The sequence below is a fragment of the Saccharibacillus sp. WB 17 genome (genome assembly GCF_008634075.2).
Lineage (GTDB): Bacteria > Bacillota > Bacilli > Paenibacillales > Paenibacillaceae > Saccharibacillus > Saccharibacillus brassicae.
The window spans coordinates 1-51,884 of the sequence record NZ_VPFK02000021.1; the positions used below are offsets into that span (position 1 = coordinate 1).

Annotated in this window: 38 protein-coding genes, 1 tRNA gene and 1 pseudogene; 33 read left to right on the plus strand and 7 right to left on the minus strand. The window is 60.2% G+C overall.

Annotated elements, in window-relative coordinates:
• From FTE24_RS11085 to FTE24_RS23235, 5 genes and pseudogenes are all read left to right on the plus strand, one after another.
• On the plus strand, positions 1–2,041 hold a 2,041-nt coding region (locus FTE24_RS11085), incomplete at its 5' end, for a dynamin family protein (protein WP_202111834.1).
• A 224-nt stretch (positions 2,042–2,265) separates the two neighbouring features.
• Positions 2,266–4,683, plus strand: coding sequence for a putative bifunctional diguanylate cyclase/phosphodiesterase (locus FTE24_RS11090; RefSeq protein WP_150229615.1), 2,418 nt, complete (start codon positions 2,266–2,268; stop codon positions 4,681–4,683).
• A 635-nt stretch (positions 4,684–5,318) separates the two neighbouring features.
• Positions 5,319–6,167, plus strand: a complete 849-nt coding sequence (locus tag FTE24_RS11095) for a S66 peptidase family protein (RefSeq protein WP_150229613.1) — start codon at positions 5,319–5,321, stop codon at positions 6,165–6,167.
• Between the two features lie 47 nt (positions 6,168–6,214).
• Positions 6,215–7,270, plus strand: a pseudogene (gene msrA / locus FTE24_RS11100) (peptide-methionine (S)-S-oxide reductase MsrA); the annotation flags it as partial.
• 55 nt (positions 7,271–7,325) lie between these two features.
• Positions 7,326–9,572, plus strand: a complete 2,247-nt coding sequence (locus FTE24_RS23235; RefSeq protein WP_150229611.1) for a helix-turn-helix domain-containing protein — start codon at positions 7,326–7,328, stop codon at positions 9,570–9,572.
• A gap of 106 nt (positions 9,573–9,678) precedes the next feature.
• On the opposite strand, the gene FTE24_RS11110 is transcribed toward FTE24_RS23235, so the two are convergent.
• Entirely contained in the window at positions 9,679–10,566 is an 888-nt protein-coding gene (locus FTE24_RS11110; RefSeq protein WP_141445840.1) for a carbohydrate ABC transporter permease, read from the minus strand.
• Between the two features lie 371 nt (positions 10,567–10,937).
• On the opposite strand from FTE24_RS11110, the gene FTE24_RS11115 reads away from it, so the two are divergent.
• The 12 genes from FTE24_RS11115 to FTE24_RS23570 all read left to right on the plus strand — a co-directional run bounded on the left by FTE24_RS11115 (position 10,938) and on the right by FTE24_RS23570 (position 26,501).
• Positions 10,938–11,810 carry an ABC transporter permease gene (locus tag FTE24_RS11115; protein ID WP_150230689.1) on the plus strand — a complete coding sequence of 291 codons (873 nt, stop codon included), beginning with the start codon at positions 10,938–10,940 and terminating at the stop codon, positions 11,808–11,810.
• 69 nt (positions 11,811–11,879) lie between these two features.
• Positions 11,880–13,400, plus strand: a complete 1,521-nt coding sequence (locus tag FTE24_RS11120) for an extracellular solute-binding protein (protein WP_150229609.1) — start codon at positions 11,880–11,882, stop codon at positions 13,398–13,400.
• 15 nt (positions 13,401–13,415) lie between these two features.
• Positions 13,416–14,657 (plus strand): glycoside hydrolase family 88/105 protein, encoded by a 1,242-nt coding sequence (locus FTE24_RS11125; protein ID WP_150229606.1) that lies wholly within the window; start codon positions 13,416–13,418, stop codon positions 14,655–14,657.
• Positions 14,644–15,996, plus strand: a complete 1,353-nt coding sequence (locus tag FTE24_RS11130) for a glycoside hydrolase family 28 protein (RefSeq protein WP_150229604.1) — start codon at positions 14,644–14,646, stop codon at positions 15,994–15,996. Before FTE24_RS11125 ends, FTE24_RS11130 begins: the two co-directional genes overlap by 14 nt.
• A gap of 83 nt (positions 15,997–16,079) precedes the next feature.
• Positions 16,080–16,970: a dienelactone hydrolase family protein gene (locus tag FTE24_RS11135; protein ID WP_150229602.1), complete on the plus strand. Its 891-nt coding sequence runs from the start codon at positions 16,080–16,082 to the stop codon at positions 16,968–16,970.
• Positions 16,971–16,993: 23 nt separating this feature from the next.
• The gene (locus FTE24_RS11140; RefSeq protein ID WP_150230687.1) at positions 16,994–18,091 is read left to right on the plus strand and encodes a pectinesterase family protein; all 1,098 of its coding nucleotides are present in this window, start codon (positions 16,994–16,996) and stop codon (positions 18,089–18,091) included.
• A gap of 191 nt (positions 18,092–18,282) precedes the next feature.
• Positions 18,283–19,938 (plus strand): family 43 glycosylhydrolase, encoded by a 1,656-nt coding sequence (locus FTE24_RS11145; protein ID WP_150230685.1) that lies wholly within the window; start codon positions 18,283–18,285, stop codon positions 19,936–19,938.
• 472 nt (positions 19,939–20,410) lie between these two features.
• On the plus strand, positions 20,411–22,183 hold the full coding sequence (locus FTE24_RS11150) for an ABC transporter ATP-binding protein (protein WP_150229600.1): 1,773 nt from the start codon (positions 20,411–20,413) through the stop codon (positions 22,181–22,183).
• Positions 22,180–24,024, plus strand: coding sequence for an ABC transporter ATP-binding protein (locus FTE24_RS11155; RefSeq protein ID WP_150229598.1), 1,845 nt, complete (start codon positions 22,180–22,182; stop codon positions 24,022–24,024). The genes FTE24_RS11150 and FTE24_RS11155 overlap by 4 nt, the downstream gene beginning before the upstream one ends.
• Positions 24,025–24,203: 179 nt before the next feature.
• Positions 24,204–25,394 carry a formate-dependent phosphoribosylglycinamide formyltransferase gene (gene purT, locus FTE24_RS11160; protein WP_150229596.1) on the plus strand — a complete coding sequence of 397 codons (1,191 nt, stop codon included), beginning with the start codon at positions 24,204–24,206 and terminating at the stop codon, positions 25,392–25,394.
• Positions 25,384–25,860, plus strand: a complete 477-nt coding sequence (locus FTE24_RS11165; protein WP_150229594.1) for a GNAT family N-acetyltransferase — start codon at positions 25,384–25,386, stop codon at positions 25,858–25,860. Before purT ends, FTE24_RS11165 begins: the two co-directional genes overlap by 11 nt.
• A 65-nt stretch (positions 25,861–25,925) precedes the next feature.
• Positions 25,926–26,501, plus strand: coding sequence for a CAP domain-containing protein (locus FTE24_RS23570; protein WP_150229592.1), 576 nt, complete (start codon positions 25,926–25,928; stop codon positions 26,499–26,501).
• A 74-nt stretch (positions 26,502–26,575) separates the two neighbouring features.
• Here the strand turns inward: FTE24_RS23570 and FTE24_RS11175 are convergent.
• Positions 26,576–26,648 (minus strand) — tRNA-Lys (locus FTE24_RS11175).
• Positions 26,649–26,863: 215 nt separating this feature from the next.
• Between FTE24_RS11175 and FTE24_RS11180 the strand changes: the two genes are divergently transcribed.
• The 5 genes from FTE24_RS11180 (at position 26,864) to gyrA (ending at position 34,266) form a co-directional block, all read left to right on the plus strand.
• A complete protein-coding gene (locus FTE24_RS11180) occupies positions 26,864–27,685 on the plus strand; it encodes a GDSL-type esterase/lipase family protein (protein ID WP_150229590.1) in 822 nt (273 codons plus the stop codon).
• A gap of 87 nt (positions 27,686–27,772) precedes the next feature.
• On the plus strand, positions 27,773–28,744 hold the full coding sequence (locus FTE24_RS11185) for an ABC transporter ATP-binding protein (protein WP_150229588.1): 972 nt from the start codon (positions 27,773–27,775) through the stop codon (positions 28,742–28,744).
• A gap of 14 nt (positions 28,745–28,758) precedes the next feature.
• Complete coding sequence (locus FTE24_RS11190; RefSeq protein ID WP_150230682.1) at positions 28,759–29,730, plus strand: ABC transporter permease; 972 nt, start codon at positions 28,759–28,761, stop codon at positions 29,728–29,730.
• Positions 29,731–29,823: 93 nt separating this feature from the next.
• On the plus strand, positions 29,824–31,794 hold the full coding sequence (parE, locus tag FTE24_RS11195; protein ID WP_150229586.1) for a DNA topoisomerase IV subunit B: 1,971 nt from the start codon (positions 29,824–29,826) through the stop codon (positions 31,792–31,794).
• A 24-nt stretch (positions 31,795–31,818) separates the two neighbouring features.
• On the plus strand, positions 31,819–34,266 hold the full coding sequence (gene gyrA, locus FTE24_RS11200) for a DNA gyrase subunit A (RefSeq protein ID WP_150229584.1): 2,448 nt from the start codon (positions 31,819–31,821) through the stop codon (positions 34,264–34,266).
• Positions 34,267–34,831: 565 nt separating this feature from the next.
• Here gyrA and FTE24_RS11205 read toward each other — a convergent pair.
• A complete protein-coding gene (locus FTE24_RS11205; RefSeq protein ID WP_150229581.1) occupies positions 34,832–35,572 on the minus strand; it encodes an RluA family pseudouridine synthase in 741 nt (246 codons plus the stop codon).
• Positions 35,572–36,441 (minus strand): class I SAM-dependent methyltransferase, encoded by an 870-nt coding sequence (locus FTE24_RS11210; RefSeq protein ID WP_150229579.1) that lies wholly within the window; start codon positions 36,439–36,441, stop codon positions 35,572–35,574. Before FTE24_RS11210 ends, FTE24_RS11205 begins: the two co-directional genes overlap by 1 nt.
• 226 nt (positions 36,442–36,667) lie before the next feature.
• On the opposite strand from FTE24_RS11210, the gene FTE24_RS11215 reads away from it, so the two are divergent.
• Both FTE24_RS11215 and FTE24_RS11220 read left to right on the plus strand, forming a co-directional pair.
• A complete protein-coding gene (locus tag FTE24_RS11215; protein ID WP_141445819.1) occupies positions 36,668–37,117 on the plus strand; it encodes a flavodoxin in 450 nt (149 codons plus the stop codon).
• On the plus strand, positions 37,114–37,884 hold the full coding sequence (locus FTE24_RS11220) for a hypothetical protein (RefSeq protein ID WP_150229577.1): 771 nt from the start codon (positions 37,114–37,116) through the stop codon (positions 37,882–37,884). Before FTE24_RS11215 ends, FTE24_RS11220 begins: the two co-directional genes overlap by 4 nt.
• Positions 37,885–38,072: 188 nt before the next feature.
• Here the strand turns inward: FTE24_RS11220 and FTE24_RS11225 are convergent, their stop codons facing one another.
• Both FTE24_RS11225 and FTE24_RS11230 read right to left on the minus strand, forming a co-directional pair.
• Positions 38,073–38,846 (minus strand): GNAT family N-acetyltransferase, encoded by a 774-nt coding sequence (locus FTE24_RS11225; RefSeq protein ID WP_150229575.1) that lies wholly within the window; start codon positions 38,844–38,846, stop codon positions 38,073–38,075.
• Between the two features lie 231 nt (positions 38,847–39,077).
• A complete protein-coding gene (locus FTE24_RS11230; protein WP_141445816.1) occupies positions 39,078–39,254 on the minus strand; it encodes a YjfB family protein in 177 nt (58 codons plus the stop codon).
• A gap of 710 nt (positions 39,255–39,964) precedes the next feature.
• Here FTE24_RS11230 and FTE24_RS11235 point away from each other — a divergent pair.
• The 3 genes from FTE24_RS11235 to FTE24_RS11245 all read left to right on the plus strand — a co-directional run bounded on the left by FTE24_RS11235 (position 39,965) and on the right by FTE24_RS11245 (position 42,779).
• Positions 39,965–40,360, plus strand: coding sequence for a Fur family transcriptional regulator (locus tag FTE24_RS11235; protein WP_150229573.1), 396 nt, complete (start codon positions 39,965–39,967; stop codon positions 40,358–40,360).
• Positions 40,336–41,109, plus strand: coding sequence for a response regulator transcription factor (locus FTE24_RS11240; RefSeq protein WP_150229571.1), 774 nt, complete (start codon positions 40,336–40,338; stop codon positions 41,107–41,109). Before FTE24_RS11235 ends, FTE24_RS11240 begins: the two co-directional genes overlap by 25 nt.
• Positions 41,110–41,321: 212 nt before the next feature.
• Positions 41,322–42,779, plus strand: a complete 1,458-nt coding sequence (locus FTE24_RS11245; protein WP_150229569.1) for a catalase — start codon at positions 41,322–41,324, stop codon at positions 42,777–42,779.
• Positions 42,780–42,946: 167 nt separating this feature from the next.
• Here the strand turns inward: FTE24_RS11245 and FTE24_RS11250 are convergent, their stop codons facing one another.
• Entirely contained in the window at positions 42,947–43,297 is a 351-nt protein-coding gene (locus FTE24_RS11250) for a hypothetical protein (RefSeq protein WP_150229568.1), read from the minus strand.
• Positions 43,298–43,456: 159 nt separating this feature from the next.
• Here FTE24_RS11250 and FTE24_RS11255 point away from each other — a divergent pair, with 159 nt between their 5' ends.
• The 6 genes from FTE24_RS11255 to FTE24_RS11280 all read left to right on the plus strand — a co-directional run.
• Entirely contained in the window at positions 43,457–45,301 is a 1,845-nt protein-coding gene (locus tag FTE24_RS11255; protein ID WP_150229566.1) for a UbiD family decarboxylase, read from the plus strand.
• Between the two features lie 351 nt (positions 45,302–45,652).
• Complete coding sequence (locus FTE24_RS11260) at positions 45,653–47,020, plus strand: LLM class flavin-dependent oxidoreductase (RefSeq protein ID WP_150229564.1); 1,368 nt, start codon at positions 45,653–45,655, stop codon at positions 47,018–47,020.
• A 119-nt stretch (positions 47,021–47,139) separates the two neighbouring features.
• Complete coding sequence (locus FTE24_RS11265) at positions 47,140–48,843, plus strand: ABC transporter substrate-binding protein (protein WP_150229562.1); 1,704 nt, start codon at positions 47,140–47,142, stop codon at positions 48,841–48,843.
• Positions 48,844–48,898: 55 nt separating this feature from the next.
• Entirely contained in the window at positions 48,899–49,834 is a 936-nt protein-coding gene (locus tag FTE24_RS11270) for an ABC transporter permease (protein WP_150229560.1), read from the plus strand.
• The gene (locus tag FTE24_RS11275; protein ID WP_150229558.1) at positions 49,831–50,766 is read left to right on the plus strand and encodes an ABC transporter permease; all 936 of its coding nucleotides are present in this window, start codon (positions 49,831–49,833) and stop codon (positions 50,764–50,766) included. Before FTE24_RS11270 ends, FTE24_RS11275 begins: the two co-directional genes overlap by 4 nt.
• 100 nt (positions 50,767–50,866) lie before the next feature.
• Positions 50,867–51,884 (plus strand): ABC transporter ATP-binding protein (locus tag FTE24_RS11280; protein WP_160441728.1); only part of this gene is annotated, 1,018 nt, incomplete at its 3' end.

The following is a 51,884-nucleotide window of genomic DNA, read 5'->3' on the forward strand; positions in this document are numbered from 1 at the left end:
GCCGCATGCAGCGCCCGCAGGCCGGGAGACTGCCGGCCTGCACGCGGCGTCTTCGGCCGAAGACGCCGGCGCCGGCGGCCGGCTGGACATCCTGCACGCGGCGGCGGACCGGCTGCGCGAAGCGGCCGAAGTGCTCGCGCCGCTGCCCGCGTTCGCTTCGGCGCTGCGCGCCATGCGCGAACGCGAAGCTTCGCTGCGCGGCGGGCGCTTCACGCTGGCGCTGTTCGGAGCGTTCAGCGCCGGCAAGTCTTCGTTTGCTAATGCGCTGCTCGGAGACGGATTCCTGCCGGTGTCCCCGCATCCGACGACCGCGGCAATCAGCCGGATCATGGCCCCGGAACGGGCCGAAGACCACGGCCGCGCGCTGATCGTCATGAAGACGCGCGAAGAACTGATGGGCGACCTCGCCGACGCCTGCGAACTGCTCGGTCTGGGCGATCCGGCGGCGGGCCACTGGCGCGCCGAAGTGCGCGCGCTGACGCCGGACCGTATCCATCCGTCCGGCCGCGCCCATTACAGCTTCCTGCGCGCCGCGGACGCCGGCTTCGATCTGGCCGAGCCGATGCTCGGCACGGAAAGCCTGGCGGAGCCGGACCAATTCCGCCTGTACGCGGCGGAAGAGAGCCGCGCCTGCTTCGTGAAGCGAATCGATCTGTATATCGATTCGGAATGGACGCGGCAGGGGATCGTGCTGGTCGATACGCCGGGAGCCGATTCGGTGCACGCCCGCCATACGGGCGTCACGTTCGACTATATGAAAAATGCCGACGCGCTCGTCTTCGTCACGTATTACAACCATGCGTTCTCCCGGGCGGACCGCCAGTTTCTGGCGCAGCTCGGCCGCGTCAAAGGCAGCGACAGCGTCGACAAGACGTTCTTTATCGTCAACGCCGCCGACCTGGCCGATTCGGAAGAAGAATGCGGCGGGGTGACGGCGCATCTGGAAGAACGGCTGCGCGGCGAAGGCATCTTGAATCCGCGCATCTATCCGGTGTCGAGCCTGCGCGCGCTGGAGCGCAAGCGCTCCGGCCGGGCGCACTCCGGCGCCGGATCATCCGCCGGCTCGGCCGCCGCTTCGGCGGTCGAAGAGTTCGGCGGAGCGGCATTCGACCGGTTCGAAGCGTTCGAGCGGGAACTGCTGCATTTTGCGGCCGAAGAATTGGCCGGGCTTGCCGCGGCGTCGGCCGATCGCGAGATCGAAGCGTCGCGCGAACGGCTGAACAGCTGGATCGCGGAAGCGGACCTCGGCGCGCAGGAACGGCAGCTGCGGCTTGAGCGGCTGGCGAAAGCGGCGGTCGAAGCACGCGAGATCGCGGGCTTCGCCGGAGCGGCGGACAAAACGCCGGAACTGGTGCGCGAGATCCGCGAGCTGCTGTTCCACGTGCGGCAGCGGATCGAGTTCCGGTTCGGCGACTGGTTCGCCGAAAGCTTCAATCCGGCGCTGCTGCACGCCGGAATCGGCGACCTCAAAGCGTCGTTCCTGGCCTGCGGCCGCGAATTGTCGCGTATGGTCGCCCGCGAAGCGGAGAACGAACTGCTGGCGACCGGCCTGCGGATCGAACGGGCCGGCCAGCGCATGCTGGCGGCGGGACTGAACGATACGCGGGACCGGCTGGCCGGGCTCGGAGCGCCGTTCGACCGGCTTGAACCGGGAGACGGCGGCGCGTGGGAGACGCCTTACGTGTCGGAAGTGCAGCTCAGCGGCGCGCTGGACTGGGCTTCGCTCTGGCCGATGTTCAAAAGCCCCAAAGCGTTTTTCGAGCAGCGGGGCCGGGATGCCGTGCGCGAAGCGGCGTTGGCCACGTTCCGCGAAGCGCTGCAGCACGTCACGGAGAGCCGGCTGCCTGAGTTTGAAGACTTCTACGGCCGGCAGCTGTCGCACAAGCTGGGGACGGAAGCCGAAGCGCTGCTGCGTCAGGCGGAAGAAGCGGCGGACGGCATGCGTCTCTCGCTGTCCGACCAGCCGGATACCGAACGGTGGAAAGCGATGGAGAATCGCTTGAAATACGTATTGGCAGCGCAGCAAAAAGTGAAAGCATGACGTTAGCCGCACAAAAAAGTCTTTTCTTGACCCTCAATTTCCAGTAAGATGTCAGGCATACAAGTACAGGAATATCCTGCGGCTTGTCTGCCTTTTTTTATCAAGAAACTGAGTTTCGAGACTCATATTGGTGGGTAACTTATATGAGAAAAGACTCATTTTTATGGGGATATGGGCGTGGTTGTGCAATATAGTCCTAAGCTATTCAGGCGGGAGAGAAAATCATGAATGACATCTTAGCAATCCTATCGTTGAATTGGGTCTATTTGACAATTTCGCTGCTGGGTTCGATCGCGGCATGCGCCTTGATCGTATACGGCTCGGCATGGAAACAATCGGAACTTCGGACCGTTCGCGTGCGCAAACGCCAGCAAATGGTCATTTTGCTCGGCGCGGCCGCTTTCAGCATTGATCATATCGTGGCGCCGCTGTCGCTTGAACTCGTGGTGAACCGCGACTATTATGCGATCCATTTGATTTTCACCGTGCTCGGCTGCGTGGCCGCGACTTCGCTCGCGATTCGTTACGCGGTGAAGCCGGCCAGCGGCTCGGCCCGTTTTTTCTGGACCGGACTGATCGTTTCGTTCACGATTCTGCTGTTCGATTACGCCAACGTCATGCTGCTGTTCCGCCATTTGGCCGTATGGAATCCGGATCTTGTGGCGATGAACGTGATCCTTACGTTTTGTATCGGCTTTGCCGTCATGCGCCTCGTCACGTTGTCGAGCCGCAATCGGGAGCACGGGCTGAACTCGCGCTGGAACATCCCCGGCATTATTCTGTGCGGGTTTGCGCTGTTCGGCGTTCCGATCCTGTGCGTCCTGTCCGTGCTGCCGCTCGACGTCTACGACCGGGCAGGGGAGATCGGCGAGAACCGCGCGTTCCTCGTGCCTTATCTGTTCATGCTGGCTATCGTCTGCCTGCTGATGGCGTTTCCGGACGATTTCGTGCGCGTGCGCGAAAAGCTGCAAAGCCGCAAGCTGCGCGAGCGCGAGCAGCACTACATTTCCCTGTATGAACACAATCCCGACGGGGTGCTGGAATTCGACGCCCGCGGCGTCGTGACCGGCATGAACGCCCGCGCCGAAGCCATCTCCAAAAAGCTCGGCAAAAAAATGCTCGATACCCGCTTCATCGACCTGTTCGCCGGCGAGCAGAGACGGATCGTCGCCGATCATCTGAAGCTCGTGCTCGGCGGTCGTCCCGGCACGTCCGAGATCGATATGCAGGGCGTGGACGGGCATGTGCAGTCGTATGCGCTGACCTCGCTGCCGATCGTCGTCGACCGGCACGTCGTGGGTGCGTACAGCATCGTCAAAAATATTACGAAACGCAAAAGGGACCAGGAAACGATCCGCCATCTCGCCTACCACGACGAGCTGACCGGATTGTCGAATCGCCGTTCGTTCGAAGTGACGCTTGAGCGGTACACGAATTACGGCGATCAGAGACCGGAACCGTTTACGCTGCTGTTTATCGACCTCGACCGCTTCAAGCGCGTCAACGACTTTTTCGGGCATGCGTTCGGCGATCTCGTTATCAAGCATGCCAGCAAATTGATCAAAGGCTGCATTCCGTCCGACGCTTTTCTCGCCCGGATGGGCGGCGACGAATTCACGGTCATCTTGCCGTCCGTGTACCGCCGTTCGGAAGCGGAGAAATGGGCGGGGCAGATCGTCGAGCGGTTCAACGATCCGTTCGAGATCGGCAAGCACACCGTCAAGCTGTCCGCTTCGGTCGGCATTTCCCGCTATCCGGACGACGGGCTGTCGAGCGAGCTGCTGACCAAATACGCCGATTCCGCCATGTACGACGCGAAGCAGAACGGCAGCGCCCAATACCGGTTTTACGACGCGGCAAGCGACCGGACGAGCCTCGAAGAGATGCGGCTGGAACAGGAACTCGAACTTGCGCTTGAAAAAGACCAGCTTCGGCTGATGTATCAACCGAAATTCGATATCCGCAGCGGGCAGGCGATCGGTTATGAAGCGCTGATCCGCTGGGATCATCCTGTCCACGGCGAAATTTCGCCGCTCCGCTTCATTCCGATGGCGGAGAAAAGCGGCATGATCGTGCCGATCGAGCAATGGGTGCTGCGCACCGCGTGCCTGCAAGCCAAAAGCTGGGAGCGCGAAGGGCTGGGCAAGCTGCCGATTGCGATCAATGTGTCCCAGGTTCACCTGATGAAGCCCGACATTTACGAGAGCATCCTGCGGACGCTGGAAGAGACCGAATTCGATCCGCGGCTGCTGGAACTGGAAATTACCGAAAGCGCGATGATGCACAACGAAGAGCATGTGATCGAGATTCTCGACCAGCTCAAAGCGGCGGGCATCTCCGTCTCGATGGACGATTTCGGCACCGGCTACAGCTCCCTGAGCTATTTGCACAGCCTGCCGATCAGCTGCCTGAAGATCGACCGTTCGTTTATCCGCAAAATCACGACCGACCCGGACAGCAAAGCGATCGCCGAGATGATCATTTCGATGGCCAAGCAGCTCGGTCTGAAGATTATCGCCGAAGGCGTGGAGACGAGCGAGCAGGTCGCGCTGCTGCAGGAGCTGCAATGCTACAACGTGCAGGGCTTCTACTACAGCCGCCCACTGCCGCCCGAACAGGTAGGCCGCACGATCGTGTCCTGATGGACGGTTCCGAGAGGCCGTTTTCGCGTTGTGATCCGCAGTGCCTGAGTGGTTGAGTGGTTGAACGTTTGAATGCTCGAATACCGGAATGCTCCAATGTTCCAATAGACGTATGCCCGAAACCCCGATTCCGCAGACGCGGAGCCGGGGTTTTTTCGTTCCGCATATCGAGTTCGGTACGCAGCCTGTATCGTTTCGTCCGTTTTGTTGAAATAGCTGCGTGAGGACAGTTATTTCGTGATTAATCTCCGCATTTGGCAAAATAACTGCGTGACGACAGTTATTTGTCGGCTGATGTGCGAAATCACCCTTTTTCACGCGAAATAAGTGGATCTACGACGTTATTTGCGATTCCGGCATTGTTTGGACCCGAATAAGTGCGGTAATGTCGTTAATACGTCTTTATCTTGGAGTTTGCCGGATCGGAAAGCAGGTTGGATCTGAAATGGGGTTGTTAGAGTGGATAGGGAGCTGCGGTAGAGATTTTTCAAAAAAATAAAATAAGGTAATGAAAAATTCACAATAAAGAACTATAAAATCAAAAAAAGACCCCAAAAAGGTCCAAGAAGAACCTTCCGACAAAATGGTGTAAAATAAAAGCAGTCACCCTATTCGGACCCAAAGGAGAATGGAACATGTCCTCATTTACGTTCAAGCCCGGCGATACCGTCGCTTTGATGTCCTGCTCGGACGGACTGCCGCCGGAAGATCGCCCGCGGATCGAAGCGCTGACCGGCTGCCTGCAAGCGTTCGGCCTGCAAGTCGAAGAAGCGCGTACGCTTATGCGCACGTCTTCGTTGTTCAGCGGAACGCCGCAGGAGCGGGCGGACGAATTGAACCGGCTGTTTGCCGACGCCCACATCGCGGCGGTCTTCGACGTGTCGGGCGGCGATTCGGCGAACCAGATTTTGCCGCTGCTCGATTACGAACGGATACGCGCCGGAAGCAAGCCGTTGTTTGGGCTGAGCGATTTGTCGTCCGTATTGAACGCGATCGCTGCGCGCAGCGGCATCCGCACGTACCATTACCGGACGATGAATCTGGTCGGCGCTTACGCGGAGCGGCAGCGCGAAGAGTTTTACCGGACTTTTTTCGAAGGGCTGCCGGATTTGTACAATTTCGATTTCGAGTTTTTGCGGGGCGAAGATTTGGACGGCGACGTGGTCGGCGGCAATCTGCGCTGCCTGCTCAAGCTTGCCGGGACGCCGTATTGGCCGGACTTTTCGGGCAAAGTGCTGCTGCTGGAATCGCTCGGCGGCGGCGCGAACCGGATCGTCTCGCTGCTGGCGCAGCTGTCGCAGACCGGCGCGTTCGAGCGCTGCTCGGGTCTGCTGCTCGGTACGTTTACGGAGCTTGAGCGCCGGGGCGAATTCGGCCTCGTCCGCGATTACCTGCTGGAGTTGACGCAGGGAAGCGGCATTCCGATCGTCAGATCGAGCCGGATCGGCCACGGAGAAGACGCCAAATGTATCGTGATCGGCTAAAATAATCGGTTAACCGGGCCGGTCGGCCAACGAGAGGAGGAGCATCCATGAAAAAGGGCGCACGACTGTTTGATTTCGATTTCAAGTTCGGATTCGGCAAAAGAAAATCCGAACCTCCGTTTTCCAAGGAAACTTCGCTTTCCGGTGAAGCCTCGCCTCCGCCGTCATCCGGCCCGGCCTCAGCACCGCCCATCTCCGCCACAGCCGCCCCGCGTCCGCCCGCCTCAGCGGCTCCCGCATCCGGCGATACGGACGCCGCCCCGAATCACTCCGCGCTGGAACTCGCGACGTTTGCCGGGGGCTGCTTCTGGTGCATGGTGTCGCCGTTCGACGAGCTGCCGGGCATCGTGTCGATCGTATCGGGTTATACGGGCGGGCATACCGACAATCCGACGTACGAAGAAGTCGGCCGGGAAACGACCGGCCATGCGGAAGCGGTGCAGATCACGTTCGACCCGCATATTTTCCCGTATACGCGCCTGCTGGAGCTGTTCTGGCAGCAGATCGATCCGACCGATGCCGAAGGCCAATTCCAGGATCGCGGACGTTCGTACCGGGCGGCGATCTTCACGCACAACGAACGCCAGCGGCGCGAAGCGGAAGCTTCCAGGCGGGCGCTGGGGCGAAGCGGGCGGTTCAAAAGCAAAATCGTGACCGAGATCGCCGACGCTGGCCGCTTCTATCCGGCCGAAGCGGAACATCAGGATTATTACAAGCATCGGTTCGGCCATTACCGGCTGTACCGGCAGCATTCCGGGCGCGACGCTTTTCTGCGCGAACATTGGGATACGGAACGCGACCGCGAGAAGCTGCGCGGCAAGCTGAGCGCCGTCCAGTACGAAGTGATCGTCCGTGGAGGAATGGAGTCGCCTTACGACAACGCGTACTGGAACGAGACGCGGCCGGGCCTCTACGTCGATATGCTCAGCGGCGATCTCCTGTTCGATTCGGCGGACCGGTACGACGCCGGCGACGGCTGGCCCGCGTTCTCCCAAGCAGCCGACAGCCATCTGGTGCGCCGCGAAGCGGATCTGGGCGGCGGGGAAGTGCGGACCGCGCTGGTCAGCCGCCTCACGGGCGCGCGCCTCGGCTATTTGCTCTACGACGGACCGGGCGAAGGCAAGCTGCATTACCGCGTCAATTCCGCGGCGCTGCGNTATGAAAAAGGGAAAAATGTTCTACAAAACGTTTATTCCGATTCTTCTGCTGGGCGTCGCCCTGGCCGTCAGCTTCGGCATCTACACCTATGTCCAGCTCGTGCGTTCCGTGATCGACAGCGTAGCCGAAGAAAAGCAAAATTCCATTACCCAGACCAAAAACAACCTGGAACAAAAAATCCGCACTATTGAATACGCTTTCAATACATACAGTACGACCAGTTCGTTCGGCGAAGTCGTCGACAAGCCGATTACGGAGCGCGATTTTCTCGCTTACCGCGAAGTGAATACGCAGTTGAACTATATCGCCACGATGGGACTCGAAGGCGCAGAGTATACGCTGATCAGCCTCAACCGGGACTGGCGCATCTCGAACGGAAAGCTGTCGCATCTCGGCGCCGAAGAGAAACAGAAGCTGTACACCGATTATATCGATAATCGGGAGAAAGGGCTGTTCTGGATCAAGACGGAATCGGGCATCCGGTTCGTCAATACGCTGCCCGCTTTTTCCCGGAACAAGGAAGCGATCGCGCTGTCGGACCTCTCGCTCGGCACGCTCGACCGGACGATCCGGACCGAGGACGGCGCCCGCATCTTTATTTTGAACAAGCAGGGCGATCTGATGTACGATACGCAGTCCGGCGAACCGGATATGGGCCAAGGCGAACAGGCGCGGCTCGCGGAAGCGGCGGCAGGCGGTCAGCACGCTGCGGGCATGCTGGACTGGAAGCCGGGCGGCGCGGCGAAGTCCCAGCTGATCTACTCGCGTTCCGCCTACAACAACTGGACCTATTTTACCGTGCTGGATCAACAAGAAATCGCCGGCGCACTGCAGACGACGCGGTTCGGCCTGATCGCCATGGAACTTGCGCTGATCCTGCTTATTACGGTCGTCGCCTACGTCATCGCGGGCCGCTTCACGAAGCCGATTCTGCAAATTACCGGCAGCCTGCCCGCCCACGGTTCGCTTTCGGGCAAAAACGAGATCGACTGGATCTTGTCTTCGATCAACCGGCTGCTGAGCGAAAAGCAGAGTCTGGAGACGCTGATCGAAGCCGAGCAGCCGCAGCTGGAGACGCAGTTCGTGCTCAATCTGTTCCGCAGCCGTATCTCCGCCGGGGAACTTGACCATCAGCTCAAGCGGCTCGGTTACGAAGGAGGCATCGATCGGCAGTACGTGACGATGCTCGTCCAGCTCGACAACGTGGGCAAGCGCGAGACGCCCGACCGGGACGTGCTGCTGCTGGCCGTCAACAAGATCGCCGAAGAGCTGATTCCGGCGCGCAGCCGGATGCTGCCGGTCATTTTGAACGACGATACGCAGGCGACGATCCTCATGTTCGACGGCGCCGACGAGGGAGAGATTCGCCGCGGCGTGCTGGAGTACGCCAAGCAGGTCGTGCGCGCGGTCAAAGAGTATCTCAAGCTGTCCGTCAGCGTCGGAATCAGCAGTCCGTATCCCAAGCTGCTCAAGAGCCGCGAAGCGTGCGAGATGGGCAAGCAGGCGCTGCATCAGCGGTTGAACCTCGGCAAGGAATCGATTATTTTCTACGCGGATATCGCGAGCGTCGTGCCGGGTCCGGTGCTGCTGCATTATCCGGCGGAGCTGGAATCGAAGCTGTTCGACGCGATCCGGCTCGGCGACGAAGAGAAAATGTCGGCGGCGCTCTACCCGCTGTTGGCCGAATTCATGAAGAAAAGCCGCAATTCGATGAATCTGGAAGTGATGCTGATCCGCCTGGTGAACAATCTGATCCAGCTGGAACAGCTGCTCGGGATCGAAGTGCTGCTGACGGCGGACAACCACGCGCTGTACCATCGCCTGCTGAGTATTCGCAACCCGGAAGAAGTGGAGCGGATTTTGGTGGAGCAGGTCATTTTCCCGATGGTGCGCAGCATGGAGAAGAAGACGAACGAGCAGTTCCGCTGCCTGTCGGAGACGATCGCCGGCATCGTGCGCGACGAATACGACCGGGAGCTGTCGCTGGACCAGATCGGGGAGCGCCTGCATTACAACCCGAATTACCTCAGCAGCATTTTCAAAAAAGAATTCGGTACGACGTTCAGCGACTATCTCATGAGCTATCGGCTCGATATGGCGAAGAAATGGCTGACCGAGACCGACCAGACGGTCAAAGAGATCGCCGAACGGCTCCAATACCAGAATCCGCAAAACTTTATCCGCTCGTTCCGCAAAAAAGAACAGGTCACGCCGGGCGTCTACCGCAAGCTGAGGCAGAATATGTGACGGCGCGGCGGCCTTTTTTACCCGTATCCGTACCCCGAACACAAACGCAAAAAGGCCCCGTGCTCTGTGTGTCCACAGCGGCACGGGGCCTGCGTTTGCGTCGGAATCAGCCTTTGACCGCTCCGAGCAGCGCGCCTTTGGTAAAATGCTTCTGCACGAACGGGTAGGCGATCAGCATCGGGACGGTGGCGACGACGATGACGGCCATTTTGATCGTCTGCGCGGGCGGGATGACGTCGACCGACGTGCCTTCCGCCTGCATGCCGCTCGACACGATAACGATCTGGCGCAGCAGCACCTGGATCGGCCATTTGTTGGAGTCGGTCAGGTACAAGATGGCGGTCATGTACGTATTCCAGTAGGTGACGGCGTAGAACAGCGAGATCGTCGCGATCGAAGGCAGGGCGAGCGGGAGCATGATTTTGAAAAAGATGCCGAGGTCGTTGCTGCCGTCGATCTTCGCGGATTCTTCCAGTTCGTCGGGCAGCGCCTGAAAAAAGTTGCGCATGATGATCAGGTTGAACGCGTTGACGGCGACCGGGAGAATGAGGGACCAGTAGGAATCGATCAGGCCGACGCCTTTGACGACGAGGAAAGTCGGAATCATGCCGCCGCTGAACAGCATCGAGAACACGACGACGAAGTTGATCACGTTGCGTCCTCTCAAGTAGCGGCGCGACAGCCCGTACGCCATCAGCGCGGTCAGCGCCATGCTGACGACCGTGCCGACGACCGTCACGCCGATCGAGACGCCGAGTCCTTTGAAAATGGTCGGGGTGGACAGGATGTAGCGGTAAGCGTCGAGCGAGAACGTCGTCGGGAACAAAATGAAGCGGTTGGACACGACTTCCTGGGTGGAAGCGAACGAACTGGCGATCACGTTAATGAAGGGCAGCAGACAGATCAGCGCGATCAGCGTCAGCACCGTATAGTTCGCGATATTGAACAACCGGCTGCCGAGCGTTTGCTTGCGTTTCGAAGAAGTATGCTCCATCTTGTGAACCTCCTTGAGTGGACTGGAATGCCTATTTCCACCCTAACAGCGGCTCCGCATTCCGTATATAATCCGCGGATCAGGAGATCGGGGGTATGGCCGGAATCCGGCGGATAATCATCAGCCCCGCACATAATCATCAGCTGAGTTCCGAACAGCGGAAAAGGCGCAGCCACGCGGTTTTGCAAGCGCTACCACGAGATGATTATATACGGAATGCCGACCGCGGCTTACGCTTGGGAAGCAATCGGAATTCAAAGCGAAAGCGAGGTTGGCAAACGATGACCAAGCCGGTGAACGTGTCCGATACGTCCCTGCTGAAGCTGGACGGTCGGACGGTGCGCAAAAGCCGTTTCGGGCTGCGCAAGCACATGCTGCTGTATTTGATGATCCTGCCCGGTTTTATGTATTTTGTCGTATTCAAGTATTTTCCGATGGGAGGTCTGGTGATCGCTTTCCAGGATTACCAGCCGTATCAAGGCATTCTCGGCAGTCCCTGGGTCGGCTTCAAGCATTTTACCCGGCTGTTTACCGAAACGACCTTTTTCATGCTGCTGCGCAATACGCTCGTCTTGTTCGCGCTCAATATCGTTTTCTTTTTCCCGCTGCCGATTCTGCTCGCGCTTATGCTGAACGAAGTGCGGCACAAATTTTTCAAAGGCGCGATCCAGACGATCATCTATATCCCGCATTTTATGTCGTGGGTCATCATCGTCTCTATTACTTACGTGTTCATGACGGTGGACGGCGGCGTGCTCAACGAGCTGCTGTCTTCGGTCGGGCTGCCCAAGATCAGCTTCCTGACGTCGCCCGAATGGCTGCGCACCGTGTACATCGGACAGATTATCTGGAAAGAACTCGGCTGGTCGACGATCATCTATCTGGCCGCGATTACCGTCGTCGATACCCAACTGTACGAAGCGGCGGAGATGGACGGAGCCGGACGGCTGCGCAAAACGTGGCATGTAACGCTGCCCGCTATCCGTCCGGTCATCATCACGCTGCTCATTCTCAAGATCGGCAGCACGCTTGACCTCGGGTTCGAGCATATGTACCTGCTGCTCAATTCCCTCAACCGCGAAGTGGCGGAAATTTTCGATACGTACATCTACACCGCGGGACTCAAAAACGGCCAGCTCAGCTACAGCACGACGGTCGGCCTGTTCAAAGGGTTGGTCGGTCTGGTGCTGGTCATGCTGTCCAACCGCCTCGCCAAAAAGATGGGGGAAGACGGCGTCTATTGACCCGCTTGCCTGTCCGCCGCGTTCAAGATCCGGCACGACCCAATTTATCCGAAGAAAAGAGGTAACGACATGAGAAAATCCGCCCAACAAGCCCGCAAGACCGGAGCGATTCTGCTGGGAACGACGATGCTTGCGCTGACCGCCTGCGGAGGAGGAAGCAGTCAGGGAGCCGCCGGGCAGCCGTACGACGAAAATTCGAAAGCGACGATCAGCTGGCTCAATATTTTGCATACCGCTTCGCCGCCGACCGACACCATTTTGACCAAAATCGAAGAAAAAACGAACGCCGATATCCAGTTCTCCTGGATTCCGGACGCTTCCAAAGAAGAACGGATCAATACGTCGCTCGCTTCGGATTCGCTGGCCGACATCGTCACGCTGACGCTGCTCGACAACTCCTCGGTGCGCAACTCGCTCAAGTCCGGCCTGTTCTGGGAAGTCGAACCGTACCTGAACGATTATCCGAATCTGGCGAACATCTCGGAAGACACGCGCCGCTCCGCTTCGATCGGAGGCAAACTGTACGGCGTGCCGTTCCAGAAAGACCTGGCGCGCAACGGCGTCACGATCCGCAAAGACTGGCTGGACAAGCTGGGACTGGAGACGCCGCGCACGACGGACGAACTGATGGAAGTCGCGCGGGCGTTTACCGAAGACGACCCGGACGGCAACGGCAAAGCCGACACGACGGGCTTCGTGGACCGCAGCGATCTGGTGTACGGCGCGTTCAAGACGCTGAGCTCCTACTTCGGCACGCCGAATATGTGGCAGGTGGGCGAAGACGGGAAGATGACGCCGGAATTTATGACCGAACCGTATTTCGAGACGATGGACTACATGAAGGCGCTGTATGAAAAAGGGTACATCAATCAGGATTTTGCCGTCACCGCCAAAACCGACCAGCAGCAGAAGTTCGCGCAGGGCCGGGCCGGCATCTACGTCGGGGCCATTTTTGACAGCAAAAACCTGCTCAACATGGCCAAAGGCATTCAAGACGATATGGAATTGGTACTCGTCAACGACATCACCTCGACCGGCAATGAAGCGGATCGCGCGATCTGGGCGGCCAACAACGGGATCGGCGGCCTGCTGGCGTTCCCGAGGTCGGAAGTGAAAGACGAAGCCGAACTCAAGCGGGTGCTCAAGTTCGTGAACGACCTGATGGACGAAGACAGCTACGCGCTGATGACGTACGGTATCGAAGGCACGCATTACACGGCCGACGATCAGGATGCGGTCACGATTACCGATACCGATCTGTGGCAGCAGGAAGTGCAGCCGTTCGCTTCAAGCCGTCCCAAAGAAAGCGGATACAAGATTCACGACGCCGATCCGCTCAAAAAGCAGTCCGACAAGCTGATCGCCGACAACGCCAACTACGCGGTGCTCAACCCGGCGTATTCGCTCGAATCGGAAACGTACAACACGCAGGGCTCCGAGCTGCAAAAAACGATCATGGACGCGACGTACAAATACATTCTCGGCGAGCTGGACCGGGCAGGCTTCGAAGCGGCAGTCGAGAGTTGGAAAAAGTCGGGCGGAGCCAGCGTGATCACCGAATATGAAGCCGCTTACAAAGAACAGAAATAAGGAGGGTGCGATTCAATGGAACATTCATCGTCAGCCAAGTCAACGTGGAGCGTACGAACGGCGGAATCGATCATGGCGCGCAGTCCCAAGCTGTATCTGTGCAACGGGCATAACGGCAAATGGTCGTACGATTACGGTGTCGTGCTCAAAGGCTTCGAGGCGCTGTGGTGCCGTACCGGCGACAGCCGGTACTTCCGCTATATCCGGGCACAAATGGATCATTTTATCGGGGAAGACGGGCAGATTCGCGGCTATGCGCAGGGCGAGTACAATATCGACCATATCAACAACGGCAAGCTGCTGTTCGCGCTGCATCAAGAGACGGGCGAGCGCAAATACCGTCTGGCCGCCGATCAGCTGCGCGCCCAGTTGGAGCATCATCCGCGCACGTCCGAAGGCGCATTCTGGCACAAACAGATCTATCCGTACCAGATCTGGCTCGACGGCCTGTATATGGGAGCGCCGTTCTATCTCCAGTACCAGCTGGAGTACGGGGGCGGCGCCGGAGTGGACGACGTGACCCGGCAGTTCATCCTGTGCGAGCAGCATACGCGCGACGAACAGACGGGGCTGCTGCACCATGCGTGGGACGAACGCAAGATCCAGCCGTGGTGCGATCCGAATACGGGCCGTTCGCCGCATTTCTGGGGCCGTTCGCTCGGCTGGTTCGTCATGGCGCTCGTCGACGTGCTGGAGCTGCTGCCGTCCGGCCATGCCGATACGCCGAAGCTGCGCCGCATCCTCGTCGATACGCTGACGGCGCTGCGCCGGTATCAGAACGCGGATTCCGGCGTCTGGTACCAGATCGTCGACTGCGGGCAGCGCAAAGGCAATTATCTCGAAGCTTCCGCTTCGAGCATGATCGTCTACGCCATGGCCAAAGGCATACGGCTCGGCGTGCTTGACGAGACGTGGCAGGAGCCGCTCGATCGCGCTTTTCGCGGCGTGCTGGACGAATTCGTGCTGGAGACGAAGGAAGGCTGGATCAACCTGAACAAAAACTGCCAGGTCGCCGGTCTCGGCGGAGCGGACCAACGCGACGGCACGTTCGCGTATTATATCAGCGAACCGATCGTGACGAACGATCAAAAAGGGCTCGGCGCGTTCCTCAAAGCATGCTCGGAATACGAACTTACGCGGCTTGAAGCGCAGGGCGGAGCGGGTACGCGGACGGAGCAAGGCGAGAAGCCGCGCGAAGAAACGGGTGCTCCGCTCGCAGCCGGCAGGGAAGGAGCCGATTCCTATGGCCCTCTATAACGTGCTGGATTACGGAGCGATGCCCGGCGGCGAAGCTTCGTCGACCGCGGGTATCCAGGCGGCGATCGACGCCGCCGCCCTGGCCGGAGGCGGCACCGTATTCGTGCCCGCGGGCCGCTACCATACCGGCTCGATCGCGCTGCGCAGCCGGGTCGAGCTGCGGCTTAGCCCCGGCGCCGTGCTGCACTTCGGCGCGGACCCGGCGGAGTATCCGATCGTCGATTCCCGCTGGGAAGGCGTCAGGCGCCGGGTCCATGCTTCGTGCCTGTACGGAGCCGATCTCGAAGACGTGTCCGTGACCGGCGGCGGCACGCTCGACGGCGGCGGAGCGCCGTGGTGGGACCGGCACCGCGGCGGTCCGGAACAGCTCCCTTACCCGCGGCCCAAGCTGATCGGGCTGGACCGCTGCCGCCGCGTCACGCTGCGCGACCTGAACCTGCGCAATTCGCCGAGCTGGACCGTCAATCCCGTCTTGTGTACCGACGTCACGATCGACAATCTGTCGATTCTCAATCCGGCCGATTCGCCGAACACGGACGGCATCGATCCGGAATCGTGCAGCGGCGTTCGCATCTCGAACTGCCATATCGACGTGGGCGACGACTGTATCGCGATCAAGTCCGGCACGGAAGAGACGCCGGAGAGAGTGCCGTGCGAGAACATTGCGATCTCCAACTGCACGATGCTGCACGGACACGGCGCGGTCGTGCTCGGCAGCGAGATGAGCGGCGATATTCGCAATGTCGTGATCCAGAACTGCGTGTTCAAGCAGACGGACCGCGGTCTGCGCTTCAAGTCGCGGCGCGGCCGCGGCGGCACGGTCGAAGATGTCCGGGTCAGCAATATCGTCATGGAAGACGTCATCTGCCCGTTCATTCTCAACCTGTATTATTTCTGCGGCCCGCGGGGCAAAGACCGTTACGTCTGGGACAAAAATCCGTATCCGGTCACGGAAGAGACGCCGCGGTTCCGGCGAATCCATTTTGCCCATATTACGGCGCGCCGGGTGCATGCGGCGGCCGGATTCCTATACGGGCTGGCAGAGATGCGGGTGTCGGAGATCACGTTCGACGACGTGGACATTTCGATGGCCGAAGACGCCGTCGCGGGCCTGCCGGCGATGATGGCCGATCTTCAGCCGATGCGCGCCCAGGGGTTCTTCCTCGGCAATGTGCAAGACGTGAGCTTTCACCGGGTTCGCCTGACCGGCCATGAAGGACCGGCTTTCCGGATCGAAAACGGCGAAGGCGTCGAGATCGAAGATTGCCGCTCGCGGGGCGCGGACGGATCGCCGCAGCAGCTCGTGGTCGAAGAACGGCCGGCCGGGGCGAATCGCTGAGCGCTGCCCATGACGAAGGGGGCACAAGAGAACGGCAGCGACACACCGGGAGCAGTAAGCCCGAAACAGAGGAGGGATAAACGATGCGGAACGATCCGCTGTGGGACTGTCTCGGCGACCTGCCGGAAGACCGCCCGGTCCGCGCCCGGCTGGTCCGGCGCGGCGAAAGCGACGGCTATAGACTGGAGTCGTGGATGCTCGAACTGAACGGCTTCGAAGAAGTGCCGGCTTACGTCGCGCTGCCGGCAGCAGGGCAGGGGCCGTACCCGCTCGTGCTGTTCAACCATTCGCACGGCGGGTTGTACGAACAGGGCAAGCGCGAACTTGTGCGCAGCAGCGCCTACCTGCAGCCGCAATCGGTCGCGCAGGCGCTGACTGGCCTCGGCTATGCCGTCGGCTGTATCGATATGTGGAATTTCGGGGAGCGCAGCGGCCGATCGGAGAGCGAGACGTTCAAGGAGATGCTCTGGAACGGACAAGTGCTGTGGGGCATGATGCTGCATGACAATCTCAAATTTCTCGATTATTTGTGCGGGCGGCCGGATATCGACGCCGCGCGGACCGCGACGGCGGGCTTGTCGATGGGCGGGCTGATGGCCTGGTGGTCGGCCGCGCTCGACAAGCGGATCGGCGTCACCGTCGACCTGTGCGGACAGGTCGAAGCCCGAGCGCTGATCGAGCGGCGCGGTCTGGACCATCACGGTCTCTATTCGTATGTCCCCGGGCTGCTCAAATCGTTCGAGACGCTCGACATCCAGCGGCGGATCGCGCCGCGTCCGCGGATCAGCCTGACCGGCCGGCACGATCGGCTCTGCCCGCCCGAAGGCGTGCGGCGGCTGGACCAAGGGCTGCGCGCGGTCTATGCCGAAGCCGGACGTCCCGCAGCTTGGCGCTCCGTCGCCGCAAGCGGCGGACACGCGGAGACGGCGGACATGCGCGAGACGTGGCTGGACTTTTTGCGGGAGCATCTGTGAAGAGGAAGGAGAAGCCAATGGAGCTGTGGGTCGGGCGCGAGCCTCTGTGCGAATACGCGACGATTCAGGATGCGGTCGATGCGTCGGAGCGGGACCATTCCGGAGCACCGGCCGCGATTTACGTGCTGCCGGGCGTCTACCGGGAGCAGGTCGTCGTCTATCGCTCGGAGCTGTCGATCGTCGGGATCGGGCACGTCGAAATTGTCATGGATCGGCATGCCCGCGAGCGGGGTGACGATGGGGAAGAGATCGGCACGTTCGCGACGCCGACGCTGTTTCTCGGCGGAAGCGGGCTGCGGCTGGAGAATATGACCGTGTCCAATACGGCCGGCCCGGGCGAACAGGTCGGGCAGGCAATCGCGCTGACGGCGCACTGCGACCGGGCGGTCTTCCGCTGCTGCACGTTCAGGGGGCATCAGGATACGCTGTTCACCGGCCCGCTCCCGCCTGCGCCCCAGGAGCGGAAGTCGTTCGGAGGCGTTCCGATCCGCGAGCGTCATGCGCGGTATCGGCAGCTGTACGTGAACTGCCGGATCGAAGGCACGGTCGATTATATTTTCGGCGGCGCCGAAGCCTGTTTCGAACGCTGCGAACTGCGCAGCCTTGCGCGGGCGGGCGGCGTATCCGGCGGCCCGTCCGGCAGCGCGTCTGACGGCGCGTTCGGCGGCGAACGCGGCGGATACGTGACGGCGGCTTCGACGCCGGAAAGCCGGAGCGCCGGCTATCTGTTCGCGGACTGCGTCCTGACCGCCGAACCCGGCGTGCCGGCCGGTTCGGTCTATCTCGGCCGGCCGTGGCGCGAACATGCGCGAACGGTGTTCGCGGGCTGCCGGATGGGCACGCATATCCATCCGGCGGGCTGGCACGACTGGGGCCGGCCGGAGCGCAGGCGGACGGCGGATTACCGGGAATACGGGACGCAGCCGCCGCCGGCTGCCGGGGAGCGGGCTTCGTGGACGGTGAGCGGAGCGGACGGCGCGTACGAAGCAGCGGATTGGAGCAAAGAGACGATGTTCGCGGACGACCGATTCTGGGAAGCGGATCGCGGGCCGGCGGCATATCCGAACATTCGGGGTGATCGGCCGACCGCGTTCAAAACGGAAAGGAGAGATCAGTTATGAGCGCACACGAACCACAAACTCCGCCTGCGCGGAGGCAGGACGCCGGGAGCGCCGGGAGCAGTCCGCTCGGGATCGTCGACGGCAGCTCCGATCAGGCGGCTGCCGATAACACGCGTGGGATCATCGACGCCGATTCCGACAAGGCGGCCGCCGATAATTCGACCGGCAGCCCCGGCGACAACTCCGATCAGGTGTTCATCGATAACCCGGTCCTTCAAGGGTTCAATCCCGATCCCTGCATGATCCGCGTGGGCGGGACGTATTACGCGGCCGTGTCTTCGTTCGAGTGGCTGCCGGGCATCCGCATTTATGCGTCGGACGATCTGGCGCATTGGGTCCACCGGACCGACGTGCTGACGGACCGGCAGGTGGACCTTGCCGGCAATCCGCATAACTGCGGCATCTGGGCGCCGCAGCTCAGCTACGCCGACGGTCTGTTCTACCTGATCTACACCGATGTCAAAAGCACGCGCCGCCCGTTCAAGGACGTCCGCAATTACGTCATCACGTCGCCTTCGATCGACGGGCCGTGGTCCGAGCCGGCCTATCTGAACGGGATCGGCTTCGATCCGTCGCTGTTCCATGACGAAGACGGAACCAAATGGCTGCTGAACGTGCTGTGGGATCACCGGATCGCGGAGAGCAACAAATCGGTCGGCATCACGATCCAGCCGTACGATCCCGGGCTTCGCCGGGCGGTCGGGCGTCCCGTCCGCATCTTCGCCGGCACGGAACTGCGCAAGACCGAAGCGCCGCATCTGTACCGGCGCGGCGACTGGTATTACCTCGTCACGGCCGAAGGCGGCACCGGCACGGGCCATTCGGTGACCGTGGCCCGGTCGCGGCAGCTGTACGGCCCGTACGAAGTCGATCCCCGCAATCCGATGCTGACTTCGAGCGATCGGCAGGATTGGCCGCTTCAATGCGCCGGCCATGCCAGCCTCGTGAGCACGCCCGGCGGAGACTGGGTCATCGCCCATCTGTGCACCCGGCCGATCGAAGGAGGCTACGCGATTTTGGGACGCGAGACGGCGCTGCAGCGCGTCGTCTGGGACGCGGACGGCTGGCTGCGGCTCAAGGACGGCGGACATACGCCGCAGCTGCGCTTCGAACTGCCGGCGGAATACGCGGCGCAGCTGCGCGGCGCGGCCGCTCCGGCCGGAAACGGACCGTCTCGCGGCTCAGCGTCCGACACGGCCGCAAGCACTCCGCCGATGCTGCCGCCGACGCGTGCGCGCGCCGCGCATGTGTTCGCGGACGAATTCGACGGCCCGGCGCTGCAATCGAACTGGAACAGTCCGCGCCTGATGCCGGGCGGCGCCTGGTGTTCGCTGGACGCCCGGCCGGGTCATCTGCGCCTGACGGCGGGCGAATCGCCGCAAAGTTTGTTCCGGCATCATCTGCTCGCCGTCCGGCAGACCGATATTGCTTTTCGCGCCGAGACGGAGCTTGAGTACCGGCCGGAATCTTTTTTGCAGATGGCGGGGCTGATGATGTATTTGTGCGAGTCGCGCTATCTGTACGCTTTTGTCAGCCATGACGAGGAGCAGGGACGCGTCTTGTCGATCATGCGCGCCGAAGAAGATCACTTCGAGCTGGAACCCCCGATTCCGATCGCGGCGGACGGTGCAATCGGGCTCGCGGTCGAAGTCGACGGCGTACGGGCCGCGTTCCGGTACCGGACCGATCCGGACGGCGAATGGCGCAATATTGGAGGTTCGTATTCCATCGGATTTCTGTCCGGCGGATTCACCGGCAGCTTCGTCGGCATCGGCGTACACGATATGGAAAGGCTGCACGGAAGTTATGCGGACTTCGCCTATTTCCGTTACGTCGGCAGGAATTGAGTCAGAGCAGCGTACGGAAAAAGCCGCGGGATGTTCCCGCGGCTTTTCGTTTGCGGCGAAAAAGGGGCGGCCGACAGCGTTTTTTTGATCCCGTGCATAAAAATAAAGCTTTGGCCTGCCGCGTTCGGCGTCCCGTTCGGCCTCGAACAGGACGCGACCGGGGGCTTTTTGGCTATCGGAAAACAGGTTTTCGCGGAAATACTTAAAGCGTTTTCGAATTTTTTTCGGCTTAATCGCCGAAATTCGCCAAAGAAGCCGAATAATCGAGAATGCGAGACTATTTGAATTAAATGAATACGCTGACAACGCCAGCCGAATGCTGAGCCGTTTCATTGGCAAAATATGCTTTTTTACTCGCTTTGCCGGGATAAAAGCAGGGTGATAAACTGCATTATGCCAAACATATGTATCTTTATACGGAATGGGGTCCCGGCCGCTTCAATCGGAACCCCGACAAACGAGGAGGAAAGACATGAACGTTCTCAGGCGACTGCAGGACTATTACTGGGAGAAGAAGGCGTATATGTTCGTCTCGATTCTTTTTCTGGCAATCGCCACTGCTCTGGGGTTGGTCTACCCCAAACTGCTTCAAATCCTGATTGATGACGTGATTACGCCCCGCAATTTCGAAGGGGTTCCCCAGCTTGCGCTGGCCGTGGTCGGCGTCGTGACGCTCAAAGCGATCATGCAGTTCATGCATGGCTTCTTCGGCGCGCGACTTGGTAACTTTCTGGCTTACCGGCTGCGCGACGCGTGCTACGAGAAGCTGCAGTTTCTGTCGTTCCGCTACTACGACACGGCGCGCACAGGCGATCTGATGTCCCGCCTCACCGGCGATCTCGAAGCGATTCGCCTCTTTATCGGCTTCGGCTTCGCCCAAATCCTCAACCTGTTCCTGATGGTCGGCTTCGGCGCGGCCATGATGCTCTCGATCAACTGGCAGCTGACGCTGTGGACGCTGATCACCATCCCGCCGCTCGTCTTCGTCGCGCTGCGCTTCGAATCGCGGATCCATCCGGCTTTTCAGGAAATGCGCCTTGCGCTCGGCTCCTTGACGACGGCGGTGCAGGAGAACGTGACCGGCGTGCGCACGGTCAAAGCGTTCGCGCGCGAACCGCACGAAGTGAACAAGTTCGCGGTGCGCAACGACCGCTACAAAGACAACCAGCTGCACGCTTCCGGGCTGTGGAGCCGCTACTTCCCGGTCATGGAACTGCTCGCTTCCGGCTGCGCGGTGCTGCTGCTCGGTGTGGGCGGCACGATGGTCGTGCGCGGCACGCTGACGGTCGGCGAACTGGTCGCCTTCTTCAGCCTGATCTGGTATATCATCGGACCGATGTGGGGGCTCGGCTTCCATATTAACAACTACACGCAGTCCGAAGCTTCCGGCGAACGCGTGCTGGAAATTCTGGATCGGCCGTTCGACGTGCGCGATAAGGAAGACGCCGTTTCGCTCGATAGCGACGCCGTTCGCGGGCATGTCACGTTCGAAAAGGTCGGCTTCGCCTACGGCAACAAGCTGCACGCCGTGCACGATATCAATCTCGACGCGCCTCCGGGCAAAGTGATCGGCCTGCTCGGCGGAACGGGCGCCGGCAAATCGACGATCATTCAACTGCTGATGCGCGCTTACGACGTGACGGAAGGTTCCGTCAAGCTGGACGGCATCGACGTCCGCGACCTGCGGATCGAAGACCTGCGGGGGCAGATCTCGACCGTGTTCCAGGAGACGTTCCTGTTCTCCTCGACGATCAAGGGCAATATCGGTTACGGGATCGGCGACGTGCCGATGGAAGACATCGTTCGCGCGGCCAAGCTGGCCAAAGCGCACGACTTCATTATGGAAATGAAGGAAGGCTACGATACGGTCGTCGGCGAACGGGGCATGGGCTTGTCCGGCGGCCAGAAGCAGCGGATCGCCATCGCGCGCGCCCTGCTCAAAAATCCGAAGATTCTGATTCTCGACGACGCGACGAGCGCCGTCGACATGGAGACCGAGCACGAGATCCAGGCCGGCTTCAAGGAAGTCATGAAAGGGCGCACCACGTTCATCATCGCGCACCGGATCTCTTCGCTGCGCCATGCGGACGAGATTCTCGTCCTCAGCGAAGGGCGCATCGTGCAAAGAGGCCGGCATGAGCAGCTGATCGACCAGCCCGGCCCTTACCAGGAAGTGTACACGATTCAATACGCGGACCATATCGCCCAGACGACGGCGCCGGCGGAAGGGGAGGCCAACCTGTGAGCACGCATAGCGAGAAATTCAATCCCAAATTGGGCAAAAAAGCGCAGGAAGATCCGAACCGCAGCCGCTTCGTGTACAAGGACGACGACGATATCGACAAAGCGTTCAACTGGAAACAGTTTGCCCGCCTCTTTTCGTATATGCGCCCCTACGCCAGGCAGATGCTGCCGCTTATTCTCCTCATGACGATTCTCGGCACCGTCACCAAGCTGGCGGTTCCTTACCTGACCGGCGTGCTCGCGATCGACGGAGCGATCAAGAACAGCGACCTGACGCTGCTCTACATCGTGACGGGCACCGTACTCGCCCTGTATATCGTGCAGTGGATCGCCAACGTGTTCCGGATCAAGTACACGAATATCATCGGGCAGCGCGTCATCTACGATATCCGTTCGTCGCTGTTCACGCATATCCAGAAGCTGTCGTTCAACTTCTTCGATAAACGTCCGGCCGGTTCCGTGCTGGTCCGGGTGACGAACGACGTCAACTCGCTGCAGGACCTGTTCACGAACGGCGCGGTCAACGCGATGATCGACTGCGTGCAGCTGGCCGGCATCATGGTCATCCTGCTGCTGATCAACTGGAAACTCGGCCTCGCGGTCATGATTACCGTGCCGATCATGTTCTTCATCTCCACCAAGCTGCGCCAGAAGATCCGTATGGCCTGGCAGGACGTGCGGCTCAAAAACTCCCGGATCAATTCGCACTTGAACGAAGCGATCCAGGGCATTCGGGTCACCCAGGCGTATACGCAGGAAAAAGAAAACATGAAATTTTTCAGCGGCATGAACGCGGACAGCCGCAAATCGTGGAACCGCGCTTCGACGATGAACCAGGCGTTCGGCCCGATGATCGAAATTACGGGCGGCGTCGGTTCGATGATCCTGTTCGGGTACGGCACGTACCTGATCCAGCAGGGCGAAGTGACGGTCGGCCTGCTCGTGACGTTCGCCAACTACGTCGGCAACTTCTGGGACCCGATCAACCGGCTCGGCCAGATGTACAACCAGCTGCTCGTCGCCATGGCTTCGTCCGAACGGATCTTCGAGTTCCTCGACGAGAAGCCGAGTGTCGACGACAAGCCGGGCGCGCAGGCGCTGCCCAAGATCAACGGCAGCGTCAAGCTGGAAAAAGTCATTTTCGAATACGAACCGGGCCGCCAGGCGCTCAAGGGGATCGATATCGAGGCGCAAGCGGGGCAGTCGATCGCGCTCGTCGGCCATACCGGGTCCGGCAAGTCGACGATCATCAACCTGCTCAGCCGCTTCTACGACGTCACCGAAGGCACGGTCAAGATCGACGGGATCGACGTGCGCGACGTCAAGCTGGAGAGCCTGCGCGCGCAGATCGGCATCGTGCTGCAGGACACATTCATTTTCTCCGGCACGATCCGCGAAAATATCCGGTTCGGCCGGCTCGACGCGACCGACGAAGAGATCGAGGAAGTGACCCGGGCCGTCAAGGCGCACGATTTCATTATGGCGCTGCCGGGCGGATATGATACCGAAGTCGAAGAACGCGGCAGCGCGCTCTCGATGGGGCAGCGGCAGCTGCTCTCGTTCGCCCGGGCGCTGCTGGCGGACCCGCGCATTCTGATTCTGGACGAAGCGACGGCGAGTATCGACACCGAGACCGAGCTGAAGATCCAGGAAGCGCTCAAAGTGCTGCTGCAGGGACGGACTTCGTTTATCGTGGCGCACCGCCTCTCGACGATCCGCCATGCCGACAAGATCATCGTGCTCGACCACGGCGAGATCAAGGAGCAGGGCACGCACGCGGAACTGGTCAAGCACGGCGGCATTTACGGCGGTCTCGTCGAAGCCCAATTCCGCTTTTTGTAACCGGACGACCGATCCAGAACATTTCCAGTAACTCCATTCGAAAAAAAGAAAACCTGCGACAATTTTCGCAGGTTTTCGCCTTTTTTTCATAAAAATTTGAGTGGTCGGGGTTGCAATTCAGACGCCCAGCACACAAAATAGAAAAGGACAACACAAAAAGGCGTAGGAGTTGGTCAACGATGTGGGGGGCTCCATTATCCGCGGACGCGAAGAAAATGATGCTTCTCGGCAGCGGTGAACTGGGCAAAGAAGTCGTGATTGAAGCGCAGCGGCTCGGCGTGGAATGTATAGCGGTCGACCGCTACGCGGGCGCGCCGGCCATGCAGGTCGCGCATCGCAGCCACGTGATCGATATGCTGGACGCGCAGGCGCTGCGGGAGCTGATCCTGCGCGAGCGTCCGGATCTGATCGTGCCGGAGATCGAAGCGATCGCGACGACCATGCTGCAGCAGTTGGAAAGCGAAGGATTTCGGGTCATCCCGACGGCTACGGCCGCGAGGCTGACGATGGACCGCGAAGGCATTCGCCGGCTGGCCGCGGAGACGCTTGGTCTGCCGACGGCGGCGTACCGTTTCGCGGACACGCTCGAAGAGCTGAAGCGGGCCGTGTCGGAACTCGGCGCGCCGTGCGTCATCAAGCCGCTGATGAGTTCGTCGGGCAAAGGGCAGAGCGTGCTCCGCACGCCCGAAGACGCGGAGACGTGCTGGCAGTTCGCGCTGGAAGGCGCGCGCGCCAAGAACAGCACCCGCGTCATCGTGGAAGCGTTCGTGCCGTTCGAGAGCGAGATTACGCTGCTGACGGTGCGAAGCGTGTCCGGAACGACGTTTTGTCCGCCGATCGGGCATATCCAGCAGGACGGCGACTACGTGGAATCGTGGCAGCCGCATCCGATGGACGCCGCCAGGCTTGAAGAAGCGAAGCGTATCGCCACGGTCATTACGGACGAGCTGGGCGGATACGGGCTGTTCGGCGTCGAGCTGTTCCTGACGAAGGACGGCGTCGTATTCAGCGAAGTGTCGCCCCGTCCGCACGATACGGGCATGGTTACGATGGCCACGCAGGATTTGTCGGAATTCGCGCTGCACGTCCGGGCGATTCTCGGGCTTCCGGTCACGGAAGTCCGGCTGCTCACGCCCGGCGCCTCGGCCACGCTCAAAGCGAGCCGGGCAAGCGAACGTTTCAAAGTCGGAGGTCTGACGGAAGCATTGAGCGTTCCGCGTACCCAGGTTCGGGTATTCGGCAAGCCGGATTCAAAACCGGGACGCAGAATGGCCGTCGCGCTCAGCGCGGCGGAAGATGTGGAGACTGCGCGGAACCGCGCTCGCGAAGCGGCCGGTCTGCTAAAAGAGGAGTATTCGGATGACAACTAACGTACTTGAAAAAACAGCGGATCTTCGCACGGCTTCATGCGGCGACGCTGCCGTTCTGACGGAGCTTATGCGCAAACTGTCCTACCCTACGACGCCGAGCGTCATGCGGGAGCAGTTGGAGAGCCGCGAGAACAATCCGAATTACCGAACTTATCTGGCGGAACGCCACGGCAAAACGGTCGGCATGATCGCGCTGCGCCTCATTCCCGCCCGCGGGAAAGAACCTCAAATGGCGCAAATCGCCGGTCTTGTCGTCGACGAAGACTGCCGCGGCTGCGGCATCGGGCGTCAGCTCGTCGAACAGGCGGAAGCGTGGGCGGTCGAAAGCGGCAGCAAGCTGCTGTTCCTGACGGGCATCAACCGGGAAGAACGCCTCGGCGCGCACGAATTCTACGCGCGTGCCGGCTTCGAGAAATACGGCTGCAAGTTTATCAAGTCGCTCCAGACAAACACAAACATCCAATAAAGCCATCCCCTTCGGTTCCGGCTCTTTCGAGCGGAGCCTTTTATTCGATAGGAGGAACAACTTTAGTGCATACACAAGCAAAAAACGAACGTCCGTACGAAGCGGGTGCCAAGCCGCATCCGAAGCAGGGTTCGAAGCGTCAAGCCAAACGGTGGAAAACGCTCGCCCTGAGCGCCGTGCTGGCCTGCGGCGGATGGTTCGCCGCCGTGCCGGCCGAGCAGGCCCATGCCCAAAGCTTTTACCAGTCGGCCTATGCCAAGACGACGACCGACAAGTCGCAGTTTACGACCAAAGTCGTCTATCTGGTCAATCTGGAACGTCGCAAAGCGGGACTCAAACCGCTCGTCGTCGATGCCAGAACGGCAGGCGCTTCGCGCGTGAAAGCGGCGGACATGTCGAACAGGGGCTATTTCGACCATACGTCGCCGACGTACGGCTCGCCGTTCAACCTGCTGAAGTTGAAGCAGGTCTCGTACCGGGCGGCGGGGGAGAACATCGCGCTGGGACAGCGTTCGCCGGAAGCGGTCATGCAGAGCTGGATGAAAAGCGCCGGCCACCGCAGCAACATTTTGAATCCGAACTTTACGTCGATCGGGGTCGGCTACTATAACGGACACTGGGTTCAGCTGTTTATCGGCTGAGCCTTTCCGGGGGAAACCATGCAAAAAGAGACCCAACCTCTGCAGAGGTCGGGTCTCTTCGTTATATGAGAGAATGGGACATGTAGGACTTGAACCTACAACCTGTCGATTAAGAGTCGAATGCTCTACCAATTGAGCTAATGTCCCATATTTACGGTAACGGCCGCCCCGTTAAGTGACTGCATCTCTTGCTGGCGACAAGAAATATCTTATCACAGGCTGAATAGATCTGGCAAGCTTTTTTTGAAAAAAAGTTAAATCGGCGTCGAACTTCGTTTGCAAAGCGCGAAGCAAACCCGTATGTTAAAATTAAAGAAGATCCGGCGAAGCCTTGATTCGCCGATCAGGCAGGGAGGAACGGCATGAATTCGTGGAAATGGATCTGGCGGACGACGGCCACGCTGTCGGCCGCGGCTACGCTGCTGCTGGTGTTCGGCTTCGGCTACGGGGCGCGGGAACTTATCTTCCCGCAGGCGAATCCCGCCTCGGCGCAGGCGGAGGCCAACGCCGAGGCGCCGCTTGCGCAGCGCGAGCCGGCGGAAGAAGACGGCGCTTACCGTATCGCCGCGATCGGCGATTCGCTCGCGAAAGGGACGGGAGATGCGACCGGGCAAGGATTCGCGCGCCGTACGGCGGCGCTGCTCGATAACGAAAGCGACCGGGAAGTCCGGTTCTTGAACAATCTGGGTATCAACGGCATGACGACCGGCGAACTGCTGGAGGAACTGGACAAGCCGGGTGTCCGGTACGTATTGAAGGAAGCGAACGTGATCCTGCTCTCGATCGGGGCGAACGACCTGTTCCAGGGCGGAGCCGCGCTGCAGACCGGTACCGGCTCTCCGAGCGCCGCGGCGCTGGAGCAGGCGCTGCCGGGCACCGAGAAGCGGCTGGGCGAAGCGCTCGGCAAGCTGCGCGAGATCAATCCTTCCGCACGCATCGTGTATATGGGGCTGTACAATCCGTTCGGCGATATTCCGTCGCTGCGCGAAGCCGGAGACGCCGGCGTGACGAAATGGAACGCGGCGGTGTCCGAGCGGATGCTGGAGGGAGACAATATGCTGCTGACGCCGACGTTCGACTTGTTCCAACGCAATCCGGCGGCTTATTTGTCGTTCGACCATTTTCATCCGAATGCGTTCGGATACGAGCGGATCGCCGAGCGCGTCGTGCAGGGACTGCAATAAAACGGGGAATAAATCGGGAATCGGGTGTGCAAACAGTCATGCCGCGCGAATCCGGGCCGATATGAAGTAGGGAGAGGACGATGACGAATGCAACAGTCACCAGGCGGTTCCGTGCTGCATGTCCGCGATCTGAACAAGCGCATCGGACGCAGGACGATTATCCACAGCATCAGCTTCGACGTGCGGGCAGGCGAAATCTTCGGGTTTCTCGGTCCGAACGGCGCGGGCAAGACGACAACGATCCGCATGCTGGTCGGACTGATCAAGCCGACTTCCGGCAGCGTGGAAATATGCGGCTTCGATATGCGCAGGCAGCCCGAAGAAGCGCTGAAATACGTAGGTTCGATCGTGGAAAATCCGGAGATGTACCCGTTTTTGACCGGCTGGGAGAACCTGATGCATTTCGCGCGCATGCAGGACGGCGTCGGCGAAGACCGCATTCGCGAAGTGACGGAACTCGTTCATCTGGGCGGCCGAATCCATGAGAAAGTGCGCACGTACTCGCTCGGCATGCGGCAGCGCCTCGGCATCGCGCAGGCGCTGCTCGCCCGGCCGAAGCTGCTCATTCTGGACGAGCCGACCAACGGCCTCGATCCGAAAGGCATCAAGGAAATGCGCGCCTTCATCCGCGAACTCGCGGCCGGCGGACTGGCGGTGTTCGTATCGAGCCACCTGCTCAGCGAGATTCAACTGCTGTGCGACCGGGTCGCCATTATCGGCGGCGGCCGCGAGCTTGCGGTCGGCTCGGTCGAAGAACTGATCGGCACGGGCCGCGGATTGATTATCTGGGACGCGGAGCCGAGAAGCCGGGCGCTTGAGCTGCTCGGCGAATATGCCGATATCGCGGTCCTTGACGACGCCGCGGCGGCCGGGCTCGACGACACGGCCGCCGCGCTGCTGAACGAACGCAGCATCGTAACGGAGACGCCGGAAGAACGCGTGACCGGGGTGCTCGAACGCATGGTGCGCGAAGGAATCGCCGTAAGAGGCGTTCACCGCGTCGCTCCGACGCTGGAACGCTTTTTCCTGCAAACGACGGAGGGGGAAGGCATCGAGTGAAACGGTTTTGGGCCATGGTACAGAACGAAGTCGTCAAAATAGTCAAAAAGAAGCGTTTCTACATTGTTCTGCTGATCCTTGCCGTGATGGTGCCGATTTTCAGCTACGCGCAGATGCGGCAGTCGCTCGAACGGCAGGAGAGCTACGGCAGCGACTGGCGCCTCGAAGTGCAGCAGGCCATTATCGACAACCAGAATTCCCTGAGCAGCGACCGGGTGCCGCAGGAATGGAAAGTGTACCGGCAGATCTATATTCAGCAGATGCAGTATTACCTCGACAACGACGTCAATCCGAACGAACCGGGCGGCGTTACGTTCACGCGCGAATTCATTAACAATTCCGCTTCGCTGTTTCTTCCGCTCATGATTATGACGATCGCGTCGGACCTCGTCTCGTCCGAGCGGACCGGCGGCACGATCAAGATGCTGCTGACGCGTCCGATCCGAAGATGGAAAGTGCTGCTGAGCAAACTTACCGCGCTGCTCATGTTCGTCTCGCTGATCGTCGTGAGCGCCTACGTGATCTGTTACGCGATCGCGGGGTTATTTTTCGGCTACTCGGGCTGGACCATTCCGATCTTCACCGGGTTCGTGCTGAACGGCTCCGACGTCGATCTCAGCTACGTGCAGGCGACGCCCCAGTGGCAGTACCTGCTTATGCAGGCCGGGCTCGTCTGGTTCGTCGGCACCGTCGTGGCGCTGCTGGCGTTCATGGTGTCCGTCCTTGTGCGCAGCACGGCCGCGAGCATCGTCGTCATGATGGCCGCGCTTATCTCGGGTTCGATTCTGGTCAACATGGCGTCTTCCTGGACAAGCGCCAAATATTTGTTTATGGTCAATCTCGGGCTGACGGAGTACCTGGCCGGCAATCCGGCGCCGATCGAAGGCATGACGCTGGGCTTTTCGTTGGCCGTGTTGGCGGTCTGGGCAGCCGTTTCCGTCATTATTTCTTTTATCGTCTTTACGAAAAGGGACGTTTTGACTTAGAATGGGAAGAGCAAAATGAAAACACTTGTTTGCATTTCGGGATCTTGAGGTTCCGAAGGCAAAGGGCGAGCAAGAGAGAAAGAGGGAGAAATCATGGCCGAACAGATCGATACGGTGGAACAGACAGAGGCACGGATCGTCGAAGGATACGGCGCGGACGATATTCAGGTGCTCGAAGGCCTGGTTGCCGTCCGGAAGCGGCCCGGGATGTACATCGGAAGCACGAGCGCGTCGGGCCTGCACCATCTGGTATGGGAAATTATCGACAATTCCGTCGACGAACACCTGGCAAAACATTGCGACCGCATCGACGTGTCGCTCAACAAAGACGGTTCCGTCACGGTGCGCGACAACGGCCGCGGCATTCCGACCGGCATGCACAAGAGCGGCGTGCCGACTCCGCAGGTCGTCTACACGGTCCTGCACGCCGGGGGCAAGTTCGGCGGCGGCGGATACAAGAAGTCGGGCGGCCTGCACGGCGTCGGGGCTTCCGTAACCAACGCGCTGTCCGAATGGCTGGAAGTTGAAATTTATCGCGACGGCAAGATCCATCGCCAGCGCTTCGAATATCGCGTGGACAAAAAAGGAATCGAGCACGTCGGAGAGCCGGCAACGGGACTCGAAGTGCTCGGCAATACGAGACAGACCGGAACCAAAGTCACGTTCAAGCCGGATATTCGCGTCTTCAAGAGCGGCATCTCGCTCAATTACACGACGCTTGCCGAACGGCTGCAGGAGATCGCGTTCCTGAACTCCGGGCTGCGCATCGTGCTGACCGACCACCGGACAGACAAGACGGACGAGTTCTACTACGAAGGCGGCGCCAAGCAGTTCGTCGAATTTTTGAACGAAGGCAAGGAAGTGCTGCACGAAGTCGTGCGGTTCTACGCCGAGAAGGACGAGATCGAAGTCGAAGTGGCGTTCCAATACAACGCGGGGTATACCGAGACGATCGCTTCGTTCGTCAACTCGATTCCGACACGCGGCGGCGGTACGCACGAAACGGGCTTCAAAACGGCTTATACGCGCGTGCTGAACGAGTATGCGCGCAAGACCGGCGTCCTGAAAGAAAAAGACAAAAACCTCGAAGGCGGCGACCTGCGCGAAGGCATGATGGCCGTCATCAGCGTCAAGATGGGCGACGTGGAATTCGTCGGCCAGACCAAAGACCAGCTCGGCAGCGCCTCGGCGCGGAGCGCGGCCGACTCGATCGTCTCCGACAAGACGGCTCAGTTCCTCGAAGAAAATCCGCAGGTCGCGCAGATTCTGATCCGCAAATCGGTGCAGGCGGCTCGGGCCCGGGAAGCGGCGCGCAAAGCGCGCGACGAGATGCGCACGGGCAAGAAGCGCAGCGAAAGCTCCAACCTGAACGGCAAGCTGACGCCGGCGCAGTCCAAAGACTTCACGAAGACCGAACTGTTTATCGTCGAAGGCGATTCCGCGGGCGGTTCGGCCAAGCAAGGACGAGATTCCAAGATCCAGGCCATTTTGCCGCTCAAAGGCAAGCCGCTCAACCCGGAAAAAGCCAAATTGGCCGAAATTCTCAAAAACGAGGAGTATCGGGCGATCGTCTCGGCGATCGGCGCGGGCATCGGCCCGGAATTCGCCGTCGAAGACAGCAATTTTTCCAAGATCGTTATTATGACCGACGCGGATACGGACGGCGCGCATATCCAGGTGCTGCTGCTGACGTTCTTCTACCGCTACATGAAGCCGATGATCGACCAGGGCAAAGTGTATATCGCCCAGCCTCCGCTGTTCAAAATTACGCGCAAAGGCTCCCGCAAAAACGAAGTGTCCTACGCCTGGAGCGACGAGGAGCTGGAGAAGCTGACGAAGAACGCCAAAAACTTCGAACTGCAGCGCTACAAAGGCCTCGGCGAGATGAACCCGGACCAGCTCTGGGAGACGACGATGGACCCGACGAGCCGTACGCTGCTTCAGGTGCAGATCGAAGACGCGGCCAAAGCCGAGCGGCGCGTATCCACGCTGATGGGCGACAAAGTCGATCCGCGCAAGCGCTGGATCGTCGAGCACGTGGACTTTACCGAAGTCGAAGAATAAGCGACAGAAGGAGTTTTTTAACCAATGAGCGTACCGGAAGAACAATTCAAACCGGCTTTTCTCGAAGAAGTGGTCGGCGACCGCTTCGGCCGGTATTCCAAATATATTATTCAGGACCGGGCCATTCCCGACGTGCGCGACGGGCTGAAGCCCGTTCAGCGCCGGATTTTGTACGCGATGTACGAATCGGGCAACACGCCGGAAAAAGGCTACCGCAAGTCGGCCAAAACGGTCGGCGACGTCATGGGCAACTATCATCCGCACGGCGACTCCTCGATCTACGAAGGCATGGTGCGGATGGCCCAACCGTGGAAAATGGCGCATACGCTTGTGGACGGACACGGCAACTGGGGCTCTATCGACGATGATCCGGCGGCAGCCATGCGGTACACGGAAGCGCGCCTGTCGACGATCGCGATGGAAATGCTGCGCGATATCGACAAGCGTACCGTCCAGTTCAAGGACAACTTCGATAACACGGCCAAAGAACCGGTCGTGCTGCCGGCCCGTTACCCGAACCTGCTCGTCAACGGCGTCAGCGGCATCTCGGCAGGCTTCGCGACGGAGATTCCGACGCATAACCTGCGGGAAGTCATCGACGCCTGCATCGCGGTCATGGAAAATCCGGACATTGACCTGGACGGCATCATGCAGCATATCCAGGGTCCCGATTTCCCGACGGGCGGCATCGTCATGGGCGAAGCGGGCATCCGCGAAGCGTATTCGACAGGACGCGGCAAAATCCAGGTGCGTTCGCGCACGGAGATCGAGAATCTGCGCGGAGGCAAGCAGCAGCTCGTTATTACCCAGATTCCGTATCAGGTCGTCAAAGCCCGCCTCGTTACGGCGATGGAAAATATCCGGCTGGAGAAAAAGGTCGAAGGCATCGCTGAAGTGCGCGACGAGAGCGGCCGCGAAGGCATGCGCATCGTCGTCGAACTGAAGAAGGACGCGGACGCAAGCGGCATTCTGGCTTACCTGCTCAAGAAGACGGACCTTCAGGTCAGCTACAACTTCAATATGGTGGCGATCGTCAACAAAGCGCCGCAGCAGCTCGGCGTCAAGCCGATCCTGCAGGCGTATATCGGGCACCAGCGCGAAGTGATCACCAAACGGACATCGCACGAGCTGGAGAAAGCCAAAGACCGCTCGCACGTGCTCGAAGGTCTCGTCAAAGCGCTGAACATTCTGGACGAAGTCGTGGCGGCGATCCGGGCTTCCAAGAACCGTCAGGATGCGCAGAACAATTTGCAGTGGATGTTCGGCTTTACCGAGCGTCAGGCGGATTCCATTTTGACCCTCCAACTGTACCGCTTGACCAACCTTGAAGTGACGCAGCTGGAAAAAGAACATTCCGATCTCGAAAAGCGTATCGCGGTATTGGAAGGCATCTTGTCGAGTCCCCGGAAGCTGGACGCCGTCATCCGCAAGGAACTGACGGAGATCCGCGACAAATTCGGCATCGACCGCCGCTCCGAGCTGCAAAGCGAAGTCGAAGAGATCAAGCTGAACCTGGAAGTGATGATCCCGCAGGAAGAAGTGATCGTCTCGCTGTCGCAGGAAGGCTATATCAAGCGGACCGGCATGCCGTCGTTCACGCGTTCGGGCAGCGACCGGAACGCGTCCGGCGTGCGGGACGGCGATTATATTCGCCAACTGCTGGACGTCAGCACGCTCGATCGCCTGCTCGTGTTCACGCAGCGCGGACAATTCTACCTGCTGCCGGTGCATCAGATTCCGGAATTCAAATGGAAAGACAACGGAACGGCGATCGTCAACGTCATTCCGCTCGATAAGGAAGAGCGCATCGTCTCGATCATTCCGGTCAAGGAATTGGAAGAGTCCGAGCTGTCGCTGCTCTTTACGACCCGCAAAGGGCAGGTCAAGCGCACGATGCTGCGCGATTACGCGACCAAGCGCAGCGGCGGCATGGCGGCCTGCAAGCTGGGCGGAGACGACGAAGTGCTGCAGGTCAGCCTGAGCGACGGCAGCAAAGACCTGCTGCTCGTCACGGCGGAAGGCATGAGTATCCGCTTCGGCGAAAGCGAAGTGTCGGCCATGGGCCGGGTCTCGGCCGGCGTGCGCGGTATTCAGCTCAAGGAAGGCGATCAGGTCACGGCCGCGCTGCTCGTGACGGGCGACGACGGCGAGCTGATGGTTATCAGCGATCTCGGCTACGCGAAGCGGTCGATGCTGCTGGAGTATCCGTCGCAGAGCCGCGGCGGCAAAGGCATCGCGACGTTCGAATTCAAGGAAGGCAAGCGGGTCAAGCCGAACGGCAGCCGGCTCGTCGGCGCGTACAACACCCGCGCGGCGATGCCGGCGGTCGCAATCCTGTCCAGCGGGGAAAGACTCGAATTCCCGGCGGGCAAAGCGTCGCTGACCGAACGCAAACATATCGGCAAAGCGCTGCTGGCGATCGACAAGCCGGTCACGATCGTCGATCTGCTGCCTTCGTTCGAGAAGGAATAAAAGAAACACTCAATCTATCGACCCAGCACGAACATACAGGGGTCCGGCGGCTACTTTTGCGATAGCAGCCGGGCTTTTTTTGTATCAGGCGTAGGGATGCTTGGTTAAAACGGTAATCAAATCAAGGAGGGCTCAGTATGCCCCTAACGAGAAAAACGTCGAAAGGTCTTGCAAACGGCGTACGCAGTTCCGCTAAACATAAGCTTGCGCCTGCCTACAGGGAGAAACAGGGAGGTAAAGTAAAAGCACCTTCTCTTCGTTCAGTCCCAAAAAAGCCATCGGATCGGTATATACAGAAATCTCACGGTACGTCCGCCTTCGAAAGTACAGCAGTAGAAGAAAAAACGATTCCTGCTTACATGCAAGCATTCATTGGCAGCATCGATGACGCTACTGCAGCCAGATTGCTAGACGAACGACGCACATATGCAGCTGCTGACGACAATAGGCGGTAAGCTGCGGACATTTTAAGCGGATCATTTAGATAAGTGAACGCAAAAAAGGCCCCCTTGAAAAGGGGCCTTTTGCTTTCCGTATCGCGGAATTCATCTTGACGCATATTCCGTCACTCGCCGTGTTCCAGTTCGTCGCGGAGCAGCTTGTACACGTTGTCCGGCCACTGCGTCCACGGGGCGACGGCCGGGGGCATCGAGATCAGCAGCGTCGACGCTTTCGTGATCGGATGCGGGAAGCGCAGGCGGACCGACCAGAGCGCAATCTGCTCGCCCGGCTTCGTCTGCGACGCGCCGTATTTCTGGTCGCCGAACAGCGGGCAGCCGAGGCGGCTCATCTGGACGCGGATCTGATGCGAACGGCCGGTATGCAGCTCGACGCGGATCAGCGAACGGCGGCCGTCGTCGGCCAGCACGACGTAATCCAAAATGGCTTCTTTGGCGCCCGGCGTGCCTTTGGGTACGACCGACACCGTATTGCTGCGTTCATCCTTCAGCAGATAATCGACGAGCCGGCCTTCACGCTTGTGCGGAACGCCGTTCGTCACGGCCGCGTACGTCTTGCGGATCGCGTGCGTGCGCACCGCGTCCGACAGGCGCGAAGCGCCTTTGGACGTTTTGGCGAACACCATCGCGCCGCCGACCGGGCGATCGAGCCGGTGTACAAGACCGAGAAACACATTGCCCGGTTTGTCGTGCCGGAGCTTGAGATCGCGCTTGAGCAGCGTCAGCATATCGGGGTCGCCGCTTGCGTCTTCCTGCACCGGGATATTGACCGGCTTCACGACGCCGAGCACATGGTTGTCTTCCAGCAGCACGGGAACGGGAGGAACCTCCCGGACGTCGCCGTGCATCAGTTCGACTCCCAGCGACCGAGGATGCCGCATGGCAGCGTCAAGCCGGAACGGCTGATCGGCAGGCCGATTTCGCCCGCGCTGATCTGTCCGCCGTAACGCGGCTTCATCGTCATCTCCAGCATGTTCGACAGCACGGTCGGCGAGATGCCGGTCGTGTACGAGTTGATCAGCATGAACAGCGGGTTATCCGACAGAATCTGCATGCACGATTCAAGGAACGGATACAAGCTGGATTCCAGCTTCCATGTCTCGCCGTTCGGCCCGCGTCCGTAGGACGGAGGGTCCATGATGATCGCGTCGTATTTGTTGCCGCGGCGCTGTTCGCGCTGCACGAACTTGAACACGTCGTCCGTAATGAAACGGACCGGGCGATCGTTCAGTCCCGACAGCTGGATATTTTCTTTGGCCCATTGGACCATGCCTTTGGCCGCATCGACGTGCACGACGCTTGCGCCGGCGTAAGCCGAAGCGACCGTCGCGCCGCCTGTATACGCGAACAGGTTCAGCACCTGGATCGGACGTCCGGCGTTCTGGATTTTGTCCATCATCCAGCTCCAGTTCGTCGCCTGTTCCGGGAACAGGCCCGTATGCTTGAAGCTGGTCGGCTTGATATAAAATTTGAGCTTGTCTTCGTACGAGATCGTCCAGCGCTCCGGCAGCGACGACTTCCACGTCCAGCTGCCGCCGCCTGCCGAGCTGCGGTGATAATGCCCCGCCGTATCCCGCCACGGTCCGCTTTCGTCCGCGATCGGCCAGATGATCTGCGGGTCCGGACGCCGCAGGATCACGTCGCCCCAGCGTTCGAGCTTGTCGCCCGCGCCCGTATCGATCAGTTCGTAGTCTTTCCAGTTTTGAGCCATGTACATAGAGATTAAACCACCCTTATTTTGTCGTTGTTGCGCACGAATGTGAGAAAAAAGACTTTGTCGTTCGCTGTGATTCCCAGAGTATTATTGTACCCGAGCAGGGGGCAAAAAGCCAGAAATTCAAAAACAGTTGACATTGATAATCATTATCATTTATGCTGGGCCATATATAATTTCTTCGCTCGAAGAGATTCAGTTTTTAACAATCCAATCTGGAGGTCTGACCATGAGCAAACTGCTTCTCATCTATGCCAGCATGACCGGCAACACGGAAGAAATGTCCGAATTGATCACGAACGGGATCGAGCAGGCGGGCGGGGAAGTGACCGTCAAGCTGGTCGAAGATTGCAGCGCCGACCTTTTGCTGGATTACGACGGCATTATGCTGGGCGCTTATACGTGGGGAGACGGCGAGCTGCCGGACGAATACCTGGACTTCTATGAAGAGTTGGACGAAGTGGATCTGGCCGGCAAAAAAGCGGCGGTATTCGGCAGCGGCGATACGGTCTACGAACAGTTCGCCAAAGCGGTCGACCTGCTGCAAGACAAGCTGGCCGAACGCGGCGCGCAGATGGTGCTGGAGCCGCTCAAATTGGAACTCAATCCGTCGGGCGACGAACGGGAAGCGTGCCGCGCTTTCGGCAAAACGTTCGCGGGCAGCGCGGTCGGCGTATGAACGTCGTTCGGCATCGGCCGCCGCAGACGGCCGAACGCCCGGGGCTGCTGGAAGACCATCGGCTGGAACGCTGGCTGGCCTCGACCCGCCGGGAGCCGGCCGCACGGCCGCCGCAGCGCCGGCAGGAGCCGTATCACTGGACGCAGCGGGTGCAGTACGCCGTCGGCCACGCGGTCAATCGGTATTACGAAGCCGCGCCGAAGTTTCGGGAGCATGCGGATGCCGGGGAACTGGTCGATTACCGCTGGCCGCGCCGGATCGCCTATTTCGATTCGGAGGAGAGTTATTGGACACTCAAAGACCGGGTGACGCAGCATTTGCGCTCCTTTTTCGAAGAGAACGGCCATGAAGGGCAGCGTCCGGTTCTGCTGTACGAAAAGTTCGAAGTCCATGTTCCGGGTCTTGAGCTCGATCTGTCGATGATTTTCCAGTTGGCCTGGCAGGGTCAAGGCGGCGCGGGTCTGCATCTGCAGCGATTCGTCGTCGATGACGATCCCCGGGTGCTGGAAGGGTATCGCCACGCGGCCCGGGTGTTTTGCCGTCAGGCATTCGGAGCCGAACCTTCGAAGATCGAAGCGTATGCGGTGCTGAGCGGGGAACGGATCGTGTTGGACGCGGCAGACGATACATACGAAGATTCGCTCGATTACCTGCGCCTCGCCTACGGCGGCATGCACGAAGGCGGCGAAGCGGCATGTTCCTGCGGCCGCTGCCGCCAACAGCAAGAAGAAGAAGGAGCGACGGCGCGAAGCGCCTACGTGTGCTAAGCCGCAAGCCAAAAAGCTCCGCCCGTTAACGCGGCATGCGTTCGGGCGGAGCTTTTTTCGGAACTTTTTTTACGAAAAAAAGAACGTTTCGAAGCCTGGAGACGAAGCCGGCAGCGGGTTAGGCAAAAGCAAGCGCAAGGACAGGTGTAAAGCTGCGTCCGGAGCCGGGAAGCGGCCTGCGCGTCTGCTCAGCGCTTCAGTTCGTAATAGTCCTGCACCGTATAGGCGCGGAATCCGCACGATTCGTACAGGCGCAGCGCATGTTCGTTCTCCGTCTCCACGCCGATCAGGATCTGTTGGCCGCGTTCGCGTTCGCTGCGGATGACCTGGCGCAAAATGCTGCGTCCGATACCCTGACCGCGGTAAGCGTCGTCGACGACCAGACCGAAGATGCTGCTTTCTCCCGGGATGTCGTAGTCCAGCACGAGCGTCCCGACCGTCTCGCCGCGGCGCACGATCATGCTCCGTGTGCGGCTGGCGTTAGGCCGTTCCTCGTCGATCATGGACGACACTTCGGATTCCTTCATCTCGAATCCGTCCGCGTACAGGCGCGCGACGGTCGGGAAGTCTTCCGGCTGGAACGGGCGGTAAGAGACCGGCGTGCCGGGCGCTTCGTCCAGGCTGCCGGGCACGTCATCTTGCCATTTCATCTCGTATTCGGAAAACGAGTAGCGGCAGTGAAGCGTGCGCAGCCAGGCAGCCGCCGAATCCGACGCTTTGGGAGCGTTGAGCAGGATCGATTCCGCTGTGTCCAGCGCGCCCGACGCCAGCGCCTCGTTCCACAGCTGCGCGAACAGTCCCTGCCTGCGGCAGTCGGGATGCACCATGCCGCATACTTCGAACTGGTCGCCGAATCCGTACAGCGCGAGGAAGCCGATCAGCGCGCCGTCGGCGTCGTAGCGGAAATAGTCGAAGTTGTCGCTTCGGGTGTCCGAGCGGAGCAAATCTTCATTCAGTTTCAAAAAAAGACCGTCCGTCTGTTCGCACAAGCGCCGCAAACGTCTGATGTCGTCAAGTTGGGTAGTCGTAAGCAAAAGGAGTACCTCCGGCGGAGTCGTATTTTTCGATCGAATCCACTATAGCATGAACAGCGACAAAGCGAAGCGGGAAAAGAGGGCAAAGAAGGCCGGGACACGCCAAAAAACCGGAGGCGCCTGAAGCCGCGCGTCCGGTAGGGTACAGTGCCGCGCCGCTTACGCGCGAATGTCGATCGAGCCGCCAACGTGAGGCGCAACGCTCGTTTCGAGCATTTTGGCCATCTGTTCGCCCTGCTGTTTCGCTTGATCCATCGAGATGTTCATGACTTGAGTCGAAGCCTGCTGTCTGAACGCAGTCTGACTCATCGCCACGGAAAGTGCCGCGATATCCATATCGGTTCCTCCTCTCCGGCTGTCGGACGATTCGTCCGCCTGTACACAAGCCTAAGTAAGTTATCGGCCCGATAGAGCCGCGATGAAATAGGGCTTTTGTAGCGTTTGACTTTTTCAGGAAAATAGAATAGACTTAAAATTATGTGGACACTTGAATAATCACCAATGCACTTATAGCATGCTTTGAAGATCCGAATCGCACTGGCGCGGTCATCGGAGCCGCAAGGATGGAAGAGAGGTAGGGCTTTCGTTGTTTTAGATTTCAAAGAACGAAGCCTTTCACCGTATAGTGACAGCTCATGAATTTTAACGATACGATTTCGTTATGACACGCGCGATCCATGTTAATCGAGATTGCGCGACAGCAAGACTTATAACGGGCAAGACAACGGACGATGGTCTCCATGGGCATCGGTCCGGCGAACGTAATCGTTCGATTTGGCAAGAGTGCCGGCTTATGGCAAGCGCGGCGAACGGTAAGAGGTTTCTCCGGTTATTCAAGTGAAAGCGGCAGCGGCGCACTTTTTGCGTCCATTAAGCCCGCTAACAAACGGTCGTCCTTCGGGACGGCCGTTTTTGTGTATTTTTCTTTGGAATTTGCGTACTTTTTTACCGTTGAAAATATTGATTCCTGTACGAAATAGATTTATACTTATTCTAAGTTGAAAGTCTATGAGAATGAAAATCGATCACAAATGGGGAATAACAACATGAAAACGATAAATCTGACGACCCAGCGCCAAGCCATATACGACGTCGTACGCGAATCCGAAGATCACCCGACAGCGGCGGACGTCATGAACCGTCTGGTGGAACGCGGCCACAGCTTCGCTTACGGAACGGTCTACAACTCGCTGCGTTATTTGACCGACAAAGACCTGCTGCGCGAACTCAAGCTCGGAGAGACGGCCAGCCGTTACGACGCGCGGACAGACGACCACCAGCATATCGTCTGCGAAATTTGCGGCAAAGTGGACGAAGTGACGACCCCGATCCCGGAAGAGTGGATGATTCGGGTCGCGGAAGAGACCGGATACGAGGTGCAGGGCGCCCATATCGTGGTGGAAGGAGTGTGCGGAGCATGCAGAACCAAGCGGAAGAAATAAGGCTGCGCGACATGCCGTTTATGGAACCGGAAGTGTGCGAGATGACCCGGCGTATCATCGTCGTCAGTCCTTTTCCCGGACGGATGCACGAATTGATGCGAACGCTGATGGAAGCTTGTTTCGACGTGCTTGTATTTCATCGCTGGGAACATTCGGAAGCGGGAGCGCTGCAGCCGGATCTGCTGATCTTCGACGTCAGCGGATCGCAGGAACAGGACCCGGTCGGCGCTTTTCGCGAAAACAGACATCCGGTGCACGCGGCGGTGCCGACGCTGTTTCTCGTGGACGAGCGCATGCTCGAAGAAGGCGGCGCGACCGGCGGCCATGAAGAACTGCTCGTCTGGCCGGCGCGTCCGCAGGAAGGGCTGCATCACGTGCGCCGCATCCTGCGCGGCGTGACGGCGCAAAGCCCGTATGCGCCGGTCTCGCCGGACGAAGACAATGCGCGCGACCAGCTGATTTTCAAAGACCTGCGGATCGACCGCCGGCGCATGACCGTCTATCGAAGCGGCGCACGGATCGACCTGACCAAGACGGAATACGAACTGCTGCAGCAGCTGATCGAAGGACAGGGCAGCGTGCGGACCCGCGAAGACATGCTGAACCGCATTTGGGGCACCCAATACTTCGGAGGCAGCAACGTGGTGGACGTCCATGTCAAAAGTCTGCGCAAAAAGCTCGGCGACAGCGCCGGCCAGCCGCTCTACGTGGCGACCGTTCGCGGCGTCGGATACCGTTTGGCCGATTGAGTCCCGTACCCTGCGCATCCTGCCCATGAAGGTCGCGGCCGTGTGCTGCGCGCCTTCACGGGATCTTCACCAAACGCTTACGTGCTCCTCATGATCGACCGCCCGGCAAGATGGTAGAATTCGGTTAACGATTTAGAAGTGGTCTTATACCAATTCTAAATCTACTGAAAAATTGCAGTTTCTATCTTCGAACGGGAAAGGAAGATTACCAGATGACATATTCGAGACTGACGACCAACCAGGGCATGCCCGTAGGCGATAACCAAAATTCCAGAACGGCGGGACGCCGGGGACCGGCCCTGCTGGAAGATTACCACCTGCTTGAGAAGCTGGCCCATTTCGACCGCGAGCGTATTCCGGAACGCGTCGTGCATGCGCGCGGCGCCGGCGCGCACGGCGTATTCAAGACCGAGCACGGCATGGCAGACCATACGCGCGCCGCTTTCCTGCGGGAAGCCGGTCTGGAGACGCCGGTCTTCGTCCGCTTCTCGACGGTCATTCACGGCACCGGTTCGCCGGAGACGGCCCGCGATCCGCGCGGCTTCGCGGTCAAATTCTATACGCAGGAAGGCAACTACGACCTGGTCGGCAACCATCTGCCAGTGTTCTTTATCCGCGATGCGATCAAGTTCCCCGACATGGTGCATTCGCTCAAGCCGGACCCGCAGTCGAACCGCCAGGAACCGTCGCGCTACTGGGATTTTATGACCCGCATGCCGGAATCGACGCATATGATGACGTGGTTGTTCTCCGATCACGGCACGCCGGCCAACTACCGCGAAATGGACGGCTTCGGCGTGCATGCGTTCAAATGGGTGAACGAAGCCGGCCGCGTCGTCTACGTGAAATACAAATGGGAATCGAAGCAGGGCGTCCGCACGCTGAGCGCGTCCGAAGCGGTCGAGGTGCAGGGCCGCGATTTCGGCCATGCGACGCGCGATCTGTTCGACCGGATCGAAGCGGGCGATTATCCGGAGTGGACGCTCAAAGTCCAGATGATTCCCGAGGCCGAGATCGACGATTACGAATTCGATCCGCTTGATCCGACCAAAGTGTGGCCGGAAGATCAATTCCCGTTCCATACCGTCGGCACGATGACGCTGAACCGCAATCCGCAGAACTTCTTCGCGGAAGTGGAACAGGCCGCGTTCTCGCCGAGCGCGCTCGTGCCGGGCATCGAACCGTCGGAAGACAAGCTGCTGCAGGGCCGCCTGTTCTCCTACCCGGACACGCAGCGCTACCGGCTCGGCGCCAATTACTTGCAGCTGCCTGTCAACTGCCCGTACGCGCCCGTGCGCAACCATCAGCAGGACGGGGCGATGAACATGCGCAGCGACCTGCCGAAAGTGAACTACGAGCCGAACGGCGATGCGGACAGCCCGGTCGAAGATCATTCTTACCGCGAGTCCGAACCCGAGCTGGAAGGCCGCGTCACCCGTCAGAAGATCGCGAAGACCGACGATTTTGCCCAGGCCGGCATGCAGTACCGGTCCTACACGGCCCAAGAGCGGGACCATCTGATCGCCAATCTCGTGAACGATTTGAGCGTTGTGGATGAACAGACGCGGCTGCGCGCGATCTGCAACTTCGTGCGCGCCGACCGCGAATACGGCATGCGCCTTGCGCAGGGTCTCGGCGTGGACCTCTCCGCTTTTATGGGCGGCCGCTGACCCCGGCGCAAGTCCTGCTGCCGCGCGGCAGCAAGCCAGCATTTGCGCTTCTGCACGCAGTCCAAAAAGCCGGGTACGCATCTTCCGATGCGTACCCGGCTTTTTTTGTTGGATTCGTCTGGGTGGGTTTCTCTTGTTGGATTGCTCCGGGTTCGGTTCGCTGTGGCCTACTCCGTTACGATTTCGTGATTGTCCAGACCGGCCTGGCGGGCGACGCGGGCCAACTGCATTTTGATAATCGTCTGCGCCGGGCTGATCGTGAACAGAACGCGCCGGAAGCCGGTTTCTTTGTAACTGTGAAAAGAACCTTTGAGCTTCTCCACTTCTTCGGTGCCGAGCAGGTCCATGTCGCGGCAGTCCACGATCAGCGTAAAAGCCTGGGCATCGATCGAAGCGGCCATTTTGGCGTAATCGCGCGCGAAATTCTGATAATCCTGGGGCGTGAACGTCCCGTTGACTTTCATCTCGACCTTCTGGGTCGACTGATTCGTTCGGATCGAATAAGGAGCGTGCATCATTTGTCTGTTCTCCTGCCTCTCAAAAATGTTCTCGGTCTTCTCTTTTCTTATATCGGTCGGGCAAAAAAGAGAGTGAAGAGTTGGACGGGCAAATTGGCGCTGAACGGCGGCGTAAGGTAGAATGGGAGAATAATCACAATCGGAATAGGAGCCTACGCCATGAGATATCGCAATATGCAGGAATGTATCGCCGATCTGGAACAAGCCGGGCATTTGATGCGGGTCACGGAAGAAGTCGATCCCGAGTTGGAGATGGCCGCCATTCATCTGAGAACGTTCGAGGCGGGCGGACCGGCTTTGTTTTTTGAAAAAGTAAAAGGATCGAAATACGGCGCGGTGTCGAATCTGTTCGGCACGATCGAGCGCAGCAAATACATGTTCCGCGACACGTGGAAATCGACGCAGGAAGTGATCGCTCTACGCAACGATCCGATGAAGGCGCTCAAGCAGCCGCACCGTTACGCGAGCACCGGACTTGCGGCGCGCACCGCGCTGCCGATCAAGAAAGCCGGCCTGCCCGCGGATTTTGAAGAGATCCGGATCTCCGACCTGCCGATGATCAAAAGCTGGCCGAACGACGGGGGCGCTTTTGTAACGCTGCCGCAGGTGTACAGCGAAGACCCGGACAAGCCGGGCGTCATGAACGCTAACCTCGGCATGTACCGGATTCAGCTCAGCGGCAACGACTACGAGCCGGACCGCGAGATCGGGGTACATTACCAGATTCACCGCGGTATCGGGGTGCATCAATCCAAAGCCGCCAAGCGCGGACAGCCGCTCAAGGTGAGCTGCTTTATCGGCGGGCCGCCGGCCCATACGCTGTCGGCGGTCATGCCGCTGCCGGAAGGCTTGAGCGAGCTGACGTTTGCGGGGCTGCTGTCGGGCCGCCATTTCCGCTACAGCTACGTCGACGGGTTCTGCGTCAGCCACGATGCCGATTTCGTCATCACCGGCGAGATCTACCCGGACGAGACGAAGCCGGAAGGACCGTTCGGCGACCATCTGGGCTATTACAGCCTCGTGCACGAATTTCCGGTGATGCGCGTGCACAAAGTCTACGCGAAGAAAAACGCGGTGTATCCGTTCACGGTCGTCGGCCGTCCGCCGCAGGAAGATACGGCGTTCGGCGCGCTGATCCACGAACTGACCGGAGGCGCGGTGCAGCAGGAAATTCCGGGCGTCAAAGAAGTGCACGCCGTCGACGCGGCGGGCGTTCATCCGCTGCTGCTGGCCGTAGGCAGCGAACGTTATACGCCGTATCAGGCGGTGAAGCGCCCGGCGGAGATTTTGACGATCGCCAACCGGATTTTCGGGACAGGCCAGCTCAGTCTCGCCAAATATTTGTTTATTACGGCGGAAGACGATGTGCCGGTCAACGCGCACGACATCCCGGCTTTGTTCGCGCACGTGCTGGAGCGGATCGATCTGCGGCGCGACCTGCATTTCCAGACGAATACGACGATGGATACGCTCGATTATTCCGGTACCGGACTGAACAGCGGCAGCAAAGTGGTCTTCGCCGCTGTCGGCCGGCCGGTGCGCAAGCTGTCGGCCGGCGTGCCGGCGGCGCTGTCCGACCTGCCGGGCGGCTTCGGCCAAGCCGCGATGGCGATGCCGGGCATCGCGCTGCTGCAAGCGCCGGCGTTCGTCGATTACGCGTCGGCGGAAGCGGAGATCGGCGCACTGGCGCAGGCGATCGCCGCGCGCGGGCCGCTCGAAGACTGCCCGCTGATCGTGCTGTGCGACGATTCCGCCTTCATGGGCGCCGCGTTCGACAACTTCCTGTGGGCGGGCTTTACGCGCAGCAATCCGTCGCACGACATATACGGCGTGAACGCAGCGTACGACCACAAGCACTGGGGCTGCGATAATGTCATTATCGACGCCCGCGTCAAGCCGCATCAGGCGCCGCCGCTCATTCCGGACGCCGGCGTGGCGCAGCGCGTCGACCGGCTGTTCGAGCCAAGCGGCAGCCTCGGCGTGCTGCGCGCCCTGCGCCGCTGACGCTGGCGCAAGCGGGCTTCGCCTGCCGCCGATCGGCGCTTCATTTGCCGCTTATCGACGGCTTCCCGACGCCAGCAAAGCTTCTTCTCCAATCAAACCGGCTTTTCCCGTACGCATGCTGCGCCGGGGGAAGCCGGTTTTTTGTCGTCTTTTTCCGCAGGCCGGGGGTGATCTTCGTTCGTATACATCTCTTCTATAAGCGTATAGAAAATGTCTATTAGCGAAACGATTGACCGTGCGGCGATTGCGGTGGTAAGCTTCTTCTCAACCCGAAAGCATACCAAATACATCGGAATTGTAGATTTAATTATGGTTGTGTCGCATTTTGAGAAAAAGAGAGGCGGAGAGAACATGACGAACAAACGAAGCTTGAAATTCGGAGCGATCATTCACGGGGTAGGCGGAAGCGTTACAGGCTGGAGACATCCCGAAGTGCTCAGCGACGCCAGCGTCAATTTCGATTTCTACAAACGGCAGGCGCAGATCGCCGAAGCCGGCAAGTTCGATCTTGTGTTTATCGCCGACGGCTTGTATATCAACGAAAAGTCGATCCCGCATTTCCTGAACCGCTTCGAGCCGCTGACGCTGCTGTCCGCGCTTGCCGCCGTCACGAGCCGGATCGGACTGGTCGGCACGCTCTCCACTTCGTACAGCGAACCGTTCACGGTCGCCCGGCAGTTCGCTTCGCTCGACAAGCTCAGCGGCGGCCGCGCCGGCTGGAACGTCGTCACTTCGCCGCTGGAAGGGACGGCGCGCAACCATACGATTCGCGCCCATCCGGCGCATGCCGAGCGTTACAAGATCGCGGAAGAACATCTGGACGTCGTGCGCGGGCTGTGGGATTCCTGGGAAGACGACGCTTTCGTGCGGGACAAGGCATCGGGCGTCTTTTTCGATCCGGACAAGCTGCACCGCCTGAACCATCAGGGCGAATACTTCTCCGTCGAAGGTCCGCTCAATATCGAACGTTCGTCGCAGGGACAACCGGTCGTGTTTCAGGCGGGGTCGTCGGAAGACGGCAAAAGCCTGGCGGCGCGTTCGGCGGACGCCGTATTCACGGGGCATGAACGCTTCGAAGACGCGCAGGCGTTCTACCGGGACGTGAAGCGGCGCGCCGTCGCCAACGGCCGGCAGCCGCAGGACATCGCGATTTTGCCGGGCATCAATCCGATCGTCGGCCGGACACTCGAAGAAGCGGAAGCGAAGTACGAACAGATTGCTTCGCTCGTCACGATCGACAAAGCGCTGGAGTATCTCGGCCGCTTTTTCGACCATCACGATTTCTCGCAGTATCCGCTCGACGAAGCTTTCCCGGATCTCGGCGATCTCGGCAGCAACGCGTTCAAGAGCGGGACGGACAAGATCAAGCGCGACGCCCAAGAGCAGAAGCTGACGCTGCGCCAGGTCGCGCTCCGCTCGGCGACGCCGAAGACGACCTTCATCGGAACGCCGGAAGACGTGGCCGACCGGATTCAGCATTGGTTCGAAGGCGAAGCGGCGGACGGATTCATTATCCATACGGACATTCCGAGCGGACTTCAGACGTTCGTCGACACCGTCGTCCCGATTTTGCAGCAGCGCGGGCTGTACCGCCTCGATTACGAATTCGATACGCTGCGCGGCAATCTGGGCGTGCCGATTCCGGAGAACCGCCATACGGCGGCGCGTCTTGGCCAATCGGCCCGGGAGACGTCGATCGAAAGCGCCGGCGCCGACTGATTGGACAGGCTCCGCGCAGAGAGAACGTTTGCCGCATCGATTTATCGCGGCGGGGCTGAACCCTTGCTCCCGCGAAGATTTCGGCCCGCCGCCCTACATACAAAAAGGAGGTTGATCCCATGACGAACCCCGTCACGGAAAGCATCGCAACAACTGACCGATTCCCCGCATCCCCAAAAAGAAGGTTCAGACTGAGCTGCGCGCTCGGCGCACTCGCGCTTGCGCTGACGACGACGCTTGCCGGATGCGGTTCGTCATCGGGCGCAAGCACCGCACAGGCAGCCGCCGGCAGCAGCGGCGCGGCCGCTTCGGCTCCGGTCCAGGGCGGCGAATTGACGTATGCGCTGGCGACTTCGCCCGACACGCTCGACCCGCGCCGCAGCGGGCTGGCCGTCTCGGTCCGCGTGTTCGGCGCGCTGTACGACACGCTGCTCGTGCGCAAAGCGGACGGTTCGCTCGGCCCGTCGCTCGCTACGGAGTGGGAAGCGTCAGGCGACGGCTTGAGCTACACGCTCAAACTGAAGCCGGGCGTGAAGTTCCAGGACGGCACGCCGTTCAACGCGGAAGCGGTCAAATACAATTTCGACAGCATCATCGATCCGCAGACCAAAGCGGCGAACGCGCTGGCGCTGCTGCGTCCGTACAAATCGTCCGAAGTGGTGGACGAGCATACGATCAAGCTGAATCTGGAGACGCCTTCGCAGGCGTTCCTCGGCAATCTGAGCCAGGGCATGCTGAGCCTCGTCTCTCCGACAGCAGCCAAAAAAGACGGCGAAAATTTCGGCAAAAACCCGGTCGGCACCGGCCCGTTCAAGTTCGTCGGCTGGTCCGAGAACGCGGAGATCAAGCTTGCGCGCAACCCGGATTACGCCTGGGGCAGCGAAGAAGCGAAAAATACAGGGGCGCCTTATCTCGATACGCTGACGTTCAAGATCGTGCCGGAAGAAGCGACGCGGATCGGCGGCGTGCAGAGCGGGCAGGTGCTGGCCGCCGAGACCGTGCCGCCGCAAAACGTGGTGGCGCTGCAAAACGACCCCAACGCGCAGCTGCTTCAGACGAATACGATCGGCTTTCCGTATACGCTCTTTTTCAATCTGGAGCATGAGCCGTGGAACGAGCTGAAAGCGCGCCAGGCGGTGCAGTACGCGGTCGATCTCGATTCGATCGTCAAGACGCTCTATCTCGGCACGTACGAACGGGCCTGGTCTTCGATCACGCCGGGCATTCTCGGGTACGACGAATCGCTCGAAGGCAAGATCAAGCCCGATCCCGCCAAAGCGAACGCCCTGCTCGACGAACTGGGCTGGATCAAAGGCGCGGACGGCATCCGGGCCAAAGACGGCAAAAAGCTGACGCTGCATTACGTGGACGGTTCGCCGAACCGCGAGAAGCGCAACGACGTTGCCGCAATGATCCGCGAGCAGCTCAAAGGGATCGGGATCGAGACGGAAGTCGAGATTACGCAGGACATCGCGACGGTCGTCTACCAGAACTGGGATTACGACCTGTACGGCAACAGCCAGGTCAACAGCGATCCGAACGGGCTGACGTCGTTCTACCGTTCGGCCGGCGAAGGCCGGCGTACGCTGTCCGGCTTGTCCGATCCGCAGGTCGACGCCTGGCTGGACGAAGGCGCGGTCGAACCGGACGAAGCCAAGCGGGCGGAATTGTACAAAAAAGTGCAGCAGTACATTAGCGATCAAGCGCTGATCCTGCCGGTGTACGTGTTCCCGTACACGGTCGCCGCAAGCCGGTCGGTACAGGGCTTGACGTTCGATCCGTTCGGTTATCCGATCTTCAACGACGCGTACCTGAACAAGTAACCGGCCGGAGACCTCACGGTACTCCATACTTGAGCAAACGGAAGGAGGACCTGCCATGCTGCAGGCCATAGGCGCCCGGCTGGCCAGCTCGCTGCTGGTCATCGTCGGTTCGCTGGCGCTCGTCTTTTGTATCTTCAATTTGCTGCCGGGCGATCCGGTGCTGTCGATGGTCGATCCGACTTCCGTCAGTCCGGAAGTCATCGAGAACCTGCGGGAGCAGCTCGGGCTGAACCGGCCGTTCCACGAAAGGCTGCTGACTTATTTCGGCGATATGCTGACCGGCGATTTCGGCCGTTCGCTTGTCGGTTCCGAACCGGTGCTGCCCAAAATTTTGCACCAGATTCCCGCGACGCTGCTGCTGACGGCGGCCAGTTCGCTGATCGCAATCGTCGTCGGCGTCACGCTCGGCGTGCTGTCGGCTGTCCGCAAAGGCGGATTAATCGATCTGGCCGCCCGGATCGTCGGACTGTTCGGCATCTCGATGCCGACGTTCTGGTCGGGCATCCTGCTGATCCTGATCTTCTCCGTGCAGCTGAAATGGCTGCCGGCGATGGGATCGGACGGCTGGGCGACGCTGGTCATGCCGGCGCTTGCGCTCGGCTTCGTCGGAGCCGGTTCGATCGTGCGCATGGTTCGCGGCAGCATGCTTGACGTGCTCGGCGAACCGTTCGTCACGACGCTGCGGGCGAAAGGGCTGCGCGAGCGGCTGATCCAGGGCAAGCATGTGCTGCGCAACGCGCTTATTCCCGCGGTTACGCTGATCGGCATGCAGATCGGCGACATGTTGGCGGGAACGGTCATTATCGAGACGGTGTTTTCCCGCCAGGGCGTCGGACGGATTCTCGCCGACGCGATTATGGCCAAAGACCTGCCGGTCGTGCAGGGGATCGTCTTTTTCACCGCTATCGTCTATGTAGGCATCAATCTGCTGGTCGATCTGTCGTACGCGGCGATCGATCCGAGAATTCGACGGAGAGGAGCCAACTTATGAAGTTTTCGGCGGCTGCGGCCAAAACGAAGTCCGAACGCCTGCGGCGCATCCCGCCGTTCAAGCGCGCAGAAGCGGTTGGCGGAAGCGGCCGGGCGACCGGAAGCAGGTTCCGCTTACGCTCCGCCGACGTACTGACCGGAGCTGCGGCAGTCGCTGTCGCTTTTCTCGCCCTGTGCGCGCTTGTGCCGGGCTGGATCGCGCCTTATTCGCCGACCGAGATGAATACGGCCGCGATTTTGCAGGCTCCTTCGGCGCCGCATCCGTTTGGCACCGATTATTTCGGGCGGGACGTGTTCAGCCTGATCGTATACGGCACGCGGGATTCGCTGCTGATCGGCGCAAGTTCCGTGCTCGTCGGCGTTCTGATCGGCGGCACGCTCGGTTCGCTCGCCGGATACGTCGGCGGCCGGCTGGACGCGATCATCATGCGCTTCATGGACATTCTGCTTACCGTTCCCGGCATCCTGCTGGCGCTGACGATTGCGGCGGCGCTCGGGCCGGGACTACGCAACATCGTGCTGGCGATCGCCATTTCGTCGGTGCCGGGCTATGCCCGGGTTATGCGCGGACAGATCATGGGCATCCGCCGCCGGGGTTACGTGTTCGCTTCGCGGGCGCTCGGCGCCAAGCCGTCGTCGATCCTGCTCAAGCATGTGCTGCCGAACTCGGCCGCGCCGCTGCTCGTCATGGCGACGCTCGGACTCGGTTCTTCCATTTTGGCCGGAGCGGGCCTGAGCTTTCTCGGGCTCGGCGTACTGAAAGAAATTCCCGATTGGGGCGCGCTGCTGTCGCAAGGACGCGGCTATCTGACCGTAGCCTGGTGGATCTGCACGTTTCCGGGCCTGGCCATCACGCTGTTCGTGCTGTCGGTCAACCTGATCGGCGACCGTTGGCGCGATGCCGTCGATCCGAAGCGCAAAGGCAGGGCTTGAGCCGCTAATAGCATAAGGCGGATACAAGGAAATACACGCTTGGCAAAAAGAAGATTATGTCTGGAACAGAAAAACAGATACGGAAAGGGGAGGCGGCGACATGACAGCACGGCTTGAAGTGACGGACCTGACGATCGACGTGGATACGCCGCGAGGCACGCTGACCGCGGTATCGGGCATCTCGTTCGGGATCGGTCCGGGAGAAACGGTATGCCTCGTCGGCGAATCGGGCAGCGGCAAAACGATCGCGTCCAAAGCGATCATGCGCTTGACCGATTACGAGAACGGCCGGATCGCCGGCGGCAGTATCCGTCTCGGCGACCAGCATATCGAATCGCTGCCGCCGCATCTGATCCGCGATCTGCGCGGCCGCCGGATCGCGATGATCTTCCAGGAGCCGATGGCGGCGTTCGATCCGGTCTTCACGATCGGCAGCCAGCTGATCGAGACGATGCGCGCCCACCGGCGCGGGAAAAAGGCCGTGCTGCGGCAGGCCGCGATCGACCTGCTGATCCGGGTCGGCATTCCCGAACCGGAACTGCGCATGGAGCAGTATCCGGGCGAATTGTCCGGCGGCATGCTTCAGCGCGCGATGATCGCGATGGCGCTGTCCGGCGGACCGGAACTGTTGATCGCGGACGAGCCGACGACCGCGCTCGACGTCACGATCCAGGCGCAGATTCTGAAGCTGCTGGGCGAGCTCAAAGACAGCCTCGGCATGTCGATCCTGCTCATCACGCACGATCTGGGCGTAGCGGCCGAGATGGCCGACCGGATCGTCGTCATGTACGCGGGGCGCATCGCCGAGCAGGGCCCGGCCGCGCAGGTGCTGGGCCAGCCCCGGCATCCGTATACGATCGGACTGCTGAATTCCGTCGCGGCGCAGGGCAGCCTCGGAGGCCGGCTGCGCGCGATCGAAGGTTCGCCGCCGGGCCTTGCGGATATGCCGGATGGCTGCCGCTTCCATCCGCGCTGCGCGTTCGCGACGGACCGCTGCCGCGAGAGCGTCCCGCCGCTGAGCGACCAGGGCGGCGGCCGCCTCGCCGCCTGCTGGCACGCGGACGAATCCGCGGCCGCGGGCGCCGCGCAGCAAGCGGCGCCTGCGGCCTCGCCGCTGC

Excerpts from the sequence above, each read along its gene's own strand:
- FTE24_RS11260 (WP_150229564.1), top strand. The coding sequence starts at position 45,653 with ATGACGAACAAACGAAGCTTGAAATTCGGAGCGATCATTCACGGGGTA.
- FTE24_RS11235 (WP_150229573.1), top strand. The coding sequence starts at position 39,965 with ATGAAAACGATAAATCTGACGACCCAGCGCCAAGCCATATACGACGTC.
- FTE24_RS11215 (WP_141445819.1), top strand. The coding sequence starts at position 36,668 with ATGAGCAAACTGCTTCTCATCTATGCCAGCATGACCGGCAACACGGAA.
- FTE24_RS11130 (WP_150229604.1), top strand. The coding sequence starts at position 14,644 with ATGGCCCTCTATAACGTGCTGGATTACGGAGCGATGCCCGGCGGCGAA.
- purT (WP_150229596.1), top strand. The coding sequence starts at position 24,204 with ATGTGGGGGGCTCCATTATCCGCGGACGCGAAGAAAATGATGCTTCTC.
- FTE24_RS11135 (WP_150229602.1), top strand. The coding sequence starts at position 16,080 with ATGCGGAACGATCCGCTGTGGGACTGTCTCGGCGACCTGCCGGAAGAC.
- FTE24_RS11230 (WP_141445816.1), bottom strand. The coding sequence starts at position 39,254 with ATGGATATCGCGGCACTTTCCGTGGCGATGAGTCAGACTGCGTTCAGA.
- FTE24_RS11210 (WP_150229579.1), bottom strand. The coding sequence starts at position 36,441 with ATGTACATGGCTCAAAACTGGAAAGACTACGAACTGATCGATACGGGC.
- FTE24_RS11110 (WP_141445840.1), bottom strand. The coding sequence starts at position 10,566 with ATGGAGCATACTTCTTCGAAACGCAAGCAAACGCTCGGCAGCCGGTTG.
- FTE24_RS11270 (WP_150229560.1), top strand. The coding sequence starts at position 48,899 with ATGCTGCAGGCCATAGGCGCCCGGCTGGCCAGCTCGCTGCTGGTCATC.
- FTE24_RS11240 (WP_150229571.1), top strand. The coding sequence starts at position 40,336 with ATGCAGAACCAAGCGGAAGAAATAAGGCTGCGCGACATGCCGTTTATG.
- FTE24_RS11220 (WP_150229577.1), top strand. The coding sequence starts at position 37,114 with ATGAACGTCGTTCGGCATCGGCCGCCGCAGACGGCCGAACGCCCGGGG.
- FTE24_RS11125 (WP_150229606.1), top strand. The coding sequence starts at position 13,416 with ATGGAACATTCATCGTCAGCCAAGTCAACGTGGAGCGTACGAACGGCG.
- FTE24_RS11090 (WP_150229615.1), top strand. The coding sequence starts at position 2,266 with ATGAATGACATCTTAGCAATCCTATCGTTGAATTGGGTCTATTTGACA.
- FTE24_RS23235 (WP_150229611.1), top strand. The coding sequence starts at position 7,326 with ATGAAAAAGGGAAAAATGTTCTACAAAACGTTTATTCCGATTCTTCTG.
- FTE24_RS11250 (WP_150229568.1), bottom strand. The coding sequence starts at position 43,297 with ATGATGCACGCTCCTTATTCGATCCGAACGAATCAGTCGACCCAGAAG.
- FTE24_RS11180 (WP_150229590.1), top strand. The coding sequence starts at position 26,864 with ATGAATTCGTGGAAATGGATCTGGCGGACGACGGCCACGCTGTCGGCC.
- FTE24_RS11205 (WP_150229581.1), bottom strand. The coding sequence starts at position 35,572 with ATGCACGGCGACGTCCGGGAGGTTCCTCCCGTTCCCGTGCTGCTGGAA.
- FTE24_RS11095 (WP_150229613.1), top strand. The coding sequence starts at position 5,319 with ATGTCCTCATTTACGTTCAAGCCCGGCGATACCGTCGCTTTGATGTCC.
- gyrA (WP_150229584.1), top strand. The coding sequence starts at position 31,819 with ATGAGCGTACCGGAAGAACAATTCAAACCGGCTTTTCTCGAAGAAGTG.
- FTE24_RS11185 (WP_150229588.1), top strand. The coding sequence starts at position 27,773 with ATGCAACAGTCACCAGGCGGTTCCGTGCTGCATGTCCGCGATCTGAAC.
- FTE24_RS11275 (WP_150229558.1), top strand. The coding sequence starts at position 49,831 with ATGAAGTTTTCGGCGGCTGCGGCCAAAACGAAGTCCGAACGCCTGCGG.
- FTE24_RS11115 (WP_150230689.1), top strand. The coding sequence starts at position 10,938 with ATGCTGCTGTATTTGATGATCCTGCCCGGTTTTATGTATTTTGTCGTA.
- FTE24_RS11245 (WP_150229569.1), top strand. The coding sequence starts at position 41,322 with ATGACATATTCGAGACTGACGACCAACCAGGGCATGCCCGTAGGCGAT.
- parE (WP_150229586.1), top strand. The coding sequence starts at position 29,824 with ATGGCCGAACAGATCGATACGGTGGAACAGACAGAGGCACGGATCGTC.
- FTE24_RS11255 (WP_150229566.1), top strand. The coding sequence starts at position 43,457 with ATGAGATATCGCAATATGCAGGAATGTATCGCCGATCTGGAACAAGCC.
- FTE24_RS11120 (WP_150229609.1), top strand. The coding sequence starts at position 11,880 with ATGAGAAAATCCGCCCAACAAGCCCGCAAGACCGGAGCGATTCTGCTG.
- FTE24_RS11150 (WP_150229600.1), top strand. The coding sequence starts at position 20,411 with ATGAACGTTCTCAGGCGACTGCAGGACTATTACTGGGAGAAGAAGGCG.
- FTE24_RS11165 (WP_150229594.1), top strand. The coding sequence starts at position 25,384 with ATGACAACTAACGTACTTGAAAAAACAGCGGATCTTCGCACGGCTTCA.
- FTE24_RS11190 (WP_150230682.1), top strand. The coding sequence starts at position 28,759 with ATGGTACAGAACGAAGTCGTCAAAATAGTCAAAAAGAAGCGTTTCTAC.
- FTE24_RS11265 (WP_150229562.1), top strand. The coding sequence starts at position 47,140 with ATGACGAACCCCGTCACGGAAAGCATCGCAACAACTGACCGATTCCCC.